This is a genomic window from Streptomyces daqingensis (assembly GCF_014645895.1).
Taxonomy (GTDB): Bacteria; Actinomycetota; Actinomycetes; order Streptomycetales; family Streptomycetaceae; genus Streptomyces; species Streptomyces daqingensis.
The window spans coordinates 514335-570311 of record NZ_BMMP01000002.1 but is presented as its reverse complement, the minus strand read 5'-3'; the positions used below and the strand labels follow the sequence as shown (position 1 = coordinate 570311).

Annotated in this window: 52 protein-coding genes and 3 pseudogenes (1 of these 55 cut by a window edge); 28 read left to right on the top strand and 27 right to left on the bottom strand. The window is 71.6% G+C overall.

What is annotated here, in order from left to right:
* The 3 genes and pseudogenes from IEY56_RS04935 to IEY56_RS04925 all read right to left on the bottom strand — a co-directional run.
* Nucleotides 1-1074, bottom strand: a pseudogene (locus IEY56_RS04935) (IS3 family transposase) (it extends 175 nt beyond the left edge of the window).
* A 176-nt stretch (nucleotides 1075-1250) separates the two neighbouring features.
* Nucleotides 1251-2084 carry a YhjD/YihY/BrkB family envelope integrity protein gene (locus IEY56_RS04930; protein WP_189035789.1) on the bottom strand — a complete coding sequence of 278 codons (834 nt, stop codon included), beginning with the start codon at nucleotides 2082-2084 and terminating at the stop codon, nucleotides 1251-1253.
* A gap of 374 nt (nucleotides 2085-2458) precedes the next feature.
* Complete coding sequence (locus IEY56_RS04925; protein ID WP_229711601.1) at nucleotides 2459-2692, bottom strand: hypothetical protein; 234 nt, start codon at nucleotides 2690-2692, stop codon at nucleotides 2459-2461.
* A gap of 106 nt (nucleotides 2693-2798) precedes the next feature.
* Here IEY56_RS04925 and IEY56_RS28260 point away from each other — a divergent pair.
* Nucleotides 2799-3034, top strand: a pseudogene (locus IEY56_RS28260) (dihydrofolate reductase family protein); the annotation flags it as partial.
* Between the two features lie 499 nt (nucleotides 3035-3533).
* Here IEY56_RS28260 and IEY56_RS04920 read toward each other — a convergent pair.
* Nucleotides 3534-4058 (bottom strand): HhH-GPD-type base excision DNA repair protein, encoded by a 525-nt coding sequence (locus tag IEY56_RS04920; RefSeq protein WP_189035865.1) that lies wholly within the window; start codon nucleotides 4056-4058, stop codon nucleotides 3534-3536.
* Nucleotides 4059-4168: 110 nt separating this feature from the next.
* Between IEY56_RS04920 and IEY56_RS04915 the strand changes: the two genes are divergently transcribed.
* Nucleotides 4169-4342, top strand: coding sequence for a hypothetical protein (locus tag IEY56_RS04915; RefSeq protein ID WP_189035787.1), 174 nt, complete (start codon nucleotides 4169-4171; stop codon nucleotides 4340-4342).
* 281 nt (nucleotides 4343-4623) lie between these two features.
* Nucleotides 4624-5340, top strand: coding sequence for a hypothetical protein (locus IEY56_RS04910; protein ID WP_189035786.1), 717 nt, complete (start codon nucleotides 4624-4626; stop codon nucleotides 5338-5340).
* A gap of 16 nt (nucleotides 5341-5356) precedes the next feature.
* Here the strand turns inward: IEY56_RS04910 and IEY56_RS04905 are convergent, their stop codons facing one another.
* On the bottom strand, nucleotides 5357-7198 hold the full coding sequence (locus IEY56_RS04905; protein ID WP_189035785.1) for a PucR family transcriptional regulator: 1842 nt from the start codon (nucleotides 7196-7198) through the stop codon (nucleotides 5357-5359).
* Nucleotides 7199-7429: 231 nt separating this feature from the next.
* Between IEY56_RS04905 and IEY56_RS04900 the strand changes: the two genes are divergently transcribed.
* From IEY56_RS04900 to IEY56_RS04880, 5 genes are all read left to right on the top strand, one after another.
* A complete protein-coding gene (locus IEY56_RS04900; protein ID WP_189035784.1) occupies nucleotides 7430-8341 on the top strand; it encodes an FAD binding domain-containing protein in 912 nt (303 codons plus the stop codon).
* On the top strand, nucleotides 8332-8904 hold the full coding sequence (locus tag IEY56_RS04895; protein WP_189035783.1) for a (2Fe-2S)-binding protein: 573 nt from the start codon (nucleotides 8332-8334) through the stop codon (nucleotides 8902-8904). The genes IEY56_RS04900 and IEY56_RS04895 overlap by 10 nt, the downstream gene beginning before the upstream one ends.
* Before the next feature lies 1 nt (nucleotide 8905).
* Complete coding sequence (gene pucD, locus IEY56_RS04890; protein WP_189035782.1) at nucleotides 8906-11332, top strand: xanthine dehydrogenase subunit D; 2427 nt, start codon at nucleotides 8906-8908, stop codon at nucleotides 11330-11332.
* Between the two features lie 177 nt (nucleotides 11333-11509).
* Nucleotides 11510-13009 carry an NCS2 family permease gene (locus IEY56_RS04885; RefSeq protein ID WP_189035781.1) on the top strand — a complete coding sequence of 500 codons (1500 nt, stop codon included), beginning with the start codon at nucleotides 11510-11512 and terminating at the stop codon, nucleotides 13007-13009.
* Nucleotides 13010-13133: 124 nt separating this feature from the next.
* Nucleotides 13134-14315: an XdhC family protein gene (locus tag IEY56_RS04880; protein WP_189035780.1), complete on the top strand. Its 1182-nt coding sequence runs from the start codon at nucleotides 13134-13136 to the stop codon at nucleotides 14313-14315.
* A gap of 85 nt (nucleotides 14316-14400) precedes the next feature.
* On the opposite strand, the gene IEY56_RS04875 is transcribed toward IEY56_RS04880, so the two are convergent.
* Complete coding sequence (locus IEY56_RS04875; protein ID WP_229711600.1) at nucleotides 14401-14886, bottom strand: nuclear transport factor 2 family protein; 486 nt, start codon at nucleotides 14884-14886, stop codon at nucleotides 14401-14403.
* Nucleotides 14887-14958: 72 nt separating this feature from the next.
* Entirely contained in the window at nucleotides 14959-16041 is a 1083-nt protein-coding gene (locus tag IEY56_RS04870; protein WP_189035779.1) for an endonuclease/exonuclease/phosphatase family protein, read from the bottom strand.
* A 262-nt stretch (nucleotides 16042-16303) separates the two neighbouring features.
* On the opposite strand from IEY56_RS04870, the gene IEY56_RS04865 reads away from it, so the two are divergent.
* A complete protein-coding gene (locus IEY56_RS04865; protein ID WP_189035778.1) occupies nucleotides 16304-16717 on the top strand; it encodes a YciI family protein in 414 nt (137 codons plus the stop codon).
* 171 nt (nucleotides 16718-16888) lie between these two features.
* On the opposite strand, the gene IEY56_RS04860 is transcribed toward IEY56_RS04865, so the two are convergent.
* The gene (locus IEY56_RS04860; RefSeq protein WP_189035777.1) at nucleotides 16889-17467 is read right to left on the bottom strand and encodes an RNA 2'-phosphotransferase; all 579 of its coding nucleotides are present in this window, start codon (nucleotides 17465-17467) and stop codon (nucleotides 16889-16891) included.
* Nucleotides 17468-17690: 223 nt separating this feature from the next.
* Here IEY56_RS04860 and IEY56_RS04855 point away from each other — a divergent pair.
* A pseudogene (locus IEY56_RS04855) lies at nucleotides 17691-17837 on the top strand (RNA polymerase subunit sigma-24); the annotation flags it as partial.
* A 66-nt stretch (nucleotides 17838-17903) separates the two neighbouring features.
* Here IEY56_RS04855 and IEY56_RS04850 read toward each other — a convergent pair.
* Nucleotides 17904-19364: an MFS transporter gene (locus IEY56_RS04850; RefSeq protein WP_189035776.1), complete on the bottom strand. Its 1461-nt coding sequence runs from the start codon at nucleotides 19362-19364 to the stop codon at nucleotides 17904-17906.
* Between the two features lie 197 nt (nucleotides 19365-19561).
* Here IEY56_RS04850 and IEY56_RS04845 point away from each other — a divergent pair, with 197 nt between their 5' ends.
* Nucleotides 19562-21253, top strand: a complete 1692-nt coding sequence (locus IEY56_RS04845) for an AMP-binding protein (protein ID WP_189035775.1) — start codon at nucleotides 19562-19564, stop codon at nucleotides 21251-21253.
* Nucleotides 21254-21297: 44 nt separating this feature from the next.
* Here the strand turns inward: IEY56_RS04845 and IEY56_RS04840 are convergent, their stop codons facing one another.
* Nucleotides 21298-22536, bottom strand: a complete 1239-nt coding sequence (locus IEY56_RS04840) for an MFS transporter (RefSeq protein WP_189035774.1) — start codon at nucleotides 22534-22536, stop codon at nucleotides 21298-21300.
* A gap of 72 nt (nucleotides 22537-22608) precedes the next feature.
* On the opposite strand from IEY56_RS04840, the gene IEY56_RS04835 reads away from it, so the two are divergent.
* The gene (locus IEY56_RS04835; RefSeq protein WP_189035773.1) at nucleotides 22609-23367 is read left to right on the top strand and encodes a DeoR/GlpR family DNA-binding transcription regulator; all 759 of its coding nucleotides are present in this window, start codon (nucleotides 22609-22611) and stop codon (nucleotides 23365-23367) included.
* Between the two features lie 42 nt (nucleotides 23368-23409).
* Here the strand turns inward: IEY56_RS04835 and IEY56_RS04830 are convergent, their stop codons facing one another.
* The 4 genes from IEY56_RS04830 to IEY56_RS04815 all read right to left on the bottom strand — a co-directional run bounded on the left by IEY56_RS04830 (nucleotide 23410) and on the right by IEY56_RS04815 (nucleotide 28037).
* Nucleotides 23410-24222 (bottom strand): hypothetical protein, encoded by an 813-nt coding sequence (locus tag IEY56_RS04830; RefSeq protein ID WP_189035772.1) that lies wholly within the window; start codon nucleotides 24220-24222, stop codon nucleotides 23410-23412.
* A 175-nt stretch (nucleotides 24223-24397) separates the two neighbouring features.
* Complete coding sequence (gene gcl / locus IEY56_RS04825; RefSeq protein ID WP_229711599.1) at nucleotides 24398-26119, bottom strand: glyoxylate carboligase; 1722 nt, start codon at nucleotides 26117-26119, stop codon at nucleotides 24398-24400.
* A 3-nt stretch (nucleotides 26120-26122) separates the two neighbouring features.
* Nucleotides 26123-27133 carry a 2-hydroxy-3-oxopropionate reductase gene (locus IEY56_RS04820; protein ID WP_268241312.1) on the bottom strand — a complete coding sequence of 337 codons (1011 nt, stop codon included), beginning with the start codon at nucleotides 27131-27133 and terminating at the stop codon, nucleotides 26123-26125.
* A 37-nt stretch (nucleotides 27134-27170) separates the two neighbouring features.
* Complete coding sequence (locus tag IEY56_RS04815; RefSeq protein WP_373292030.1) at nucleotides 27171-28037, bottom strand: TIM barrel protein; 867 nt, start codon at nucleotides 28035-28037, stop codon at nucleotides 27171-27173.
* Nucleotides 28038-28286: 249 nt separating this feature from the next.
* Here IEY56_RS04815 and IEY56_RS04810 point away from each other — a divergent pair, with 249 nt between their 5' ends.
* The 8 genes from IEY56_RS04810 (at nucleotide 28287) to IEY56_RS04775 (ending at nucleotide 35879) form a co-directional block, all read left to right on the top strand.
* Nucleotides 28287-28604, top strand: a complete 318-nt coding sequence (locus IEY56_RS04810) for a YkoF family thiamine-binding protein (RefSeq protein ID WP_189035770.1) — start codon at nucleotides 28287-28289, stop codon at nucleotides 28602-28604.
* Nucleotides 28605-28657: 53 nt separating this feature from the next.
* Complete coding sequence (locus IEY56_RS04805) at nucleotides 28658-28996, top strand: helix-turn-helix domain-containing protein (RefSeq protein WP_189035861.1); 339 nt, start codon at nucleotides 28658-28660, stop codon at nucleotides 28994-28996.
* A 169-nt stretch (nucleotides 28997-29165) separates the two neighbouring features.
* Nucleotides 29166-30671, top strand: a complete 1506-nt coding sequence (locus tag IEY56_RS28255) for a serine/threonine-protein kinase (RefSeq protein WP_229711598.1) — start codon at nucleotides 29166-29168, stop codon at nucleotides 30669-30671.
* A 168-nt stretch (nucleotides 30672-30839) separates the two neighbouring features.
* Entirely contained in the window at nucleotides 30840-31361 is a 522-nt protein-coding gene (gene uraD / locus IEY56_RS04795; protein WP_189035769.1) for a 2-oxo-4-hydroxy-4-carboxy-5-ureidoimidazoline decarboxylase, read from the top strand.
* Nucleotides 31358-31729, top strand: a complete 372-nt coding sequence (gene uraH / locus IEY56_RS04790) for a hydroxyisourate hydrolase (RefSeq protein WP_189035768.1) — start codon at nucleotides 31358-31360, stop codon at nucleotides 31727-31729. The genes uraD and uraH overlap by 4 nt, the downstream gene beginning before the upstream one ends.
* A gap of 7 nt (nucleotides 31730-31736) precedes the next feature.
* On the top strand, nucleotides 31737-32660 hold the full coding sequence (pucL, locus tag IEY56_RS04785; RefSeq protein ID WP_189035767.1) for a factor-independent urate hydroxylase: 924 nt from the start codon (nucleotides 31737-31739) through the stop codon (nucleotides 32658-32660).
* Nucleotides 32661-32815: 155 nt separating this feature from the next.
* Complete coding sequence (locus IEY56_RS04780; protein ID WP_189035766.1) at nucleotides 32816-34210, top strand: 8-oxoguanine deaminase; 1395 nt, start codon at nucleotides 32816-32818, stop codon at nucleotides 34208-34210.
* A gap of 217 nt (nucleotides 34211-34427) precedes the next feature.
* A complete protein-coding gene (locus IEY56_RS04775) occupies nucleotides 34428-35879 on the top strand; it encodes a nucleobase:cation symporter-2 family protein (protein WP_189035765.1) in 1452 nt (483 codons plus the stop codon).
* Between the two features lie 55 nt (nucleotides 35880-35934).
* Here the strand turns inward: IEY56_RS04775 and IEY56_RS04770 are convergent, their stop codons facing one another.
* Genes IEY56_RS04770 through IEY56_RS04755 form a run of 4 tightly spaced genes read right to left on the bottom strand, consistent with a single transcriptional unit; the run spans nucleotide 35935 to nucleotide 38952 of the window.
* Nucleotides 35935-36780 (bottom strand): serine hydrolase domain-containing protein, encoded by an 846-nt coding sequence (locus IEY56_RS04770; RefSeq protein ID WP_189035764.1) that lies wholly within the window; start codon nucleotides 36778-36780, stop codon nucleotides 35935-35937.
* Nucleotides 36777-37964, bottom strand: coding sequence for an HTTM domain-containing protein (locus IEY56_RS04765; RefSeq protein ID WP_189035763.1), 1188 nt, complete (start codon nucleotides 37962-37964; stop codon nucleotides 36777-36779). Before IEY56_RS04765 ends, IEY56_RS04770 begins: the two co-directional genes overlap by 4 nt.
* Nucleotides 37961-38602 carry a DUF5819 family protein gene (locus IEY56_RS04760; protein WP_189035762.1) on the bottom strand — a complete coding sequence of 214 codons (642 nt, stop codon included), beginning with the start codon at nucleotides 38600-38602 and terminating at the stop codon, nucleotides 37961-37963. The genes IEY56_RS04765 and IEY56_RS04760 overlap by 4 nt, the downstream gene beginning before the upstream one ends.
* Entirely contained in the window at nucleotides 38599-38952 is a 354-nt protein-coding gene (locus IEY56_RS04755) for a hypothetical protein (RefSeq protein ID WP_189035761.1), read from the bottom strand. Before IEY56_RS04755 ends, IEY56_RS04760 begins: the two co-directional genes overlap by 4 nt.
* 1074 nt (nucleotides 38953-40026) lie before the next feature.
* On the opposite strand from IEY56_RS04755, the gene IEY56_RS04750 reads away from it, so the two are divergent.
* Nucleotides 40027-40608 carry a putative glycolipid-binding domain-containing protein gene (locus tag IEY56_RS04750; protein ID WP_229711597.1) on the top strand — a complete coding sequence of 194 codons (582 nt, stop codon included), beginning with the start codon at nucleotides 40027-40029 and terminating at the stop codon, nucleotides 40606-40608.
* A gap of 465 nt (nucleotides 40609-41073) precedes the next feature.
* On the opposite strand, the gene IEY56_RS04745 is transcribed toward IEY56_RS04750, so the two are convergent.
* From IEY56_RS04745 to IEY56_RS04735, 3 genes are all read right to left on the bottom strand, one after another.
* Nucleotides 41074-41265, bottom strand: coding sequence for a DUF397 domain-containing protein (locus IEY56_RS04745; protein ID WP_189035760.1), 192 nt, complete (start codon nucleotides 41263-41265; stop codon nucleotides 41074-41076).
* Nucleotides 41262-42107: a helix-turn-helix domain-containing protein gene (locus IEY56_RS04740; protein WP_189035759.1), complete on the bottom strand. Its 846-nt coding sequence runs from the start codon at nucleotides 42105-42107 to the stop codon at nucleotides 41262-41264. Before IEY56_RS04740 ends, IEY56_RS04745 begins: the two co-directional genes overlap by 4 nt.
* 256 nt (nucleotides 42108-42363) lie before the next feature.
* The gene (locus IEY56_RS04735) at nucleotides 42364-43056 is read right to left on the bottom strand and encodes a haloacid dehalogenase type II (RefSeq protein WP_189035758.1); all 693 of its coding nucleotides are present in this window, start codon (nucleotides 43054-43056) and stop codon (nucleotides 42364-42366) included.
* Between the two features lie 226 nt (nucleotides 43057-43282).
* On the opposite strand from IEY56_RS04735, the gene IEY56_RS04730 reads away from it, so the two are divergent.
* Entirely contained in the window at nucleotides 43283-43618 is a 336-nt protein-coding gene (locus tag IEY56_RS04730; RefSeq protein ID WP_189035757.1) for a cupin domain-containing protein, read from the top strand.
* A gap of 103 nt (nucleotides 43619-43721) precedes the next feature.
* Here IEY56_RS04730 and IEY56_RS04725 read toward each other — a convergent pair whose 3' ends face one another.
* The 4 genes from IEY56_RS04725 to IEY56_RS04710 form a co-directional block, all read right to left on the bottom strand.
* Nucleotides 43722-44198 (bottom strand): SgcJ/EcaC family oxidoreductase, encoded by a 477-nt coding sequence (locus tag IEY56_RS04725; RefSeq protein ID WP_189035756.1) that lies wholly within the window; start codon nucleotides 44196-44198, stop codon nucleotides 43722-43724.
* A 66-nt stretch (nucleotides 44199-44264) separates the two neighbouring features.
* Complete coding sequence (locus tag IEY56_RS04720; protein WP_189035755.1) at nucleotides 44265-45002, bottom strand: dienelactone hydrolase family protein; 738 nt, start codon at nucleotides 45000-45002, stop codon at nucleotides 44265-44267.
* 330 nt (nucleotides 45003-45332) lie between these two features.
* Nucleotides 45333-46958 (bottom strand): malate synthase A, encoded by a 1626-nt coding sequence (gene aceB / locus IEY56_RS04715; protein WP_189035754.1) that lies wholly within the window; start codon nucleotides 46956-46958, stop codon nucleotides 45333-45335.
* 407 nt (nucleotides 46959-47365) lie between these two features.
* Nucleotides 47366-48007, bottom strand: coding sequence for a nucleotidyltransferase family protein (locus tag IEY56_RS04710; RefSeq protein WP_189035753.1), 642 nt, complete (start codon nucleotides 48005-48007; stop codon nucleotides 47366-47368).
* 316 nt (nucleotides 48008-48323) lie between these two features.
* Here IEY56_RS04710 and IEY56_RS04705 point away from each other — a divergent pair, with 316 nt between their 5' ends.
* Nucleotides 48324-48659 (top strand): DUF5955 family protein, encoded by a 336-nt coding sequence (locus tag IEY56_RS04705; protein WP_308424114.1) that lies wholly within the window; start codon nucleotides 48324-48326, stop codon nucleotides 48657-48659.
* Between the two features lie 76 nt (nucleotides 48660-48735).
* Here IEY56_RS04705 and IEY56_RS04700 read toward each other — a convergent pair whose 3' ends face one another.
* Nucleotides 48736-49548, bottom strand: coding sequence for an IclR family transcriptional regulator (locus IEY56_RS04700; RefSeq protein ID WP_229711596.1), 813 nt, complete (start codon nucleotides 49546-49548; stop codon nucleotides 48736-48738).
* Between the two features lie 216 nt (nucleotides 49549-49764).
* On the opposite strand from IEY56_RS04700, the gene allB reads away from it, so the two are divergent.
* Both allB and alc read left to right on the top strand, forming a co-directional pair.
* Nucleotides 49765-51114: an allantoinase AllB gene (allB, locus tag IEY56_RS04695; RefSeq protein ID WP_189035859.1), complete on the top strand. Its 1350-nt coding sequence runs from the start codon at nucleotides 49765-49767 to the stop codon at nucleotides 51112-51114.
* Nucleotides 51111-52253: an allantoicase gene (gene alc / locus IEY56_RS04690; protein ID WP_189035750.1), complete on the top strand. Its 1143-nt coding sequence runs from the start codon at nucleotides 51111-51113 to the stop codon at nucleotides 52251-52253. The genes allB and alc overlap by 4 nt, the downstream gene beginning before the upstream one ends.
* A gap of 60 nt (nucleotides 52254-52313) precedes the next feature.
* On the opposite strand, the gene IEY56_RS04685 is transcribed toward alc, so the two are convergent.
* Nucleotides 52314-52679: a hypothetical protein gene (locus tag IEY56_RS04685; RefSeq protein ID WP_189035749.1), complete on the bottom strand. Its 366-nt coding sequence runs from the start codon at nucleotides 52677-52679 to the stop codon at nucleotides 52314-52316.
* Between the two features lie 305 nt (nucleotides 52680-52984).
* Between IEY56_RS04685 and IEY56_RS04680 the strand changes: the two genes are divergently transcribed.
* The 3 genes from IEY56_RS04680 to IEY56_RS04670 all read left to right on the top strand — a co-directional run bounded on the left by IEY56_RS04680 (nucleotide 52985) and on the right by IEY56_RS04670 (nucleotide 55898).
* Nucleotides 52985-53416 carry a guanyl-specific ribonuclease gene (locus tag IEY56_RS04680; RefSeq protein ID WP_189035748.1) on the top strand — a complete coding sequence of 144 codons (432 nt, stop codon included), beginning with the start codon at nucleotides 52985-52987 and terminating at the stop codon, nucleotides 53414-53416.
* 704 nt (nucleotides 53417-54120) lie between these two features.
* Nucleotides 54121-55050: a sugar kinase gene (locus tag IEY56_RS04675; protein WP_189035858.1), complete on the top strand. Its 930-nt coding sequence runs from the start codon at nucleotides 54121-54123 to the stop codon at nucleotides 55048-55050.
* Between the two features lie 197 nt (nucleotides 55051-55247).
* Nucleotides 55248-55898: a bifunctional 4-hydroxy-2-oxoglutarate aldolase/2-dehydro-3-deoxy-phosphogluconate aldolase gene (locus tag IEY56_RS04670; protein ID WP_189035747.1), complete on the top strand. Its 651-nt coding sequence runs from the start codon at nucleotides 55248-55250 to the stop codon at nucleotides 55896-55898.
* The last annotated feature ends 79 nt before the right edge of the window (nucleotides 55899-55977 follow it).

The following is a 55977-nucleotide window of genomic DNA, read 5'->3' as shown; positions in this document are numbered from 1 at the left end:
TTGATCAACTCTGTTTTGTAGAGGCCGATCTGGGATTCCATGAGCGCGTTGTCCAGGGCGTCGCCGACGCTGCCGATGGAGGCGTCGATGCCGGCGTCCAGGAGATGAGCGGTGAACGCGAACGACGTGTACTGACTACCCGCGTCCGAGTGGTGAACCAGCCCGGCCCCGGCCGGGGTTCCGGCTCGGTCGCGCCGCCATAGGGCCATGTCCAGGGCGTCGAGGACGAGTTTGGCCCGCTTGGCTGTGGCGGCGGACCAGCCGACGATCGCCCGGGAGTACACGTCCACGACGAACGCCACATAGACGATGCCGGACCACGTGGCGATGTAGGTGAAAAAGTCGGCCACCCACCGCTGATTCGGACGGGTAGCGGTGAAGTCGCGGTTCAGCAGGTCAGTTGCCCGCTCATGGCCGTCGTCGCGGATGGTGGTGCGGATCTTCCTTCCGCGTCGGGCGCCTTGAAGGCCGAGATCGCGCGCATCAGCCTGGCGACGGTGCAGCGCGCCACCGGTATGTCCTCGCGGTGCATCTGGCGCCACACCTTCCGCACGCCATAGACGCTGAAGTTGTCGGCGTGGACGCGGCTGATGTGTTCCTTCAGCTCCGAGTCCCGCACGGCCCGGGCACCTGGGGCCCGGTTCTTGGCGGCATAGTAGGTGCTCGTCGCGATCTTCAGTCCGTGGTCGGTCAGAACACGGCAGATCGGCTCGACCCCGAACACCTCCCGGTGCTCGTCGATGAACGCTACGAGCGCTTCGACGGCCGGTCGAGCTCGACCGCGAAGAAAGTGGAAGCTGCCTTGAGGATCTCATTCGCCCGCCGCAGTTCGGCATTCTCCGCCTTGAACCGCTTGATCTCCGAGGCTTCCTCGGAGGTGACTCCCGGCCGCTGCCCGGCATCGACCTGGGACTTACGAACCCAGGTCCGCACCGTCTCAGCGGCACCGATGCCCAGTTTCGCGGCGACCGCCTTCATAGCGGCCCACTCAGTGGGGTAGTTGGGGCGGATCTCCGAGACCATGCGCACTGCACGATCACGAAGCTCAGCCGGGTAGGGGGACGGACGGGCCATGGCTCGATCCTCTCAGGGAATCGAGCCTCCATCAGACCCGGAGCGGTTCAGGACGGGCCGCACCGGGCCCGGTGACATTCAACAACGGGTCCATCGCACTGACCGCTAAGCTCACGAAGGATCTCGGCCGGCCCTGCAAGCCACAGCCCCATCGCTAGACCTCGGAAGCGTGGGTCTCATTCACGCTGTTTCCGAGCGCGTGCCGTGCGTGATGTGAGTTCTTCGTGCAGCACGCGGCCGGTCAGCGCGCCGCCGAATACGACGACGCCCACTCCGACCAGCCAGGACTGGATGACCAGGACGGTTCCGAAAGGTCCGTAGGTGAGGGTGCTGGATGCGATCAGTGGCGAGAAGACGAGGAGGGAGAAGACTCGGAGGCCGAGCAGGCCGATCACAGTGGCCACCGCACCGGGCAGCAGAGCGCGCCAGCGGACCCGCCCGCCGAGCAGCATGTGCTGTGACCACCACAAGAAGACGATGGCCCCCAACGATGCGCCGAGCGCACCGAGTGCGTGTTCACGCAGCAGTCTGGTGCCGGAAGCGAATACGTACACGGTGAGGACACTGAGCCACACCAGATGTCGCCACCTGGCCCACCAGCGGGCGGGGGGCAACTCCCAGACCTTCTCGTAGCCGGACTGCACTGCCGCCCCGAACGTCAGGCCGAAGACGACCAGGGTGGCGATGCCGAACGCAGTCGTGGTCTTCAGGGCTTTGCCGGGGCGGATGAACAGCTCCTCCACCTCGTCTCTGGAGGCTTCCGAGATGCCGAGCCCCTCACCCAGCCACTGCGCGAACCCCCTCCCGCTTTCCTGATCGGCTGAGGAGACAATGATCAGCAGGGGTACCAGCGTGAGGAACCCCAGTGCCGCGAAGCTCAGCGATTGCTGCCCGAGTTCGATCCCGATCCCTCGTCGCCATCCGCGTCCGAAAGGTGAACGCACCATCCTGCGGTACAGGCGTCTGAACGGGGCCGCACGTTCGGCGGCGTCGGAGGACTTCATCGGCATGACTGTCGACTACCACGATCGATGTCGTCGCGGCATGAGGCGCCGCGTACGGTTCCCGAATGCCAAGTCACGCAGATCCCGGCTGACGCAACGACTCCTGCACAGCTCACCAGGCATTGGTCTCTGTCACGTTGCCGGCGGGCTGCTGCCACCAGAGATGCCGACAGGCACTGCCCCGGGGGCATCCGGGCGCTGAACTGGCCTGTTCCCACTGAGCTATGGCGGGCTATCGCCGACATTCTGTTCGCTCCGGACCTCGGTGGCATCCCTGCCCGAAGAAGACGGGGGCACAGGTGCCGCGTCGCTCCGCACCGGCGGCAACCGCGTAGCTCTCACCGAGTTCGTCGTGTCCATTTTGGTCAGGCGGCCCGCGGTCACCTGTCGTGTCCGCGGTCCCGGCGGTCCTGGCGGTTCCAGCGCCCTCGGCGCTGACGGCGATAGCGGCGTTCCCAGCGCTCCTCACGGTCCCGGTGGTCCTTGTACTCCCCATAGTTGGAGTCGTTGCCACTGCCCCTGCGGCCTCGGCGGGTGCCAACGAGTGCGAAGACGAGCACAACCGCGGCCCCCCACCACAGGGCGTTGAGGAAACCGAGTCCAAACAGGACCATGACGAGAATGAAAAGTAAGACGGTCACAGCGGGCCTCCCCGCAAGCGGGACAGAACATCGATGCCGGGGACTGGGGCCTCACTCAACAGCGTAACCGCCCTCGGGGAGGGAGGAGTGCGAGGTGCCGTTGCGCTCGCACGGCAGCATGTCGCTGAACCGGGCGCTGATGGCGCTGGCCTAGTCGACCGCGTCCAGGTGACACTCTTCTCTGTGGTCACCGGTCAGACCGGTGACCACCCGATCTTCCAAGGTGCGGTCGACTTTGACACCTAGGACTGCTCGACAGCCGGGCACTCGACGGCAATCCAAGAACTCATCCACCAGCCCACCTTGCATGACTGAAGCCATCCACGCCCCCACCCGGCCGGGACGAGCGTTCGATTCCAATCAAGATCGATGGAGCAACAGGCTCTTACTGCATTGGGTTGGGTGGCTTCAACGTGGTGGGCATGACGCGGTGGAGCCAGCTCCCTTGACTGCCTGAAGACAGGAGAACAACAGCTTCCCTCGACATGACCTCCCGCCGCCCTTTATCGCCGCGGGAACGCGTCGCTACTCGATCCACCCCTACTGCGCGGTGCTCCATCGGCATAGGGCGCAGGCCATGCAGATGGCGTTCAAGGTGTCGAGATGGGTCACTCGGAGACCGTAGCGAGAGGAGAGGGCCTGCGGTTCAAAAACGTTTGGCCGAGCAGGTGCCCTGCCTGACGGACCCGGTCTGCGTGTGCACCATACGGCTCCGCCGCCCGTCAGATCCGGCCGTAGGCAGTGTGGCGAGTGGGGTTCCCCGGGCCTGCATTGATCACAGGCTAGAAGTCGCAACTACCTTCATCGACCGTGTTCAAGCCTCCGAATCGAAGGACCGTCTCAACTCGGCTGCCGCCATGGGCCCCAAACCTGGACGCGAAGCCGGAAACGATGGTCGATCGGTTGCCCCCAGAGCAGGCCAAGGAGGCCGGGCCGGGCCCTTCTGCTTGCCGTAGCCGGGCAGGGCGTTGAGGCGCTTGAGCACTTCGGCGCCGGTGGGGACGTCGCGCCAGACCGCGCTCGCGTCGCCGTCGTAGTGGTCGACGAGGTACTGGCAGAGCTGCTGGACGCGCTTGGCCATGGAGCCGGGATAGCGGTGCACGGCGGGCTTCTGCGAAAGCAGCGCGGCGAACTGTTCGGGGTCGCGGGCGGCGATCGCGTGGGCGTCCAGATCGTCTGCGCCCATGCGCTGCGCGATGGTGTACGGGCCGGTGAACGCCCACTCCATGGGCACCTGCTGGTCCAGGAGCATGCCCGTCAGCGCGGCCAGGGGACTGCGGCTGAGCAACTCGTCGGCTTCCGGTTGCTGGGCGAGCCGAGAGTGATGTCCATGCCTCAGATGATCGCCCGAGCGGGGCCGTCCCGCACACGTGCCGTACGCCGATGTCGTCGAGGCCCTGTACGCAGCGGCTGCTTCAGGCACTCTGGTGAGGGTGGAGGGGCACAGACATGAGCACTCATCGGAGGAAGAAGGCGGGAGGCCCCGGACGAGCCGGCAAGGCCGTGAACCGCAAGCTCCGCCCCCCGTCGCTGAACGGCGGCCGACGGGCCGAGCTCGTGATGTTCGCGCTGGTCGCGTTGACGATCATGATGATCGCGGCCTCCGTCGTCCAGCTGTCGTGAGGGCCGGCCCTGCCGTGAGCCCCGCCGAGCCCCGGTGCGGTGGCCGAGGGCTCGCGGGCCGGTCTCCGCAGGGCTCCAACTGCCTTGCCGCGGGCGGCCGTCGAGGGCCTGCGCGGATGCCCGCAGGCCCGCTCACGCCGCTGTCGCGTCCCGCGTCCGCGGCGTGCGGCCGATCGGCCTGACGTCCGGTTTCAGGTTCTCCGGCGCCGGGGACGGTGTGGACTCACCGCAGCGATCAAGCCCCGCGCCTCGACGGCGCGCGACGCGAAGCCGAGGTATCCATGCGCTGGACACGTGCTCGACGGACAGTCGTATCGGTCGTTCTGGCCGGAGTGATCGCAGCCGCCTCGGCGGCCATGTCGCCCGCCGGCGCGGACCCCCGGGACGACGCCGCGCCGGCCCGGAAGGCGGCCGCGGGGAAACCCCGCCCGGCCGAGCCCCTGCCCCCTCGCCTTCCGCGCGACTTCCGGGGGAAGGGCAAGTGGATCGTCCGGGACCTGGGCATCACGGTGCCGTTCACCTGGGAGGGACGGAACGGCGACAGCCAGATGGTCGCGGGCGGCCCGCAGTACCCGATCTGGTTCACGAACCTCATCTACCGGGGTTCGCTGTACACGCTGACCTACAAGTGGCCGAACCTGACTGACCATTCGTGCTCGCGCGTCCCCGGCTTCGACCTGGAGACGCTGAACGAGACGCTCGCGGGCTCCCGCTTCGTCGGACGGGAGACCCTCGACCTGAACGTGCCACGGCGCGTGAACCACTGGCGGGTCGGTGTGGTCGTGCCGCAGCGGCCCCCGGGCAAGTTCCTGCGGTTCCCGCTCGCGCTCGGCGACATCTACGTCGACGAGAAGAACAGGGGCACGTTCTGGCAGATCCTGCAGTTCGGCGTGCAGAACCTCTACGACCCCGAGCTGGACGAGTGGCTGCGGATGGACACCTTCCAGCACAAGCCCGGAAAGGTGACGCTTCCCCGGCGCTGCGCGTCCGCCCGGTGACCGGCCGGCGCGGCGCTCAGCTCAGGCGCAGGGCCAGGTAGAAGTCGAGCTTGTCCTCCAGCCGTGACAGGTCCCGTCCCGTGAGCTGCTCTATGCGGCCGATGCGGTAGCGGAGGGTGTTGACGTGCAGGTGGAGGCGGGTCGCGCAGCGCGTCCAGGAGCCGTCGGCGGCGAGGAACGCGGAGAGGGTGGGCAGGAGTTCGGCCCGGTGGCGGCGGTCGTAGTCGTGCAGCGGAGCCAGCAGCCGGGCGGTGAAGGCCCGCCGGACGTCGTCCGGGACGAAGGGCAGCAGCAGGACGTGGGAGGCGAGCTCCTCGTGACCCGCCGCGCAGACGCGGCCCTCGCGGGCGGCCGCCACCCGGCGTGCGTGCCGGGCCTCTTCGACGGCTCCGTGCAGCCCTTCGGCGGAGTGCACCACGGCGCTGACGCCCAATGTCAGCCGCCCGCCCTGGGCGAGGCCGCATTCCAGCGGTTCGCGCACCGCGGCCAGCAGGGTCTCCGCGCTGAGGCCCTGGTCGGGCCGTGCCCCGCCGGAGGCCTGCCCCTGCCCGCCCGGGGCGCCGGTGCCCGGGGGGCCGTCGCGGGTTCCGGAGAGCGACGGGAGCGGGACGAGGGCCACCGCTTCCCCGCCGCGGTGCGTGACGGCGACCGTGTCGGCGGCCTCCCCTTCGTGGGGGGCGCCCGTGGTGCGGGGGTCGAGCAGGATCTCCTCCAGCAGCGCCCGGCACCGCGCTCCCCGCACGGCCTCGGCCGCCTCGGTCGTCTTCCCCGCCGCGTCGGCCGCCGCCCCGGCCGCCTCGTACTCGTCGGCGGGACGCTCCGCGGACTCCTCCAGCCGGGCCACGACGACCTGCCAGTGGGGGGCGCTGCCCAGCCCGGGCAGCAGTACGGGGGCTGCGACGCGCAGCCGCGCGGCGATCTCGGCGGGACGGGCCCCGGCGTGCAGGAGCTCCAGCACCTCCATGGCGAGCCGGCGGCGGACCGTGCGCCCGGCGTCGCGCCGTTCGCGTTCGACCGCTATCAGCTGCGTGACGCCCTGGAGGAGGTCGAGCCGCTCCGTGGGCCACTCGCCCGCGTCGTCCTCGACGGCGAGGAACCACTCGCCCAGTGACGGCTCCGCGAGGTCCGCCGAGTGGGGGCGGCCCGCGGAGGGGCTCCCCGCCGTGCTCCGCACGGGGAAGAGGGACCAGACGCCCCCGCCGGCCTCCGCCCGGTACGGCCCGGGCCGTCCGCCGCGCGCGGCCGCGAGATGCTCGCCGGCCAGCCGTGCGCGTACGTCCGGCTGCAGAGCCGGGCGGCCCCCGGGGCCGTCTGCCGCGGCCGAGCCGCCGCCCGCGACGGCGCGGCCCGTCACGGACAGCACCCAGGCGCGCAGATCGAGGTCGGACCCCAGCAGGTCGAGTACGGCGTCGGGCCCGCCTCCCGCGGGGCCGGGCGACATCATCCGGCGGTGCCGTTCCACCACGGCGGCCAGGTCGCCCGCCCGCTCGGTGGAGACGTGCCGCAGCACGTGCTCGGTGACCGTGGCGAAGGCGACGTCCTCCGTCACGGCGAACAGCGGCATCCGGTGGCGTGCGCAGGCCTTCACGAGGTCCTCGGGTACGAGGCCCAGCTCGGCTTCGCCCGCCGCGAGACCGGCCACTCCGGCCTCGGCGAGGACGCGCACGAACGGTTCGGAGTCCTCGGGGGAGCGGAACCACGCGAGGCCGGTCAGGACCAGTTCGTCCCCGGACAGGTAGCGGCCGGGATCGCGCAGGTCGGTCGTCATGACGCCCCGCACCGAACGGTCCAGCTCGTCCTCCCCGGTGAGGAGGCGCAGCCCGAGCGAGCCCGTCCCCAGGAGTGCGCGCAGCCGCATGGTCTTCGCCGCCGTTCGTCTCTAGCCGTCGGATGCCGCGAGTGTGCCGCTCACCGGCGTTCGTTCGAATCTACAAGAGGGAGCTCGCGAGGGAGCCGGTGCTTCATGGTTTCGGTGACTGCCGCCGACGGGACATGGATCTGTGTACTGGACCGGCATCGCCCGCCTCGTCACCCACCTGACGGCATCGAGCGCGCCCGGAAGCGAAAAGAAGCGAATAGAGAAGAGCTTATGGAGTTTCTGCGCCCCGCGAGTTGGCAGGAGGCGCTCGCCGCGAAGGCAGAGCACCCCTCCGCAGTCCCCATCGCCGGCGGCACCGACGTCATGGTCGAGATCAACTTCGACCAGCGCCGCCCCGGCTGGCTGATGGACCTCAACCGCGTCCCCGAGCTGCACGAATGGGAGACGGGAGAGGACAGCGTGCGGCTCGGTGCGAGCGTCCCCTACTCGCGGATCATGGAGAATCTGCGTGCCGAGCTGCCGGGTCTGGCGCTGGCCGCGCACACCGTCGGTTCGCCGCAGATCCGCAACCGGGGGAGCGTCGGGGGGAACCTGGGCGCCGCGTCGCCCGCCGGCGACTCGCACCCGCCGCTGCTGACGGCCGGTGCGGAGGTGGAGGCGGAGTCGGTGCGCGGTTCGCGCCGTATCCCCGTCGAGGAGTTCTTCACCGGCGTGAAGCGCAACGCCCTGGCCGAGGACGAACTCATCAAGTACGTGCACATCAAGAAGGCGACGGGGCCGCAGCAGTTCTCGAAGATCGGCACGCGGAACGCGATGGTCATCGCGGTGTGCGGGTTCTCCGTGGCGCTCCACCCGGAGAGCCGCAGGGTGCGGGCGGCCGTCGCGTCCGCGGCGCCCACCCCGTTCCGGGCGACGGAGGCGGAGGACTTCCTCAGCGCCGCGCTCGACGAGGAAGGGCTGTGGGACAGCGACCGCATCGTGCCGCCGTCCGTGGCGCGGAGGTTCGCCGAGCTGTGCTCGGCGGCCTGCAAGCCCATCGACGACGTGCGCGGCAGCGCCGCCTACCGCAGGCACGCCGTGGGCGTCATGGCCCGCCGCACGCTGACCTGGGTCTGGGAGAGCTACCGCAACGGGGGCCGCGGCGGCGCCCGCAACGACGAGGGAGGCACCCGATGCGCGTGACGTTCACGGTCAACGGGCGGCGGCACGAGGCCGACGACGTGTGGGAAGGCGAGTCGCTGCTGTACGTCCTGCGCGAGCGCATGGGCCTGCCCGGCTCGAAGAACGCCTGCGAGCAGGGCGAATGCGGTTCGTGCACGGTCCGCCTCGACGGCGAGTCCGTCTGCGCGTGCCTCGTGGCCGCCGGCCAGGTCGAGGGGCGCGAGGTCGTCACCGTCGAGGGCCTCGCGGACCTCGCCAGGCAGCGCGGCGAGACCCCCGCCGAGGGCGCAGCCGACGCCGGACTCTCCCCGGTGCAGAAGGCGTTCGTCGACGCGGGCGCGGTGCAGTGCGGCTTCTGCACGCCCGGCCTGCTCGTCGCCGCCGACGAACTCATCGAACACAACGCGAGCCCGTCCGACGCCGACATCCGCGAAGCCCTCTCGGGCAACCTGTGCCGGTGCACCGGCTACGAGACGATCCTCGACGCCGTGCGCCTGGCCGCGGCCCGGACCGGCCAGCCGGCCGGTGCGGGCGCACCGGACGCGGGGCCGGACGCGGGCACCTCACAGGGAGGAGCGATCTGACATGGCCGACGCGACCCGTCTCCCCACCACGATCACCCAGGTCTCCCAGGGAACCGCCGCGAAGGGCGGCATCGGGGAGTCCACCCTGCGCCCGGACGGCACCCTGAAGGTCACCGGCGAGTTCGCCTACGCCTCCGACCTGTGGCACGAGGACATGCTGTGGGGCTGCACGCTGCGCAGCCCGTACGCGCACGCCGAGATCCGCTCCGTGGACGTCTCCGAGGCGCTGAGGATCCCCGGCGTCCGCAGCGTGATGACGCACGACGACCTGCCCGCCGCCACGCACTACGGACTGGAGATCCAGGACCAGCCCGTGCTGGCGAAGGACCGGGTCCGCTACCACGGCGAGGCCGTCGCCATCGTCGCGGCCGACCATCCGGAGACCGCCCGCCGCGCGGCGGCGAAGATCCGCGTGGACTACGCCGAACTCCCGCCCGTCTACGACGAGGAGAGCGCCACGCGCGAGGGCGCCCCCCTGCTGCACCCCGGCCGCGACGACCACCACTCCGGGCACGTCGCGCACCCCAACATCCTGCACAGGCAGCCCATCGTGCGCGGCGACGTGGCCGCGGCGAAGGCCGAGGCGGACGTCGTCGTGCGCAACGACTACGAGGTCGGCATGCAGGACCAGGCGTTCCTCGGGCCCGAGTCGGGGCTCGCGGTGCCCGCCGAGGACGGCGGCGTCGACCTGTACATCGCCACGCAGTGGCTGCACGTCGACCGGGACCAGCTGGCACCGGTGCTGGGCCTTCCCGCCGAGAAGGTCCGCCTGACGCTCTCCGGCGTCGGCGGCGCGTTCGGCGCGCGCGAGGACCTGTCGATGCAGGCGCACGCGTGCCTGCTGGCGATGGCCACCGGCAGGCCCGTGAAGATCGTCTACAACCGCTACGAGTCCTTCTTCGGGCATGTGCACCGCCACCCGGCGAAGCTCACCTACGAGCACGGAGCCACCCGCGACGGCAAGCTGCTGTACGCGAAGTGCCGCATCGTGCTCGACGGCGGCGCGTACGCCTCGTCCTCGCCCGCCGTGGTCGGCAACGCCGCCTCGCTCGGAATCGGCCCCTACGAGGTCGACAACGTCGAGGTCGAGGCGCTGGCCCTCTACACCAACAACCCGCCGTGCGGCGCGATGCGAGGGTTCGGCGCCGTGCAGGCCTGCTTCGCCTACGAGGCGCAGATGGACGCCCTCGCCGAAGCCCTCGACATGGACCCCGTGGAGCTGCGGCAGAGGAACGCCATGTCGCAGGGCTCGGTGCTGCCCACCGGCCAGGAGGTCGACGCGCCCGCCCCGGTCGCGGAGATCCTGCGCAGGGTCAAGGAGCGTCCGATGCCTCCGCAGCGGCAGTGGGAGAGCTCCCCCTCCGAGGGCGCCGGCACGGGCGTCGACGTGCGGGCGCTGCCGGGCGGACTGTCGAACACCACGCACGGCGAGGGCGTCGTGCGCGGTGTCGGGTACGCGGTCGGCATCAAGAACGTCGGCTTCTCCGAGGGCTTCGACGACTACTCGACGGCAAGGGTGCGCGTCGAGGTCGTCGGCGGCGAGGCCGTCGCGCTGGTGCACACGGCCATGGCCGAGGTCGGGCAGGGCGGCGTCACCGTGCACGCGCAGATCGCCCGCACCGAGCTGGGCGTCTCCCGCGTGACCATCCATCCCGCCGACACCCAGGTGGGCTCCGCCGGTTCGACGTCCGCGTCGCGGCAGACGTACATGACCGGCGGCGCCGTGAAGAAGGCGTGCGAGTCCGTGCGCGAGAAGGTCCTCCGGCTGGGCCGGGAGAAGTTCGCGGGCGGCCATCCGGCATGGACGGAGGGCGCGGAACTCCGGTTCGAGGACGGCAAGATCGTCACCGCGGGCGGTGAGGCCGTCGCGGCCCTGGCCGACGTGCTGGAGGACGAGGCCGTCGAGGACGAGGTCGTCTTCAGGCACCGTCCGACCGAGCCGTTCGACCTCGAGACCGGGCAGGGTTTCGGGCACGTCCAGTACTCGTTCGCCGCGCACCGGGCGGTCGTCGAGGTCGACGTGGAGCTCGGCCTCGTCAAGGTCGTCGAACTGGCCTGCGCGCAGGACGTCGGCAAGGCCCTCAACCCTCTGGCGACCGTCGGGCAGATCCAGGGCGGCACCACGCAGGGGCTGGGCCTCGCCGTCATGGAGGAGATCCTCGTCGACCCCGACGGCAAGGTGCGCAACCCCTCCTTCACCGACTATCTGATCCCCACCATCCTCGACACCCCGGCGATCCCGGTGGATGTCCTGGAACTCGCCGACGAGCACGCCCCGTACGGGCTGCGCGGAGTCGGTGAGGCGCCGACGCTCTCCTCCACACCGGCAGTCGTCGCCGCCATCCGGAACGCGACGGGGCTCGCCCTGCGGCGGGTCCCGGTACGTCCGGAACACCTGACCGGCACGGGTACGGGCGCGGACGCCTGACGCGTCCCCGGGGCCCCGCCGACAACCGGGGCCCCGGGACCGCCTGTCCACCCGTCCACAACCAGTCCTTCCGGTCACGTCTCATCTCGTCTCGGGCCGTCCCCCGGGTCGTGCATTCCCCATGCCCCGCAGCCCCTCGGCGCCGCGGGCCGCACCGACACGCTTGGGAGAGCGCACATGACCCACTCCACGTCACCGTCCCCGTCCCAGACCCCGTCCCAGCCCCCGCAGCGGGCGCACGAGGCGGACACGGACCCGTCCCGGCGGCGCTCCTGGCCCGACCGGTACTTCCGCATCACGGAGCGGGGCTCGACCCTCGCCCGCGAGGTGCGCGGAGGCGTCACGACCTTCATGGCGATGGCCTACATCGTCCTTCTCAACCCGGTGATCCTCTCCGCCCCCGACGCGCAGGGCGCCACCCTCGACCCCGGCCAGACCGCCACCGCCACGGCCTTCGCGGCGGCGGCGACCACTCTGGTGATGGGTGTGGCCGGCAACGTCCCGCTCGCCCTGGCCGCGGGGCTGAGCGTCTCCGCTGTGCTGGCGTTCCAGGTGGCGCCCCAGATGACGTGGCCGAACGCGTTCGGCATGTGCGTCGTCTACGGGGCGGTGATCATCGTGCTCGTCGTGACGGGGCTGCGGCGGCTCATCATGGACGCCATCCCACAGGCCATGAAGCACGCCATCACCATGGGCATCGGCCTGTTCGTCACCCTCATCGGCTGCGTGCAGGCCGGGTTCGTGACGAGCATGCCCGGGCCCGGCGGCGTCGCCGGGGCGAAGCCGGTGCAGCTCGGCACCCACGACATGCTCACCGGCTGGCCCGTGCTGTGCTTCTCCGTCACCGTGCTGCTGGTCTTCGCCCTCCAGGTACGGCGCGTGCCCGGCGCCATCCTCATCGGCATCGTCGGCGGCACCGTCGTTGCGGGCCTCGTGCACCGCTTCGCCGGACTGGACAGGAAGGACTGGGGCGGCCGGAACGCCCCGGAGATCTCGGGAAGCGTCGTGAGCACCCCGGACTTCGGCCTGTTCGGGAAGGTGTCCTTCGACGGGATCGCGGACGTCGGAGCCGTCACGGTCGGCGTCATCGTCTTCACCCTGGTCCTGGCCGGCTTCTTCGACGCCATCGGCACCGTCATCGGCATCGGCCAGCAGGCCGGGCTCGCCGACAGCGAGGGACGCATGCCCGGCCTGAACAGGGCCCTGGCGATCGACGGGGCGGGCGGCGTCGTCGGGGGCATAGCCGGGGCGTCCGGCCAGACCGTCTTCGTGGAGTCGACGGCGGGAGTCGGCGACGGCGCCCGTACGGGCCTGGCCAGCGTCGTGACCGGGCTCGGGTTCTCCCTCTGCCTGTTCTTCACGCCGCTTGCGCAGGTCATCCCGACGCAGGTCGCGGCGGCTGCGCTCGTCGTCATCGGCGCGATGATGATGAGCAACGCACGGCACGTCGACTGGAGCGAACCGGCGACCACTGTCCCCGTCTTCCTGACGATGGTGCTGATGCCCTTCACCTACTCCATCACCGCAGGCATCGCCGCGGGCACCGTCTCCTACGTGCTGATCAAGGCGGCACAGGGAAGGTGGCGCGACCCCGGGCTGTTGATGTGGGTACTGGCGGGCGTCTTCCTGCTCTACTTCGCGCTCAGCCCGGTCGAGGGCTGGCTGGGCGTGGAATAGGGCGACGGGCACCGCCCCCGGCGCCGGGACGGTTCCGGCGCCGGGAGGTCCCCCTCGGCGGCCGTGCCGCCGCCGGACGTAGGCTCGCAGGAGCGCCCTGTGAGCGTCCCCCGAGGAGCCCCCGATGCTGGATCTCGCCGCTGAACTGCACCGCTGGTGCCAGGAGGAGCGGGACTTCGCCGTCGCCACGGTCGTCGCCGTGAGCGGCAGCGCGCCCCGCAGCCCCGGTGCGGCGCTCGCCGTCGACGGCGACGGCGAAGCCGTGGGCAGCGTCTCCGGGGGATGCGTGGAGGGCGCGGTCTACGACCTCTGCCGGGACGCGATGGAGACCGGCCGCACCGTGCTCGAACGCTTCGGGTACAGCGACGACGACGCTTTCGCCGTGGGCCTCACCTGCGGCGGCGTCATCGACATCCTCGTGACGCCCGTCCCGCGGGGCTCGGCACGGCGGGCGCTCTACGCGGAGGCGCTGGCGGCCGCCGCGCGCGGCGAGTCCGTCGCGCTCACCCGCGTCGTCGGAGGGCCGCAGGAGCTGCTCGGCGGTGCGCTGTACGTACCCGCCGAGGGAGAGGGCGCCGGCAGTCTCGGCGGCGCGGACGCCCTCGACGCGGGGGCGCTCGCGGAGACCCGCGCCCTGCTGGCGGCGGGCCGCACCGCGACTGTCGAGACGGGCGCCGGGACCGGCGGCCCTCCCGGGGCAGGCGCGCGCGGCGCGGCGGGCGGCGACGGCGAACCGGAGTGCGGCCCCCCGGCCACGCTCCTGGTCGAGTCCAGCGCGCCGCCGCCGCGGATGCTGGTCTTCGGGGCGATCGACTTCGCCGGCGCGCTCGCCACCACCGGTTCCTTCCTCGGCTACCGGGTCACCGTCTGCGACGCCCGCCCCGTCTTCGCGACGCCCGCACGCTTCCCCGGCGCCGACGAGGTCGTCGTCGAATGGCCGCACCGCTACCTCGACTCCCAGCAGCTCGACGCCCGCACCGTGGTGTGCGTCCTCACCCACGACGCCAAGTTCGACGTGCCGCTGCTGGAACGGGCGCTGCGGCTGCCCATCGCCTACGTCGGCGCCATGGGCTCCCGCCGCACCCATCTCGCCCGCCTGGAGCAACTCCGGGAGGCGGGACTCGGCGACGCCGAACTGGCGCGTCTGCACTCGCCGATCGGGCTCGACCTCGGCGCGCGTACGCCGGAGGAGACGGCGCTGTCCATCGCGGCCGAGATCGTGGCCGTCCGCCACGGCGGCACCGGCGTCCCCCTCACCGGCGCGCACACCCCGATCCACCGGGACACGGTGCCGCTCGTCCACTGAGGGGGTGCCCCGCCGCCGGTCGTAGCGGTGCCGCGCCGGGACGCCGGGGCCGGGCAGGTGCCGAACGGGCGGTCAGGACGGGCGGTCAGGACGGGGTGGCGCCCTTCATCGCCGCCGCCCAGCCTCCCTGGACCATCGTCTGGAAGTACCACTCGCCGCCCTGCTTGACGAGCACGTCCGCGTAGCGCATCCGCCGGCTCTGCCCCCCGGCCGTCATGGTGGACTCGGTGAAGACCAGCGCGAGGCTGGCGGAGAGGAAGTGCGGGGTGCGCCGGGACTCGAAGTGCACGTCCTCGCCGCCCGGTTCACCCATGACGCCCGACATGGTGCGCACGTACTCCTCCCGGCTCCACTGTCCGGTCCAGCCGGTGCCGGGCCCGGCGTCGTCGGTCACGAGGTTCAGCGGGAAGAGCGCCATGGACGCCATGGCTTCGACGTCCGCGTTCGCGGCGTGGGCGTCGTACTTCGCGAACCACGCCTCCACTTCGCGGTGGTCCTCTTCGCTCGGTGTGTAAGCGGCGTTCTCCTCCACGGGAGCCCTCCTCGCGAGGTCGATCTGCTGATTGGTCAAATTTGACTAATACTCTGGTCCTCTTCCCGGCCGCCACCCGGGCAAACCCCGGAGCGGCGAGGTGCTCCGTCGTCAGAAGAGCTTGATGTCCGCGAGCACGGCCAGATGGTCGGAGCCGGGCATCTCCAGGAAGCGGGCCTCGACCGCCGTCAGCGGGTCGCTGACCAGGACGTGGTCGATCTGGGCGCCCATCGGCCGCGCCCTGTTGTCCGGCCAGGTCGGGGTGCGCGACTGCCCCGTCAGCCGTGCGGCGTCGTTCATGCCGGTGTGCAGGATGTCGCGGAAGGCGGCGTGGTCCTGCGAGGCGTTGAAGTCGCCCGCCATGATGGTCGGCGTCGACCCGCGCGAAGCGCCGAACGCTTTCAGCCTGCCGAGCTCCGCACGCCACGACCGCAGCGCCTCCGGCGTGGGCGGCATCGGGTGGACGACCTGCACCCGCACCCGTTCCCCCGAGACGTCGGCGACCGCGCCCGGCATGCCGAGCCGGCCCTCGAGGGTGCTCGGCTCCTCCAGTGGATAGACGCTCAGGAGGGCCGAGCCGGAGGCGCCCGTCCCGCCGACGATGTGGCGGTACGGGTACGCGTCGAGCATCGCAGGGGTGTTGAGCTCCGCCACGCATCGGGCGTCGCACTCCTGGACCGAGGCGATCTGCGGACGTTCCCTGCGCAGGGTCTTCACGAGGCCGCCGGTCGCGTCACCGAGGTGGATGTTGGCGGTCAGCACCCGGAACCGTGCCTTGCCGGTGCGCTGCGCGGCGCCCTGTGGAGCGTCCGGCCCCTCGGGGAGGGTGAATCCCACGGTCGCCATCAGCACGGCGATGGACCACACCGCCAGCAGGCCGCGGCGTGCGAGCACCGAGTACAGCAGCCCCAGCCAGCCCGGTACCAGGAACCACGGCAGGAAGGCGAGGAGCTGGGCGATGGGAGTGGGCCCGTCGTCGTCCATGCCGCGGTAGGCCAGCGGCACGCTCAGCACCGCGAGGACGAGACCGACGAAGACGGAGAAGGTGTGCTTGCGCGGAGGACGCGGCCCGCGGCCGCGCGCGCTGCGTTCGGTGCGGGGCCGCGTGGTCCGTTCGGTGGGCTGGAGCGGATGCCCCGTCACCGTGCCACGGCCGTCCCGCTTGTCGCGATGGTACCGGTCCCCCGTCAACACCCTCCCGATACTGCACCATCGGTGCCGCGCGGGGGTGAGGCTGCGCCCGATCTTCGCGACGTCCGCGCACTTCCCGACGAGACCTGACGGTCCTCGTCGCGCGGTGGTCAAGAGCGCCGCCGCCGGCACCCGTCCTTCCGTGCCGGACCGGCACTCACGGTGACACCCACGTCACCCCGCCGATGAGTTCCGTCCTGAGCGGACGTCTGTACTCGGTGCTCCCCGACGGCGGGAGCGCGACGGACGAGCCGGGAGGACGGCCATGAAGTACATGATCATCATTCAGGGGACGCAGGCGGACTACGACGCGATGGGCGGCACGTCCGCACCGGGGGAACCGGCGTGGACGAAGCAGGACGTTCAGGCCATGGTCGGCTTCATGCAGAAGCTGAACGAGGACCTCGCCGCGTCCGGTGAACTCGTCGACGGCCAGGGGCTGACGGCGCCCTCGGACGGGGGGCTCGTCACCGCCGGCGAGGACGGGCGGCCGGTCGTCTCCAAGGACGGATACGGAGTGGAGGAGCCGGTCATCGCCGGGTTCTGGGTGCTGCAGTGCAAGGACTTCGAGCGGGCGGCGCAGATCGCGGCGCGTATCCACCAGTGCCCGGTCCCGGAAGGCGCCACGAACCCGCCCGTCATCGTCCGCCCGATCGGGGACGAGCCTCCGGTTGCCTAGGGGCTGTCTGACAAATGGCGCCGTTCGCCCGGAGGGCGGGGCTCGCGTCGTCTGGTGCGTGCGGATGCAAGGCGGAGGTCCGTCCTCGTAGTGGGCTACTCGGTCGGTCCGACAACGCAGCAGACGTGCGTGCCAGGCGGCGCAAGCCAGGCGGGATTTGTCAGACAGGCCCTAAGGCACGTCCGGCTGCTCCGTGACCGCCGGCTCCAGCAGGTAGCGGGGCGGCACCCGGTCCGCGAGCCACACGCCGTTGCTGCTGAGCCGGAACGAGTGCCCGTCCCGGTACATCGCCTCCGCCTCCACCGTGAGCACCACCGGACGGCCGCGGCGTGCGCCCACGCGCGCGGCGGTCTCCCGGTCGGGGGAGAGGTGGACGGCGTGCCGGCTCATGGCGCGCAGCCCCTCCGCGCGGATCGCGGGTAGGAAGCGGCCGACCGTCCCGTGGTAGAGCCGGGCGGGCGGCCTGCGTACGGGCAGATCCAGGTCGACGGGGACCGAATGCCCCTGGTTGGCGCGGATGAGTCCGTCCTCGACGGCGAAGCGCTGCTTGTCGCTCGTCGCGACGACCTCCTCCAACTCGGCGCGGGTGAAGGTGAATCCATGGGCCCCGGCGGCCCGGATCAGCTCCTCCACGTCCACCCGTCCGTGTGCGTCCAGGGTGATGCCGATGCGGTGCGGCTCGTGCCGCAGATGCCGGGAGAGGAACTTGGAGATCTTCACGCTCCGGTTCTTCGTGAGTTTCGTTTCCACGGCTACAAGAGTGGCGTGCCGGCGGGCCGGAAGCACCTGGGTTTCGGGGATCCCGCGGTTCGGGCGGGCGGCGCGCACAGGACGGAAGACGAGCGGTGAAGAGGGGCGGTGAAGAGGGGCGGAAGAAGACCGGAGAAAGGTGCCGCGCCGATGTCGAGAATCCGCGCCCGGCTCCGTCCCTGAGGTGAACGCGGCCACAATGGCCGCCTGGCACAGAGGAGAAGTGGCGGCGTACCTGCACGAGCGCGACGGGGACCTGGAGACAGCGGCGAGGCTGTACGCCGAGGCCGCCCGGCTGGCGCCCGACCTCGCCGAGCGCGACCACCTGACGCGTCAGGCCGCCCGCCTCAACGCCCGCCTGAGGGGCTGACGGGCGTGCGGGGCCGGCGGCACACACAACGCAGGTGGCGCGAACGCCCGCTCCCGCGCTGCCCGTTCACTTGTCGGCCGGGCTCAGCGGGGGATCGCGGTCCGGGAGGCAGGAGGCGACGCGATCCGCCGTCGCCCGTGCCCAGGAGCTGGTGGTGACCCAGCCCAGCACGCCCACAGCAGCGCCGCAGCCGGTGATGATCCACCAGCCGGCGGCGTCCGCTCCGGCCGCCGCGGCGACGCCGATGACGGCGACCCCCAGGGCCGATCCGACCTGGCGGCTGGTGGAGGCGATGCTGGCGGCCAGACCCGCCCGCGAACGCGGCATCCCCGAGACGGCGGCGTTCGTGATGGGGGCGTTGACCAGCCCGAAGCCGATGCCGAACAGCACGTAGGAGACGACGAGCAGCGTGCCGGAGTCCTCCGCGCGGAAGCCCGCGAGGAGCACGCCGCTCGCCGTCATGAAGACCCCCGCCAGCAGCAGCGGCACCCGTGCGCCGCGTACGGCGACGATATGCCCGGACAGCGGCGCGAAGACGGCCGTCATCGCCGCCATGGGCAGCAGGTGGAGGCCCGCCTCGAAGGCGGACAGGCCCCGGTCGTTCTGGAGGTGGAGGGTGCTGAGGAAGAGGAACCCGGCGAGCGCGCCGAACGAGGTGACGGCGGTGACGGTCGCGCCGCTGAACGGGACGCTGCGGAAGAAGCGCAGCTCCAGCAGCGGCTCCGCCCGCCGTCGCTCCCACAGCACGAGTGCCGCGAGCGAGCAGGCGCTCGCCCCGAAGCACGCCAGGATCAGCGGCGACGTCCATGCCGCTCCGCTGCCCGGCCCGCTCGCGCCGGACGCGCCGCCCTCGATGATGCCGAAGGTCAGGGAGCCCAGCGTCGCCATCACCAGCAACTGGCCGACGGGGTCGAGCCTGCGCGGCCGGGGCGCCCGGGACTCCGGCACGAAGAGCGCGGTCAGCAGCAGGGCCGCCAGCCCGATGGGGATGTTGAGCCAGAAGATCCACCGCCAGCCCGCCCACGTGACCAGCGCACCGCCCAGCAGCGGCCCGGCTGCCATGGAGATGCCGACGACGCCGCCCCACACGCCGATGGCCCGGGCCCGCTCCCGCGGCTCCGGGAAGGTGTTGGTGATGATCGACATGGCGACGGGGTTGAGCATCGAGCCGCCGATCGCCTGCAGCGCGCGGAAAGCGATGAGCCAGCCCAGCCCCGGTGCGAGGGCGCACAGCATCGACCCGGCCGTGAAGAGGACGAGCCCGGTCTGGAAGACACGCCGCCGCCCGACTCTGTCGGCCGTCGATCCGGAGAGCATCAGGAACGAGGCGAGCACGAGCGTGTACGCGTCGAGAGTCCACTGGAGGCCGGACACGGACGCGTTCAGGTCCCGCTGCAGCGAGGGCAGCGCGACGTTGAGCGCGGTGACGTCGAGACTGACGATCAGCAGGCTCATGCAGCAGATCGCCAGCACCAGCAGGCGCCGCGGCCGGGCTTCGCCCTTCTCGTCGGGGGAGGCGGTGGACATCCCTCCAGCATCCCTGTCCACTGCACGGACTGCTGCTCGGGGGTGGTGTGACGTCCGTCCGGTGACTGAGGATGACGGGCAGCGCCGACGGACGGCCGGTCCGGCGGAGCGAGCGGGAAGTATGTACCGGCAGTGTGAAACGGCGGTGTGGCCGGCGCGTCGAGCGACAGGCGCATCGCGGGATCCGAGGAGTGACGATGACGGCCACCGAGTCCGCCAGCCCCACCGACGCCTTCCGCGCGGCCCGTGACGCCCTGTTGCGGCACCGGACCGACTACGACGGCGCCCGTGCGGAGTTCGAGTGGCCCCGTCCCGCGCACTTCAACTGGGCGCTCGACTGGTTCGACGCCGTCGCGCGGGACAGGGCCGACCGCACCGCCCTGCACATCGTCGAGGAGGACGGCACCTCCGCCCGCTACTCGTTCGACGAGATGCGCGTCCGCTCCGACCGGGTCGCCAACTGGCTGCGTTCGCGGGGAGTCGCACCGGGCCACCGCGTCATCCTGATGCTGGGCAACCAGGTCGAACTGTGGGAGACGCTGCTCGCCTGCATGAAGCTGCGCGCCGTCGTCATCCCCGCGACGCCGCTGCTCGGCCCCCACGACCTGGCGGACCGCATCGAGCGCGGCGAGGCCCGGCACGTGGTCGTACGGGCGGAGGACGCGCCGAAGTTCGCGACGGTCGCAGGCGACTACACGCGCATCGGCGTCGGTGGCGGCGGCGGGCTGCCGGAGGGGTGGCTCGCGTACGAGGACGCCTACGACGCGTCCGCCGGGTACGAACCCGAGGGCCCCACGCGCGGCGACGACACGTTGCTCCTCTACTTCACCTCGGGGACGACCGCGCAGCCGAAGCTGGTGGAGCACACGCATCTCTCCTACCCGGTCGGCCATCTGGCCACGATGTACTGGATCGGCCTGCAGCCGGGCGACGTGCATCTCAACATCTCCTCGCCGGGCTGGGCCAAGCACGCGTGGTCCAACTTCTTCGCCCCGTGGAACGCCGAGGCGACGATCTTCATCTACAACTACGCGCGGTTCGACGCGGAACGGCTGCTGGCCGAGATCGAGGCCGCCGGCGTCACGAGCTTCTGCGCCCCGCCCACCGTGTGGCGGATGCTGATCCAGGCCGACCTGAGCCGGCTGCAGGCAGTGCCCCGCGAGGTCGTGGCCGCCGGGGAACCCCTCAACCCCGAGGTCATCGAGCACGTGCGCCGCGCCTGGGGCACGAGCATCCGGGACGGCTTCGGCCAGACGGAGACGGCGGTCCAGGTCGCCAACTCCCCGGGGCAGCAGCTCAAGCCGGGCTCCATGGGACGTCCCATGCCCGGCTTCGAGGTGACGCTGCTCGACCCCGTCACCGGCCGTCCCGGCGTCGAGGAGGGCGAGATCTGCCTCGACCTCTCGCACCGTCCCGTCGGTCTGATGACCGGCTACCGGGGGGACGAGGAGCGGACGGCCGAGGCCATGGCGGACGGCTACTACCGCACCGGCGACATCGGCAGCCGTGACGAGGACGGCTACATCACCTACGTCGGCCGCTCCGACGACGTCTTCAAGGCGAGCGACTACAAGATCTCCCCGTTCGAGCTGGAGAGCGCACTGCTGGAGCACGAGGCCGTGGCGGAGGCCGCCGTGGTGCCCTCGCCCGACCCGGTGCGGCTGGCGGTGCCCAAGGCGTACGTGGTGCTCGCCTCAGGATGGGAGCCCGGGCCGGAGACCGCGAAGACGCTCTTCGCGCATTCACGGGAGACGCTCGCGCCCTACAAGCGGGTCCGGGTCATCGAGTTCGCGGAGCTGCCCAAGACGATCTCCGGCAAGATCCGGCGCGTCGAACTGCGGGCGCACGCCGCGGGAGAGCCAGGCGAGGAGTACCGCGAAGAACGCTGAACCGCGGGTCGCGGGTCGCGGGTCGCGGGCCGGGCCGTGCCCCGTCAGCTGCGGTCGCCCGCGGCGCTCCGCTCGGGCGGGGCGGGTTCGCGTGGAGCGTCGGGGCCGGAGCCGGTGGGGGCCTCGGTGCCGGTGCCGGTGTGCAGGATGCCCGCCGCGGCCGCGCCGACTACGCACAGCGCCACCGGCAGGAGCAGCACGAGGTTGAGCGGGGCGAGGTGGGTGAGCGCCCCGATGAGGGCGGGCCCCGCGAGCATCCCGAGGTAGCCCAGGCCGGCGACGCGGGAGACGTTGGTCGCCGCGTTCTCGGGTTCGGCGTGCCCGGCCGCGCTGAAGAGCTGGGGGACGCATCCGGAGAGCCCGAGACCGAACAGGCCCCATCCGGCGAGTGCGGCGGCGGTCCAGGGCGACAGCGCCGCCGTGCCGAGCCCGGCCGCCGCGACGGCCGAGCCGTAGCGCAGCACGGCGACGGCTCCGAAGCGGCCGGCGACCCGGTCGGCCAGCAGCCTGCCCGCCGTCATCGCCGTGGCGAAGGCGCCGTAGGCGAGGGCGGCAGTGGCGGCGGGTGCGTCGAGGGAGTCGCGGAGGTGCAGCGTCGACCAGTCGTTGGCCACTCCCTCGGCGAGCATCAGTATCAGCGCGAGAACGGCCAGCGCCCACGTCCGGGCGGGCGTCCGGGACCGGCGCCGCCGGCCTTCCGCGGACTTCGTGACGCCCCCGGAACGCGCGGTCCGCAGCAGTGCGGGTGCAGCGAGCAGGCCCGCCGCCGTCCCCAGCGCGGCCACCACGCCGAGTGTGACCTCAGGGGGAAGGCCCCGGCTGAGCGTCCGTGCGCAGACCAGGGCGGCGAGCACGCCGCCGATCGAGAAGACGGCGTGGAAGGCCGACATGACGGGGCGCCGGTAGGCGCGTTCGACGTGGACCGCGTGCGCGTTCATGGCGACGTCCAGGCAGCCGTTGCCGAACCCGAAGACCACCAGTGCGCCGCCCAGGGCGGCGGCTCCGGTCGCGAGGCCGGGCAGGGCGAGCGACGCGCTGCACAGGACCGCCCCGGCGGGCACGGCGATACGCAGGCCGAGCCGGTCGGTGAGGGGCCCGGCGAGCTGCATGCCGGCGAAGGCTCCCGCGCCGAGGAGCAGCAGCAGCCAGCCGAGTCCGGCGTGACTGACGCCCACCCGGTTCTCGATCACCGGGATGTGGACCACCCACATCCCCATGACGAAGCCGTTCAGCCCGAAGTAGAGGAAGGTGGCCCAGCGGGCGAGACGAAGCGAACGTGCCATGCAGCGAACATACATAACAGAATCTCTGTGCGTAACTGGCGTTCCGAACAAGGCTGTTGTTCACTACGGGTCATGGTGAGCACAGACCGGCTGAAGCGGATCGCGGACGCCGTACGGGCCGCGGGCAGCGTGGGAGTGGCCGAACTGGCCGAGCTGACAGGGGCGTCGGAGATGACCGTCCGCCGCGACCTCGAGGTGCTGGCCGGGCAGGGGGTCCTGGAGCGCTTCCGCGGCGGGGCCCGCTCTCTGCTGCTGCGCGGCCAGGAGCCGCCGTTCGCGCTGCGGGCCGCCGAAGGCGGGGAGGCGAAGCGGCGCATCGCCGAGGAGGTCTCCCGCCTCATCGCCGACGGCGAGTCCGTCGTGCTCGACAGCGGCACCACCTGCCTGGAGGTGGCCCGCGTCCTGCGCGACCGCCGCGTCACCGTGATGCCACTGTCCCTGCACGCCGTCAACGCGCTCGCCGGCGCCGCCCGGGTGACGCTGCTGGTGCCGGGAGGCCTGCCGCGTCCGGGCGAACTGGCTCTGACCGGCCCGCTGGCCACGGCCTCTCTCGCGTCGCTGCGCTTCGACACCGCCGTCGTCGGCTGCTGCGGACTGACCGCCGCCGACGGTCTGACGGCCTACGACCTGGCCGACGCGGAGGTCAAGCGCGCCGCGATCGCCTCGGCCCGCAGGGTCGTCGCCGTGGCCGAGGCCGCCAAGTTCTCCCGCACGGCTCTGGCCCTCGTCGCGCCGGCCTCCGCCCTGCACGCCGTCGTCACCGACGCGGCCGCCCCCGAGGAGGGGACCGCCGCGCTGGCGGCGGCGGGAGCAGTCGTCCGGAGGGTGTGAACGCGGGCGGGCGCGGCCGCCGGCCGCTCGGGCGTCCGGGCCTCAGCACACCGAGCGGATGAGGTCGTCCGCCGGGTCGTTGACGGCCTGGGGCATGCCCGTCAGGTCGAGGACGAAGAGGGCGACGCCGAGGGAGTCCGCGCGCATCCGGGCCTCCCGCGTGTAGCCGGCGAGGGAGAAACAGGCCGTGCCCGCCTCCTCGTTGAGCCCGTTGAGCCAGAGCGTCTCGACGTCGCCGAAGCCCGTCGGATCGGTCGAGGGGTCGACGTGCGCCACGATGCCGCCGCCGCGCAGGTCCACCCCTGAGGCGGCGCGCTTCTCCGTGACCCGTACGGCGTCGAAGCCGAGCCACCGCAGGTACTGAGCGGCCGCCGTACGGGCATCCTGTGCGGTGCGGATGGTGACGGGCTGGAAGCTGGGCCGCGTCCTGGAGGTCCGCTTGCCGGCGCACTCCTCCAGGGCTCCGGTCGCGGTGGCCTCCGAGGTGCGGCCCGCCGCCCCGGAGGTGGACGCGGGCGGTACGCGGGAGGCGTCCGGGGTGTCAGAGGCGTCGGGTGCGGCGGGTCCGAGCGCACCGGCACCGCTGTGATCCGCGTGCGCGGCCACCGGCAGCCGCAGCAACGTCCCGCAGCCGCAGCCCAGTTCAGGCTGCGGCCACTGGACGGACGTGCCGCACGCTGAACACCCCACCTCGACCCAGGAGTCGTCCCAGGTGCGGTGGTGCACCTGCGCGGGAGGGACGTCCCGCCGCAGCGGCAGTACGACGGGCGCGCCGCAGTCGCAGTGGTAGACCGGCGGAGTGTAGGTGTGCTCGCGGCGGCACTCCGGGCAGCACACGGGCACGCTTTCTGCCATCTCTTCGGCTCCAGCGGAGGGTCGGGGAGACGAGTCGGTCCTCGCCGCGCCGCCGGGGGCGGCGCGGCGCAGTTCATATCGTCCCTGAAAGTGCGTGATTTCCGAAGAGGGGGGCGGGAGAAAGACGGAGGACCGGGTGGCCGCCCGGAGGAGGCCGAGTGGCCCTCCACAGGCGTCAGTCGGCGGGTTCGAACTCCTTCACGGCGTCGATGTCCGGGCCGTGCGGCGTGTTGGCCTCCCGCTCGATCATGATCTCCACCAGGACGGGCCGCGAGGTGGCGGCGGCCTCCTTTCGTGCCCACTGGAGCGCGGGGGAGATCTCCTCCGGGTCCCACACGCGCCGGCCCGAACAGCCGTACGCCTCCATGAGCTTGACGTTGTCGGTGCCGAACTCGTCGTAGTGGATGTCGACCTGGTAGTTCATGCCGAATCCGATCTCTGCCTGCCTGATGAGCCCCAGGTACTCGTTGTTGAGCATCACCAGCACGTACGGCACGTCGTACTGCGCCGCCACGGCAAGCTCCTCCACGAGGTACTGGAAGCCGTAGTCGCCCACGACGCCCACGACTTCGGCGTCCGGCCGGCCCATGCCCTCCAGCGCCTTCTTGACGCCGATGGCCGCGGGCACCTCCCAGCCGAGGGGGCCCGCCTGGCCGCAGATCTGGTAGTGGCGCGGCAGGTACGCCTTCTGATGCTGGCCGCCCCAGATCTGGTAGAGCCCGATGGCGGTGACGAAGTAGGTGTCCTCGTCGAAGACTTCGTTGATCTCCTTGTAGACGCGGGGCGCCTTCACCGGCGTCGAGCCGAAGTCCTCCCGGCGCACCAGGGTCCGCTTCAGCTCCTTGCAGCGGCCGACCCAGTCCTCGACGTCCGCCGCGGCCCCCCGTTTACGGGCCTCGGAGAGCAGCGCCGCGAGGAAGAGTCCGGCGTCGGAGACGATGCCGAGGTCGGGTTCGAAGACCTTCCCGATCTGGCCGGGTTCGATGTCGACGTGAACGAAGGTGCGTTCGCCCCGGTAGACGCCGATGTCCGCGCCCGTGTGCCGGTCGCCGAAGCGCGCGCCGACGGCCAGTACGAAGTCGGCCTCCAGGAACGAGGCGTTGGCGTACCGCTGTGAGGTCTGGATGCCGGTGGTGCCCAGGTTGAGTTCGTGGTCGTCCTCGATGACCCCCTTGCCCATCAGCGTCACCTGGAAGGGAACGCGCAACTCCTCCACGAGTTCGCGCAGCTCGGCTCCCGCGTCGGCCAGAATGACGCCCCCGCCGGCCAGGATCAGGGGCCGCTCGGCCGCGAGCAGCATGTCCAACGCCCGCTCCACGCGCGGCGGATGGGGTTCGACGGCGGGGACGGGGAGCCTGGTGTCGATCTCCGCGTCGTAGGTGATCTCCCGTTTCGCGATGTCCAGCGGCAGGTCGATCAGGACCGGTCCGGGCCGTCCGGTGCGGGCGGTCCTGAAGGCCTCGCGGAAGACCCACGGGATCTGCGCCGCCTCCTTGACCTGCACTGCCCACTTGGTGACGGGCCTGGCGATCTCGACGATGTCGACCGCCTGGAAGGCCTCCTGGTGGAGCTTGGGCGAGACCGCCTGTCCCGTCAGGCAGACCATGGGGATCGAGTCCGCCTGCGCCGTGTAGAGACCGGTGACCAGGTTGGTGGCGCCCGGCCCCGAAGTGGCGATGGCGACACCGGTCTTGCCGTTCGTACGGGCCCAGCCGTCGGCCATGTGGGCGGCGCCCTCCTCGTGGCGGACGGTCAAGTGCTGTATGCGGCCGTCCACTTCCATCGCCTTGTACAGCGGGAGGATCGCGGCGCCGGGGCAGCCGAAGGCGATGTCCACGCCCTCGTCGACCATGATGGAGACCGCGGCGTTCATGGCGGGCATCCTGCTGGGGGCCATGGCTCAGCCCTCCGTCTTCTCGCCCGAAAGGCGCCGCACGCCGCGTACGAGGGCCGAGTGGTCGAGGCCTCCGTCGCCCTGCTGCCGCAGCGCGCCGACGAGTTGGGCCAGCAGCGCTCCGGCGGGCACGGCGGCGCCGACGTTGCGCGCGGCGTCGGTGACGATGCCCATGTCCTTGTGGTGCAGGTCGATCTTGAAGCCGGGGCGGAAGTCGCCCGCGAGGATGCTCTCCTTCTTGCGGGTGAGCACCGTGGAGCCCGCGAGGCCCCCGTTCAGCACGTCGAGCGCGGCGTCCAGGTCGACACCCGACTTCTCCAGGAAGACCACGGCCTCCGCGACGGCCTGGATGTTGACGGCGACGATCAGCTGGTTGGCGGCCTTCACGGTCTGACCCGAGCCGTGCGGCCCGCACAGCACGATCGTCCTGCCGAGCGTCTCCAGGACGGGAGCGGCGGCCTCGAACGTCTCACGCTCACCGCCCACCATGATGGACAGCACGCCCTCCACCGCTCCGGCCTCGCCCCCGGAGACCGGGGCGTCGAGCACCCGGACTCCCTTGGCGGCGGCGGCTTTCGCCACGTCGACGGAGGTCTGCGGAGTGATCGAGGACATGTCGACGAGGAGGCCCCCGGCGGGGATGTGCTCCAGGACGCCGCCCTCGTGCAGGACCACCTCCTGGACCTGAGGGGAGGCGGGGACCATGGTGATGACGACGTCGGCGTCGCGCACCGCCTCCGGGATGGAGGAGGCGGCCTCGGCTCCGTCCGCGGCGACGGCCTTCACCCGCGCCGGGTCGAGGTCGAAGGCCGTGACGCGGTAACCGGCGGCCAGAAGGTTGCGCACCATGGGCGTGCCCATGATGCCGAGTCCGATGAAGCCGATCTTCGTGCGCTCCGCGGTGTGCGGCGCGGTGGTGGTGACGGGCATGCGGGACTGCCTTTCGGTGTCGCGGGCTGCGGAGACGGGAGGGCTTGCGGAGACGGGTGAGGTGACGACGAGGGGGCGGCGTTGCAGCGGGACGAGGGGTGGCGGGGCGCGGCGGGCGGGTCCGTCAGGCGGAGCGCAGGGCGCGCGGCAGCCAGTCGAAGGCGGCTTCGCTCGGCCGGTCGCCCGGCTTGTACTCCAGGCCGACGAGGCCCTCGTAGCCGGCGGCGGTGAGGCGGCCGAGCAGGTCGTCGAAGTCCAGCTCTCCTGAGCCGGGGGCGCCCCGGCCCGGGCTGTCGGCGATCTGCACGTGCGCGGTCCGCTCCGTGTAGCCGTCGATGACCTTGTGGAGGTCCTCGCCGTTCATGGCCAGGTGGTACAGGTCCATCAGGAACTTCGCGTTGCCCAGACCCGTGGCCGCGTCGACCGCGTCGGCGACCTCGACGGCCTTGGGCGCGCTGACGATCGGGCAGCCGGGCGACTCGACGGCGTTGAGCGCCTCGACGAGCAGCACCGCACCGGCGTCGTGGGCGGCGCGGGCCGCAAGCGTCAGGTTCTCCAGGGCGAGCCGGTCCTGGTCGGCCGGGTCGGCTCCCGGGACCCGGTTGCCGTACAGGGCGTTCAGCGCCGTGCATCCCGTGGACTGCGCGAATTCCGCGGCCACTTCGACGTTGCGGCGGAACTTCTCCGACTCCTCGCCCGGCACCGAGAGCGCTCCGCGGTCCGGGCCGGGGAGCTGCCCCGCGTAGAAGTTCAGCCCGGTCAGGCGGGTGCCGGCGTCGGTCAACGCCCGTCGCAGCGCGTCCAGTTCGGACTTCGGCGGTACGGGGGAGTCCGGCCACGGCCACCACAGCTCGACCGCCGTGAAGCCGGCGGCGGCTGCCGCGGCGGGGCGCTGCAGCAGCGGCAGTTCGGTGAAGAGGATCGAGAGGTTGACGGTGAAGCGGTGCTTCGTGCCGATCGGGGCGGTGGAGCGGGCGGGATCGGGGGCCACGGCGATCGCCTTCTTTCGTGAGTCCCGGGGGTGCGCGGCAGTCCGAGGATGGCGGCGGGTTGTTTCCGTATTGTGGAAGCGTGTTTCTACTTTATGGAAGACTGCTCTCGCATCCCGGAAGCTGTCAAGGGGTCTGTGCTGGCTCTGTGCCGCTCCGTGCGTGCCCGAGCGCGCCCGTCCGGCCGCTCCGCGTGCCCGGCCTCCGCCTTCCGATGGCTGGGATGCGGCGGGTTCGCGTAGGTTGGCCGTGTGCGATTGCGAGTTGAGTTCACGACCGAGCCCTTCGATCTGGACGAGGCCCCGGACCACGCGCTGGTGGCCCGCCAGGTCGTGCAGGCGGCGCAGCTCGATTCGGTGGACGTCGGCCCGTTCGGCAACACCGCCGAAGGGGCGGCCGAGCAGGTGCTGAGCGTGGTCGACTCCCTGCTCCGCGAGTCCCTGGAGGCCGGGGCCACGCGTATCTCGCTGCAGGTCAACGTCGTCGACGACGGCGCGAGCGGCGCCGGCCCGTCCGGCGGGAGCCCCTCCGGCGGCACCCCCTCCGAGCGCCCCCGGGGCAGCGCGTGAGCGGCAGCGAGCAGGACAGGTTCGCCGCCGCGGTCAAACCCCTCGTGGACGCGATGGGCGGCGAGATGATCGCCCCCGAGGAGGCGCAGGGCGACGACGTGGTGCTCGCCTGGGAGGGGCGGGACGTCCTCGCCGTCCGGCTGCCGCACCTCTCGGACTCCCTCGACCACATCCTGGCCGAGCTGGAGCGCCGCCACGGCATGCCGCTGGCCCAGCTCGACCGCAAGGCGAAGCAGTCGGTGGTGCGCCTGCTGGAGACCCGCGGCGCGTTCTCCGTACGGCATGGCGTGGAGACCGTGGCCGGCGCCCTCGGCGTCAGCCGGTTCACCGTCTACAACTACATCAACTCCCAGGAGGAGAAGCGCGCCGAGAAGCGCCGCGACGAAGAATGACGCGCCCTGACATGCCGCGCCGCGCTGCGGCCCGCCGAGCGGCGTCGTGCCTGCGCGTGGGCGGGCCTCCGCTTCCAGGGGATCTTCGGAACCGCGGAGTCGGCGCGGGACGACATCACTAGGGTGAGCGCACCGCGTCGGGGCGAGACCGCAGCAATTTGGGGGACTGATGGAGCCGTTGGAAGCCGGGGACCCGCGAGTCGTCGGTCCGTTCCGGTTGACGCACCGCCTGGGTTCGGGCGGTATGGGCCGGGTGTTCCTCGGTGAGTCCCCGGCGGGGCGGCGGGTCGCCGTGAAGCTCGTACGGGAGGACCTGGCGTCCTCCCCGGGGTTCCGCGCCCGCTTCCGGCGCGAGGCGAAACTCGCGATGCGGGCGGGCGGCTTCTGGGCCGCTCAGGTCGTCGACGCGGACCCCGACGCCCGGGTGCCGTGGATCGCGAGCCAGTACGTCGACGGCGTCTCGCTCTCCGAACGCGTCGCCCGCCAGGGCCCGTTGGGAGAGTGGGAGGTGCGCAGGCTCGGCGGCGGCCTGGCCGAGGCCCTCGCGTCTTTCCACAAGAGCGGCCTCGTGCACCGCGACCTCAAGCCGTCCAACGTCCTGCTCCTCGACGACGGCCCGCGGGTCATCGACTTCGGCATCTCCAAGGCCCTCGAGACGCTGGAGACCGCCGAGGCGACCGACCTGACCCGGGTGGGGACCGTCCTGGGCACCCCCGGTTTCATGGCCCCCGAGCAGGCGCTGGGGCAGGCCGCCGGTCCCGCCGCCGACGTCTTCTCCCTGGGCGCCCTCCTCGTGTACGCGGCCACCGGCGCGGGCCCCTTCGGTGACGGGCCCTCGCACGCGCTGCTCTTCCGGGTCGTGTACGAGGAGCCCGACCTCAGCCGACTCCCGCACAGCTTGCGGGAGTTGGCTGAGGAGTGCCTGCGGAAGGCCCCTGAGGACCGGCCCTCCGCCGACGGACTCGTCACGCGTCTCGCGAGCCAGCAGCCGCCGCCGGACGATGCCTTCCCGCACGGAGCCCTCCCGGACGTCGAGCCCACCGGCGCGGGGCGGGGCGAACCGAATGCCGACGGCGAGGCGGAGACCGGGCCGCAGGAGCTGATCGCGCATGGGGCCGCCTTCGAGCCCGAGAGTGAACTGCCGCCGGGGGGCGGTGTGTTCGCGGCCGGGGAGTGGGGTGCCAAAGTGTTCTGGCGCCGAGTGCGCGGGCCGCTGACGTGGGCCGCGGCGATCGACGTCCTGCTTCTCGTGGCGGGGGGAGTGTCCGATGTCATGAAGGTGGCGTCCACGTGCGCGTTCCTCACCACCATGCTGTACCTGATCTACGGGGTGAAGGCCGCGTTCCCGCTGCTGAGGGCCAGGACGGTGCGGGTGGCTGCGGACGGGCTCTCGCTGCGGCACGGATCGCGTACCCTCACGGTGCCGTGGCGGGACGTCGCGTCGGTCACGTTCGTGAAGGAGAAGAACGAGCGGGGGCTCGCCCTGACGGCCCATCTGGCCGAAGGGGCGGACGTGCGGGTCCCGCGCCCGCTGCGCGCCGGCGACGGCGTGCTGAAGTGCACGATCGCCTCGGCCGCGAAGCAGGAGACGAGGGATCGCGAGAACGGCCTGGAGTCGGCGCTGCGCAGCCTGGCGGGAGGCCGGTACCAGCAGACGTTCCGCTTCACGCGGTGACGGGCCTGGCCTTGTGGGCGGACGGGTTGTCCTTCGGGCCCGAGCGGTGCGGTAGGAGCTTCTCGCGGCGGCAAACTTCAACAAAGTGTTGACGTCTGGCGTCGCGGGGGTCTTAGCTGTTCCCAGCCGGAGAGCAGCACCGCTTCGGAGGCCCCCGGAGGTCCCTCAGTGACAGCTTCCCCCGCAGCACCAGGCCTGACCTGGCTGAACTCGTCCACCGAGAGCGACGCCCGCGCCGCGCTCCGGTCCGTCTGCACCGCGCGCTCCTGGATCGGGACGGTGCTCGCCCGCCGCCCGTACGCCGGCACGGAGGATCTGCTCGCCGCGAGCGACGACGCGACGGCCGCGCTCGACACCGGCGGCCTCGCGGAGGCGATGGCGGGCCATCCCCCGATCGGCCGTCCCGAGCCCGGGGACGCGGCCTCCGCACGGGAGCAGCGGGGCATGGCAGGGGCGCCGGAGGAGCTGAAGGAGGAGATGCTCCAGCTGAACCTCGCCTACCAGGAGAAGTTCGGGCACGTCTTCCTCATATGCGCCACGGGCCTGACGGCGGAGCAGATGCGGGACGCCGCCCGCGCGCGGCTGGCCAACTCCCCGGAAGCGGAACGCGAGAACGTACGAACCGAACTGACGAAGATCAACAGGATCCGCCTGAGCGGACTCGCGGAGAGGGAACCCCAGCGAGCATGAGCAAGGCAGACACGACCGCGGCCTCGGTCTCCACGCACATCCTGGACACCAGCGCCGGCCGTCCCGCCCCGGACGTCGCCGTCGAGCTGTCGGTGCGTACGGGCCGTGACGCCGAGTGGAGCGCGCACGCCACGTCCCGTACGGACGGCGACGGACGCTGCAAGGACCTTCCGGCGCTGCCCGGAGGTGCCACACACGCGCGGCTCACCTTCGAGGTGGAGCCCTACCTGCGGAGCAAGGGGAGCGACGGCGGTCCGCACAGCTTCTTCCCCGAGGTGACCGTGGTCTTCGCCGTCGCCGCGGGCGAGCACTACCACGTGCCGCTGCTGCTCAACCCGTTCGGCTACTCCGTATACCGAGGGAGCTGACAGCGATATGGCAAGCCCGATCACGGTTCTCGGCCAGAACCAGTACGGCAAGGCGGAGAACCGCGTCGTCAAGATCACCAGGGACGGCGGGACCCACCACATCAAGGACCTCAACGTCTCCGTCGCCCTCAGCGGCGACCTGGACGAGGTGCACTACTCCGGCTCCAACGCGCACGTCCTGCCGACGGACACCACGAAGAACACCGTCTTCGCCTTCGCCAAGGAGCACGGCATCCGGACGGCCGAGGACTTCGGCATCGCACTGGCCCGGCACTTCGTGGACAGCACCGAACCCATCACCACGGCGCGTATCCGCATCGAGGAGTACGCGTGGGACCGCATCGCCACCTCGGGCGGCGACGCCCCGCACTCCTTCGTGCGCAACGGAGGCGAGATCCGCACCGCGCAGATCACCTACGACAGCCGCGACGGCGGAAGCCTCGAGGTGCTCGGCGGGCTCAAGGGCCTGACCGTCCTCAACTCCACCGACTCGGAGTTCTGGGGATACATCAAGGACAGGTACACGACGCTCGAAGAGGACTACGACCGCATCCTCGCCACGGAGGTCAGCGCCGTGTGGCGGCACAACTGGAACGGCGAGGGCACGCCGCCCGACTGGGACGAGTGCTACGCCGGCGTCCGGACGCTCCTGCTGCGGGCCTTCGCCGAGACCTACTCCCTCTCCCTGCAGCAGACGCTCTACGAGATGGGGTCCCAAGTCATCGAAGGGCGGGACGAGTTGGACGAGATCCGCTTCTCCATGCCCAACAAGCACCACTTCAAGGCGGACCTGAAGGTCTTCGGCATCGAGAACGAGGCCGCCGACGGAGCCGTCTACCTCGCCGCCGACCGCCCGTACGGGCTCATCGAGGCGACCGTCCTGCGGGACGGAGCCCAGGCGCGGATACCGGTGGACATGACCAACCTCTGAGCCCCGTACGGGAGCCGGCCCCGCACACCCCCGCACGGGCCGGCTCCCGGCACGGGCCCACCTCCCGATCCGCCTCCCACCCCGGACCCCGGGCCGCTCCCACCCCCGGCCCCTCCACCCCGATCGTCACGCGACCCGCATCCGAGGACGTACACATGGCCGACACGGCAGGCACGACCGAGCGCGTAGTCATCGAGAACTGCGCCGTCGCAACCGTCGACGCGCACGACACCGAACACGCCGCGGGCCACGTGGTCGTCGCGGGGAACCGGATCGAGTCCGTCGGCGCCGGAGCGGCGCCCGAGGGTCTGACGGGTGTCGTGCGGCGCGTCGACGGGACGGGACACCTCGTCACGCCGGGACTCGTCAACACCCACCACCACTTCTACCAGTGGCTCACCCGCGGTCTGGCGCAGGACGCCAACCTCTTCGACTGGCTCGTCGCCCTCTACCCCACCTGGGCGCGCATCGACGAGGAGATGGTCTACGCCGCCGCGCGCGGCTCGCTCGGCATGATGGCGCGCGGCGGCGTCACCACCGCCATGGACCACCACTACGTCTTCCCGCGCGGCGCGGGCGACCTGCTCGGCGCCGAGATCCGCGCCGCACGCGAACTGGGCGTCCGCTTCAACCCGACCCGCGGGTCCATGGACCTGGGGGAGTCCGACGGCGGGCTCCCGCCCGACTTCGCGGTGGAGACCACCGACGGCGCGCTCGCCGCCACCGAGGAGGCCGTCGACACCTACCACGACCCCTCGTTCGACTCCATGCTGCGCATCGGCGTAGCCCCCTGCTCGCCCTTCTCCGTCACCACGGAACTGCTGCGCCAGGCCGCCGAGTTGGCCCGGCGCAAGGGCGTACGGCTGCACACGCACGGCTCGGAGACCGTGGAGGAGGAGAAGTTCTGCCACGAGCGGTTCGGCATGGGCCCCACCGACTACCTCGAATCGGTGGGCTGGCTGGGCGACGACGTCTGGATGGCGCACTGCGTGCACATGAACGACTCCGACATCGCCGCCTTCGCACGCACCGGCACGGGCGTCGCCCACTGCCCGTCGTCCAACGCCCGGCTCGCCGCGGGCATCGCCCGGGTCCCGGACATGCTCGCGGCCGGCCTCCCCGTCGGACTCGGCGTGGACGGCACGGCCTCCAACGAGTCCGGCGAACTCCACACCGAACTGCGCAACGCACTCCTGCTCAACCGGCTCGGCCCCCGCAAGGAGAAGGCGCTCACCGCACGCCAGGCGCTGCGCCTGGGCACCTACGGCGGTGCGCGGGTCCTCGGCAGGGAGGCGGAGATCGGCTCCCTGGAGCCCGGCAAACTCGCCGACCTCGTGTTGTGGCGCCTGGACGGCATCGGGCACTCGTCGATCGCCGACCCCGTCGCCGCGCTCGTCCTCGGCGCGGCGGCACCGGTCACGCTCTCCCTCGTCAACGGCCGCCCCGTCGCCGAGGACGGCCGGCTCACCAACGCCGACGAGGACGACGTGGCCCGCAACGCCCGTGACCAGGCACGCCGCCTGTCCCACATCGCGGCCGGCGGCGCCTGAACCGGCCGCGCTCTGGTACGACACCACAAGAACTCCGGCCGGGAGGGACGGCTCCCGGCCGGGCCAGCGACACCACCGCCGTTCCCGGGACGTGGCCCAACCCCCTCACGTCCCGGGACGGTCCGGCACCCCGGGCGGTACGGCGCACGCGAACAACCGCATGACCGTGACCTCATCGACAGATGGCCGCATCGACTGATCGCCAGGAGGCCCCGCCGTGGCCGAGAAGCCCAGGTCCAGTGACCGGAGCAGCACGCAACCGGACAGCGCGCACACACCGGCGCGAGAGGACAGGCACCCCGTCGACCAGACGCTGCCGCCCCTCAGACTCGTCACCACCGGGCTGCAGCACGTCGCGGCCATGTACGCGGGCGTGGTGGCTCCCCCGCTCATCATCGGAGCGGCAGTCGGCCTCTCCGTCACCGAACTGACCTTCCTCACCGGCGCGAGCCTCTTCCTCGCAGGCGTCGCGACCCTGCTGCAGACGGTCGGCGTGTGGAAGATCGGCGCCCGGTTGCCCTTCGTCAACGGCGTGACGTTCGCCTCCGTCGCCCCGATGCTCGCCATCAACAAGTCCGAGGGAGCCGAGAACGCGCTGCCGGTCATCTTCGGCGCCTGCATGGTGGCGGCGGCGCTGGGCTTCGTCGTCGCCCCGTACTTCGGCAAGCTCGTGCGCTTCTTCCCGCCGGTGGTCACCGGCACCGTCATCACCCTCATCGGCGTCTCGCTCATGCCGGTCGCCTTCAACTGGGCGCAGGGCGGCGACCCGGCGGAGCCCTCGTTCGGCGCGGCGAAGAACATCGCCATGGCGGGGGTGACGCTCCTCGTCGTGGTGCTGCTGCGGCGCTTCACGCGCGGCTTCGTCAAGCAGATCGCCGTACTGATCGGCCTGGCCGTGGGGACGCTGATCGCGATACCCGTCGGGCTGACGGACTTCAGCGCGCTGAAGTCCGCCGGACTCGTCGGCTTCCCCACGCCGTTCCACTTCGGAGCGCCGCAGTTCGCCGTGGCCGCGATCGTCTCGATGTGCGTCGTCATGCTCGTCTCGATGACGGAGTCCACCGCCGACATGCTGGCGCTGGGCGAGATCGTGGAGCGCCCGGCCGACGAGAAGACCATCGCGGCCGGACTCCGCGCCGACACCCTGGGCTCCTTCGTCAGCCCCTTCTTCAACGGCTTCCTCGCCACGGCCTTCGCCCAGAACATCGGCCTCGTCGCGATGACGAAGATCCGCAGCCGCTGGGTGGTCGCGGCGGGCGGCGGCATCCTGATCCTGCTGGGGCTCTGCCCTGTGGCGGCCGCCCTCATCGCCACCGTGCCGCAGCCGGTGCTGGGCGGGGCGGGCGTCGTCCTCTTCGGCTCCGTCGCGGCGAGCGGCATACGCACCCTGGCCAGGGCGGACCTCGGCAACGACGACAACATCGTGATCGTCGCGGTGTCCCTCGCGGTGGGGCTCGTCCCGGTCGCCGCGCCGGACTTCTACCACGTGCTGCCCGGCAGCGCCCGCATCATCCTCGACTCGGGCATCTCCACGGGCTGCGCGACGGCGGTCCTGCTCAACCTGGTCTTCCACCACTGGCGGAGCTCGCGCCGCGGCGACGACGGCGCCGGCCCCGCGGAGGAGGGACCCGCCCGCGAGGACCGGACGGACCCGGCTTCGGGAAGGTGACCCGGGGCCTGTGTCGCGGAGCTCAGCGGACCCGCTGAGCTCCGCGACACAGGCCCTACCGCTGCCCGCGTGCCGCCCGCAGGTACCGCACCGCGACGCGCTTCGTCCTCTCCGGAGATCCGTGGAGGCGGTGGACGACCAGACGGCCCCCGTCAGTGAACGCCCCCGCGAAAACGGAGGAGTTGAGCGTCGCGCCGTCGTGCCAGAGCAGCCGGCCGCTGCGCTGCCAGCTGCCGGCCGGGTCGCCCAGGGCACGGTCGACGACGAGCTGCTGCACCAGGGAGTCGACAGCGCGGGGCGTGGCCCACATGCCGGCGGCCGGCAGTACGGCGCCGTTCGTCGTCCACAGCCTCCTCGGACGCCCGAACAGGCCGGTGGGGACGAGGCGCCGGCCGGCGGGGGGCGTCACGGCGAAGCCGTCGCCGAGACCCAGCGGGTCCAGTACGCGGGTGCGGACGACGTCCTCGAACGTCTGCCCCGCCGCTGCGGACAGCACCGCCCCGAGTACGGCGTAACCCAGGTTGGAGTACACCTCCTCACCGCCCGGCGGAGCGACGGCGACCTCATCCAGCCGTGTCAGCAGATCGCGCAGCGCGGCGTCCGTGAAGTTCAGATACGGGTCGGAGTCCAGCGGGCCGGGAGGCAGGCGCGGCAGGCCGGAGGTGTGGTCCACCAGGTGCCGCAGCGTGATGCCGGTGCCCCGTGGAGCGCCGACCCAGCGTTCCACGGGATCGTCCAAGCCCAGCACGCGGTCGTCGGCCAGCCGGGCCAGCGCCGTTCCCGTCAGCACCTTCGTGAGGGAACCGATCTCGACGAAGGCGTCCGGAGCATGGCCGTGGCGGGACTGCGGCTCGCAGACGTCGTCGCTGCCCAGCACGCACTGCGGCACGGGAAACCTCATGTTTCCGCCTCTCCGCCCGCCCGGCGCCGGAACATGAGCCGGCTTGCCGCGTAGGCCACGGTCTCGAACGCGGCGAGCACGCACGACACTTGGACGACCGTCTCCGTCCGCATGCCGTAGAACCGCGCGACAGCCACCCACACCAGCACTGACAGAACGATCGTGAAGAGGCAGGAGAGCACGTGTTCGCGGAACCTCGCGGGGCGACGCGGGAAGAAGTTGCTCAGGAGTTCGGCGATCACCATCATGCAGGCGTCTCGTTTCAGCTCGCGGACCGCTTCCGTGGGAAGGGCGCGTACCGCGTTCTCGGACGGGAGAGCGAAGCTCCGGCCCGGCGCGCGAAGGCCGTGGTCCTGTCGATCTCTTTGCTGAGGAAGATCATGTCGCAGGCGATCATGGTGAGGGCGAAGCCGGTCAGGCCCATGAGCAGCGCGATCGACGCCCAGCGGGAAGTACACGAGGAACAGGGTGGCCGAATACGTGCCGAGGTAGACGAGCAGTTCATTGCCGTAGACATGCTCCGAGACGCCCGGCCACGTGAATTCGGGAACCCTGAGGATGTAGAAGAGGGCTGTCCCGTCCTGCCACATCGGCCCCTGCACCTTGTAGAGGCCGCTCACCACGTAGATGAGGCACATCTGCGCGGCTATCGCCCCGACTCCCAGGGTGTGCAGGGGCCTTGAGAGGCTCCGCGCCCATTCGGGAAGACGGCAGGAGAGCTCGGCCGCGGCGCCCGTCGATACCGAGAAGCGGTCGTAGCAGCGGGTCAGCATGAGCATGGGAATGACGAGGTACGCGAGGTTGTCGCCACCGTCGATCAAAGCCGTCTGCCGCTGGTAGACCGACCAGAGGAACACCCAGTGCACGGCGAGTCCGAGCCGCCCGCCGAACCCGACCAGAACCGAGAAGGCCGCCAGCGCCCCCAGGTGGAAGACGGTTTCGGCCCACAGCGGTGAGCCGCTCCACGAGTAGATGCTGAAAGCGCCCGAGTCGGCCAGCTGCTCGACGAAGACGTGGTGCGGAAGCACCCCGTCGGGGCCGAACAGGTAGCTGCGGTCCTTGTACTGGCTGACGTAGTACATGAAGCCGACGAACCCCATGAGGACGCGGGCCGCCGACACTCCAGCGGTGCTGGACGGGCGGGCGGCGATCCGGTCGAGGGAGGCGATCGCGCTACGGATCACAGGCTCCCGACCTCCCGCCAAGGGAAGTCCTCGACGGAGACCTTCCCGCTGTCCGCGGGCTGATCACGCCTGGACCAGGGGGGAAGTTCGTGCACGTACATGCGTACCTGCACCGCGTGCGGCCGGCGACCGCCGCACGCGGGGGGATGCTGGTCGGAGGCGTACCGCGACAGGAAATCGACGGCCTCGTCGCGGGAGGCCTTCTCGTGCGGCATGAGAGGGGGGAGCGGCTTCTTGTCGTTCTGCGCCTTCACGCGGTACCGCTCCATCACCTCGTCGGTGTTGTGGATCTGCTGCAGGGAATTGGTCACGAGCCGTGACATCCGCGACGGGAAGAAGCGGCTCCCATGGACTCTCTCGATGTGCTGGGAAGTGACGTCGTAATAGCGCGTGACAGAGCCGCTTCCGCACCTGGCGCGAGCCAGGATCCCCTGGTCGTCCGAGAGCGGAACAGGGGCGAACAGCAGCCAGTTCTGTGTGAAGTAGGGTGCCAGATACTCGTTGACCGGGCCGTGATAACGCAGCTTCGCCGGGCTCAGCGGAGCCTGGGAGAGTGCCGCCAGCATGAAATGGGAGCCCAGGAGGGCGACGCCGCAGAGCAGCGCCACCCTCCTGATGTTCCGGATCCTTCGCGTCACCGGTCGAATACTGCTTCCGCCGACGTGCCCTGCGGTCCGGACACGTGCGAAGGCTTGACGCCGAAAAGGCTGCCGATCAGGGAATTGTTGCTCGACCCGGATCCGGCCGCCGCCCGAGCGTGAACGGCTGCCTTCCCGGCCGCCTTGCCCGCGGCTTTGGCCGCCTTCGCCGCCACGCTTCCGACGACCTTCGGCGACTGCTCACCGGGTGCCGGTGCGCCGGCCGACGCCGCGGTAGCGGCCTTCGTCTCCGCGGGTGCCGCAGCCTGCGCGGACCCCTGGGTGGCCACCAGGAGAGCCGCGACTCCCAGCGCTGCGCCGACGACGGCGGCCATTGCTCTCTTCTTCATCAGATCCCCCTGAATATCTCCGAATTGACTCTTCTCCGCGCCGGCATCCGTTCGGGATACGGCCGTCGCTGTGACGAATGGCGCCGTCCCCGTTCTTCCCCGTGCCGTGCTCGCGGAAGTGGGCGGTGAGTTCTCTCCGCCCGGTTCACGGCGCCCCGCGGTGCCGTGAACCGAACCCGGTCGAGCGGGTTCACGAAAAGATCTTCACACACGATCCAGGACAGGAGAAACCACGTTTCGCGGCGGTGACTTGTAATGGGTGGCTTATGCCGGGACATTCGGACCGGGGGGATAAGCTTCCGGTTCCGGTTCCTCTGCGTGCTGGCCTTCTGCGACGGAGGGCCATGATTCTGTGACCCTCCTTACAGGCAAGATCAAGCCCCGGCAGTGTCATTTCCGGGCCTTCTTCAAGCGCATCTGCCGACGGCTCCGTTTCGTTGAAAATGAGACCGTCCCGCCGTCCAGGAGATTGAGGGATAAATAATCCTCCCGCGCTCTCGGAATTTCTTCTCGGAAAGCGCCCGCCGTCATCGCTTCCGCCGGCGCACCCCGTGCAGCACGCTGCGGCGTGCCCTCCCTTGACCTGCGGTCGTGTGCTCGTGTGTCGTCATGGCGCCGAAACTACGGGCGGCCGTCGGGGCGGAACATCGCCTGGACCCGGGAGCCGGGTGCGCTTCCCTCCACCCCGCCGGGGCCCGCGACCCGCTGCCACCTGCGGCCGCCGCCGTGCCGCTCTGGCCGGGGCGGAGCGGTCCCATCGGGTGACGCGCGAGGCCGCCGGGCACGGCACGCGCCGTCGTCCGGCGGGCCGCCTCCGGCTTCGGCTGGCCCTCGGAGCCGTGCATGGCGAACAGTTGACCGACTTCCGCCGTCATGCGGCCGTTTCAGATGTACGTCGTCCCGCGGGCGGGGCGGAGCCGCCAACTCGATTGCGGCGCACGGGAGTCGGCGTCCGGCGGGCCGGAACCCCCTGCCGGGCCCCTCCCAGCCTTCCCCAAAGCTCCGGCGAGCCGCGCCGCCGTTGACCGGACGGGGAGTCAGGATGGTGGCTCTACGACTTGGGAGGGTGAGCACTTGTACTTCCGCGATCTGCCACCGACAGCCGCCTGGCAACACCTCGACGCCCGCACCGGCTTCGAGGTCGTCTACTTCGAGACCCTCAGCGACGGCTTGCGCATCCACGGCTGCACGACCGCCTTGGAGGAGGGCCAGACGTGGATCGTCGGTTACATGCTCGAAGTCGACCACGGGTGGCACACCCGCCTCGCCCGCGTCTCCAGCCGGTCGTCGCTCGGTCACCGCAAGACGTCGCTCGCCGTCGACAGCGCCGGCCGCTGGCGGGTCGACGGTCAGGCGGCGCCGCACCTGGACGGGTGCCGGGACGTCGACCTGGAGGCCTCCGCGATGACCAACGCCCTTCCCGTGCACCGGCTTCGACTGGCGGTCGGTGCGAAAGCGGACGCCCCGGCGGCCTACGTACGGGCAACGGACCTGTCCGTGGAGCGACTTGACCAGACGTACGCGCGGGCCGGTGACGAGACGGGCCGTCAGCGCTACGACTACGCGGCGCCCGTCTTCGACGTCGACTGCCGCCTCGCCTTCGACACCTCAGGCCTCGTCCTGGACTACCCGGGGATCGCCGTCCGCGCAGGCTGAAGCGCGGAGACGCCCCGTCCGTCCGCGAGTTCGCTGCCCGTCCGGAGGCGGGCAGCGAACTCGCGGACGCATTTGCGTCGGCCCCGGACTTCCGGCGCGGAACCGCGAACCAAGAACCCGAACGCTGAAACGGTTGCCTCTGGCCGATCTTGTCTGTTGCCCGAGCACGTAGTCCTCCGCCGGTGCGTGTTCCGCGATCCCCGAGGCAGAACTGAAACCGGTGGCGGCGGCAGCGGTACCGGTAAGGCGGTCTGTTCGTCGAAGAACTCGCGCATGGACTTCGGGCCGAACCAGGGTTATTCCCGCGGGCGACTGGAGCCTGAAGGTGCCCCAGGACCACCGGAACTTTCCGATGTGTGAAGGTTCCATCACGGTGAGCACCTGGCAGCGAGCAGTTCAGCAGGACGTTTCGGAGCCCACTGCCCCCGCGGAGAACCGGGGGCGGTGACCCCGGCCCGCGACCGGTCACACCGGCGCGGCGCCGGCGTAGGGCAGGAAAACGCTCCAGGCTTCGCGGGAAATCCTGAGCTCGGGTCCGCGTTCGGTTTTCGAGTCGCGGACGTGTACCGACTCCGGCAGCGTGGCGACCTCCACGCAGTCGTCGCCCTGTGAGCCGCTGTAGCTGCTCTTGGACCAGACGGGTTCGCCGGTGCTCATAGCGTCCCTCCCATTCGCCTCAGCAGGCTCACGGAGTCCTCGGGGGAGAGAGCCTGTGAGCGCATCCTGGCATACCGCTGGAAGAGGACGCTGATGTCTTTCGCGCCAGAGATGAGCTGGCCCGTCTGCTGGCTTTCCGTGTAGCCGAGCCACTGGTGGTCCGCGGTCTCCAGCAACCGCAGAGGCCCGTCGAAGCCCGCATGCCAGGGCTGCCGGAGCGGCATGATCTGCAGTTCGACGTTCCACAGCTCCGCCACCTCCAGGAGGTTGCCGATGAGGGCCTCCGTCACACCGGCTCCACCTGTGCCGCGCTCGATCAGTGCCTGCTCGACGATGAAGCTGAAGGCGATCGGGCGCTCCCTGCGCAGGAGCCTCTGACGCTCCAGACGGGCCTCCACCCGTTGCCGGACCTCGTCCGCGGAAGGCGGCGGAGGGACGCTCAACGTGACGGCCCGCGCGTACGCCTCCGTCTGCAGGAGCCCCGGGATCACGCGGCATTCGTACGTGCACAGGCTCACCGCCTCCTCCTCCAGGCGTGCCCACTCGCGGAACCAGGAGGCCAGCCCCGGCCGGCGTACGGCATGCCGCGCGGCTGCGCGCAACGCGCCGAAGGCGTCCAGGAGTTCCTCCGCGCGTTCCACGAAGTCCCCCGGCGGCAGTCTCCGCCCCTGCTCGACGGAGGCGATGGTCTGCGCCGAGTACCGCACGCGCGCGGCCAGTTCGTCCTGCGTGAGCCGCGCCCGTCCGCGGAACGCCTTGAGTACCGCCCCGAAGGCCTTGAGGCCGTCGGAGCCCTCCGGTTCGGCATGTGTCCCGCTCGCCGTACTGGCGCTCCCCGTCATCTCCGGCCACCTCCGTGCTCGCGAACCGCGTTCGACTCAGAGGAAAATGGTCACGCTGAGTGACCTCCGCGTCCACCGGAAAGGCCCGTACGCGCCCCGGCGTACGGGTGTGAGCGCTGGTCAAAACCGTCCGCACGGAGGGGAGCCGGCTGCATGTCTCAATGAGGGGCCCACCCTCGTGCCGGAATCACCGTCACCGTACGTGTGTTCGCGCGGCGGCAGGTTTGCGAGTGGTGGCGGGCGGTGCGGCGCTGCCTCAGCTCAGGCCGAGCCGGGCGGCCAGTCGGGCCAGGTCGGTGGCGTACAGGTCGAACCGGTCGGAGGCGGTGGGCGCATCGGTCACCGGGCGGGCCACGTAGGCAGTGCGCAGACCGGCGTCCTGAGCCGCACGCAGGTCCCAGGCGTGGGTGGCGACCATCAGCAGACGCTCCGGCGGAACGCCGGAGACGGTGACCGCCAGCCGGTAGACCTCCGGATCGGGCTTGTAGCTTCGGGCGTCCTCGGCGGAGAGCGCTTGGTGCCAGCGGAGCCCGGCGTGGGCGTTGAGCCCCAGCAGCGCCGTCCGGCTCGCGTTGGACAGGCCGATCAGCGGGAACCGCCCGGCGAGCCGGGCGAGTCCGCTCAGGGAGTCCGGCCACGGCGGCAGTCGCCGGCCGCCGGCCAGGGCCAGTGCCGCCACCGCGGCCCGGTCGTCGACTCCGGCGGCCTCCGCCACGAGCCCGGCGGCCTCGCGGTCCAGGGCATCGCTCGTGACGTATGGGCGGTTCCCGTCGAGGACGCGCTGCTGCTCGCGGGCGACGTGGCTCTGCCAGAGCGACAGCAGCCGCTCGACACCGGACTCGTCGAGAGAAGGGTCGAGTTCACGGATGCCGGCCCGGATGCCGGCGGGTTCGTCGACGAGCGTGCCTAGCACGTCGAAGACGACGGCGTCGATCTCGAACTCCGTCATCGGCAGTCTCTCCTGAAGGCGGGAGCGAGCACGGGCGGCAGCCGGCTCCCGCGGCCGGAGAGGCGGGGGAGTGGCTGTGGGCCGAACGCCCTGGCCGGCCGTCGGCATTCCCGCCAGTCGCCCGGAGGCGGGCGGGCACGCCGGCGCGCGATGTGTATCAGAAAAGCGCCCCTCGGTGTCCGTGTTGACCCTGGCACGGCCCTGCCACGAGTCGGACCCTTGACGTATGAATCCTGAAATCCTTGCCCAGGAGGGCTATACCTCCGCCTCCGCCGAGGAGGCCCCGGTACGCGAACTCTTCCCCGGAATCAGGCGGCGTCCGCTGTGGACGGGGCCGGGCGGCGCTCACGCCCAGGTGCTGGAGATGGACCCGGGCACGTCCTGGCCGCACCGCGACGTCCACGAGCCCGGTCCGGAAGAGGTCTACGTCCTCGAGGGCACGTTCAACGACGGCGCGCGCGACTACCCGGCCGGGACGTTCCTGCACGCTCCGGCCGGTTCGTGGCACGTTCCCGCGACGGAGACCGGCTGCACGCTGTTCGTCTTCTACCCGGAGGGCTGAGGCCGGAGTTCGAGGCCGGAGCGCGACTCCTGAGTCAGCGGCTGCCGGGCACGGCCGTTCCGCACATGGAGCGGATCGTGCTCCGGGGCCGAACGGGCGCCGCTCAGAGGACAGGTGTCGTCTGGGCCAAGGCGATGCGCCAGCCGTCGTCCTCCCTGGCCAGGACGTAGGTCATGGCACCGGCAGAGGGCAGCCCGGACGGGCTCTCCGCTCCGGGACGTTCGTCGTGGACGGTCTTGGTGAGGCTGACGACGGCGACGTCCGAAGCGGCGAACCGGATGTCGTCGACCTCCAGCGAGGTCCTGACGTTCTTGAGCGGGGAGGAGAGCGCCTCGGCCATGGCCGAAGCGAAGGCCTGACGCCCGAACACCCGCCTCCCCGCCAAGTTGACGATCACCGAGTCCGCGGTGTGCAGCGCGGGCAGCCCGACCGGGTCGGTTTGCGCCTCCTGGGACCGCGCGACGAGTTCGCGGATCGCCTGCTCGTCGGCGCCGTGGCCGTCGCGAGGTTCGCGGCCGTCGCGGCCGTCGTGGGGTTCGCCGGAGTTCTTGGCGGGGAGCGCGGAGTTCGTGGTGTCCATATGGGTGAAGCTAGTTCTTCAACTTAAGTTGAAGTCAACTCCACCCGCAGGTCCGGCAGTTGAGGCTCACTTCAGATGGCGGACGAAGAACCGGCCGGCGTCGTCCCCTTCGAACTGCGGGACGCCGGTGTGCCCGCCCATGTTGGCGTGCAGCGTCTTCTCCGCGGAGCCGAAGGCCTCGAACAGGTCCAGGGCGAGCTGCCGGTCGTTCCCTTCGTCGTCCCACTGCAGCAGGACCAAAAGCGGAACGGCGACCCGGCGGGCCTCCTCGAACGTGGCGCGGGGCACGTAACTCCCGGCGAACAGCAGGGCGGCGGCGATACGCGGTTCGGCCACCGCCATCCGGATGCCGATGGCCGTCACCCCTCCCGAGTACCCCACCGGGCCGCCGATACCGGGCAGCGTGAGGAGGGCGTCCAGGACGGTCCGCCACTCCGGGACCGCCTTGTCGACCAGCGGGAGGACGAGGCGTTCGACGATCCCGTCGTCGACGGGCTCCCCGGCCTTCAGGGCCCGGCGCAGGTCGGCCCGGGCCTCCTCGACGGCGGGCAAACGCGGCCGGGTGCCGCTCCCGGGGAGCTCGATCGTGGCCGCGGCGAAGCCCTCCGCCACGGAGTGCCGGGCCCGTGCCGCCAGCCGGGGGTACATCCCGTGCAGTCCGCCGGGGTGGCCGAGGAGGATCAGCGGGGCAGGTTCGGACGCGGATTCGTCCTCGGGCGTCCAGAGGATGCCGGGGACCTCACCGAGGGTGAATTCGCGTTCGAGGACAACGCCGTCGAGGCGCTGTTCGGAGGTGAATCGCATGGTCGGGCCTTTCGGGAGTGCTCAGAGCGGCGCTCCCGGACGACCTGTCGCCCGACCGTGACCCCGGAGGGGAGCACCCATGTCGATACAGCGTTCACGGGTACCACCTCCTCGTCGTCTCGCACGGCCTCCGAAAGATGTAGCAGAGACGGCCGCGGGGCTGCCAACGGGTTTCCGCGCAGGCTGCGTTGCCGTCCTCCCCGCGGCTGCCGGGAGCACGAGCGCGAGCCGGCGCGGCGGCCACGTCGGCAGCGGTGCGGGGCCGCACCGGGTTCGGCCCGATGCGGCCCCGCAGGCACAGGCGGACCGGCGCACCCGCGCCGACTCCGCTCAGAGCAGTTCGTACGCAGGGAGCGTGAGGAATTCCTCGTACTTCTCGTCGAGGGCGACGCGCAGCAGCAGGTCGTGGGCGCGCTGCCACTCGCCTGCCGCGAAGCCCTCCTCGCCCAGCTCCTCGCGCAGTGCTGCCTGGTCCTCTTCCGCGACGCGGCGGACCAGGTCCGGCGTGACGCGCTGGGCGCCCTCCGGGGTGTCGTCCAGTACGACGCCGGCGTTGATCCACTGCCAGATCTGGGAGCGGGAGATCTCTGCCGTGGCCGCGTCCTCCATCAGGCCGAAGATGGCGACCGCGCCCATGCCGCGCAGCCACGCCTCGATGTAACGGGTGCCGACCTGGACGGCGTTGCGCAGGCCCGCGTACGTCGGTTTCGCCTCCGTGGAGTCCACGGCGAGCAACTCCTCGGCGCTGACGGTCACTTCGTCGCGGAGCCGGTCCTTCTGGTGGGGGCGGTCGCCGAGGACGGCGTCGAAGGACTCCTGCGCCACCGGCACGAGGTCGGGGTGCGCGACCCAGGAGCCGTCGAATCCGTCGGCCGCCTCGCGGTCCTTGTCCACGCGGACCTTGCTCAGGGCCTGCTCGTTGGCCTCGGGGTCGCGGCGGTTGGGGATGAACGCGGCCATGCCGCCGATGGCGTGGGCGCCGCGCTTGTGGCAGGTGCGGACGAGCAGTTCGGTGTAGGCCCGCATGAACGGTGCCGTCATCGTGACCGAGTTGCGGTCGGGGAGGACGAACTTGGCGCCCGCGTCACGGAAGTTCTTGACGATGGAGAACAGGTAGTCCCAGCGGCCGGCGTTCAACCCGGAGGCGTGGTCGCGGAGTTCGTAGAGGATCTCCTCCATCTCGTACGCCGCGGTGATCGTCTCGATGAGGACCGTGGCGCGCACCGTGCCCTGGGGGATCCCGCGGTAGTCCTGCGCGAAGACGAAGATCTCGTTCCACAGCCGGGCCTCGAGGTGCGATTCGAGCTTGGGCAGGTAGAAGTACGGCCCCTTGCCCAGGTCGAGGAGGCGCTGCGCGTTGTGGAAGAAGTACAGGCCGAAGTCGACGAGAGCGCCCGGCACGGCTTCGCCGTCGACGCGCAGGTGGCGCTCGTCGAGGTGCCAGCCGCGCGGCCGCATGACGACGGCGGGCATCTTCTCGGCGGGGCCCAACTCGTAGGACTTGCCGGACTTCTCGTCGGTGAAGTCGATGCGGCGCTCGAACGCGTCCATGAGGTTGATCTGTCCGCCGACGACGTTCTGCCACGTCGGGGCGGAGGCGTCCTCGAAGTCCGCGAGCCACACCTTGGCGCCGGAGTTGCACGCGTTGACGGTCATCTTGCGGTCGGTCGGACCGGTGATCTCCACGCGCCGGTCCTGGAGGGCGTCGGGGCAGGGCGCCACCCGCCAGTCGCCGTCGCGGACGTGCGCGGTGCTGGGCAGGAAGTCGAGGGCGGAGGTCCGCGCGATGTCGGCCCGGCGCGCGGCGCGTTGGGTCAGCAGCTCGTTGCGGCTGGGCGTGAAGCGGCGGTGCAGCGCGGCCAGGAAGTCCAGCGCCTCGCCGGTCAGTACCTCGTCCTGGCGCTCCACGGGCGCCGCTCCGGTGATCTCGACCGGGGAGGGCAGTGAGGCGGGCATGGGGGTCACTCTCCTTCATGCGTGCGGCACGGAGTGCCGCTGGCCGAGCGGGACTCGCGGTCCGCCTTCGGCGGGCACGCCCCGGCTCGGGGGAGGCTTCTGAACTGTGGAGACTAGTTTCCTCATAGTGGAATGAGCAAGGGTCTGTTGACGTCGAGACATCTCTCACTCGTTCGCCGTGAGCGCCTGATGGCTCGCCGTGCCACGAGTGGACCGGCAACCGTCACCGCACGATCGCGCGGCGGCGGCCGACCGCCCGGCGGGCAGGCCCGGCCGGGGCTTCCGGCCGTGTCGCCGGGGCTTCCGGTGAGGCGCCGGACTCCGGTGGGTTGCTGGGTTCCGCACCTGCGGCCGGCGAAACCCGCGGGCCGTTCAGGCGAGGCGAGCCTGCCGTACCGCCCGCGGCGTCAACTGCCGTACGTGCGCAGCCGCTCCAGGTCGGCGGGGGTGTCGATGTCGGACGGGTCCGCGACGTCCCCGCACTCGACCAGTTCGATCTCGCCGGACCGCTCGCGAAGGTAGCCCCGCGCCCCCTGGTCGCCTTTTGCGCGGTCGGCCACTCCCTGCCAGTGGCCGGAGCCGAAGAGCACCGGATGCCCGCGCCGGCCCCCGTACGAGGCCGCTACGAGGGAGGCGGGGGAGTCGTAGGCGGCCCTCACCCGTGCCACGGCCTCCGCTCCGATCCCCGGCTGGTCGACGAGAGCCACCAGTGCGGCGTCCACGCCGGTGCCGGTGAGGGAGGCGAGACCCACTCGCAGGGATGAGCCCATGCCCGACTCCCACTCGGTGTTGTCGAGCACCACGCAGCCGGTCAACTCGGCGCGGGCGCGGACGACTTGGGCGGCCGCCCCCAGTACCACGTGCACCGGGGAGCAGCCGCCTGCGCGAAGTGCCGCGACGGCGTGCTCCACCAGCGGACGCCCGGCGAGATGGAGGAGCGCCTTCGGGCGGCCGCCGAGCCGCCGCCCGCCTCCGGCCGCGAGCAGCAGCCCCGCGACGGCGGGGCGCGGCGGCCCGTCCGCCGCCTCTCCCGGGGCGGTCGTGTTCATGGCGTCCTTCCTTCCGGCCCTGCGGCCTGTCCCCGGCCCGGCACCCGTGCCTGCCGGCCGGCTGCGCGTCTGTGCTGCTCCGTCGGCTGTGCTCTGCCGAGTGTGCTCCGCCGACCGTATTGGGCGTGGCGCATCGCCCTGCATATCCCGCGATTCGGTACGAGAGGCCCGCGGTGGTGTGAACGAGGCGGATCGGCCGTCAATTTCGCCCTCCGTGTGGCGCGATGAGCGGAGAGTGGCGTTTACTTGTCTCCAGCCGCTCGCGTAGTTCTCGTGGGGAGAGCGAACGGCACCATCTCTGTGGGGGAGAACTGTGGTGCGAAGCGACGCTGTGGGGCAGCGCTCGGCAACGGTCACGGACAGCGGCGCGGATCCGCGCGTCGCCGGGCTGAGCAAGGCCGTGGTCCGGCTGAGGTCCGAACTCGACGCCTACCCAGTCCAGTTGAGAGACCGTCATGCGGCTGAGGACGCCCTCGACGTGCTGGAGGAGCAGGTCGAGGCGGGCGTCCCCGCGGCGGACGTGATGCGTCACTCGCTGCTGCTGATCGTCGCGGCGGTGGGGTCGGTGTCCGCGCTCTCGGAGGCGATGACGAGTCTGCGGCAGGCGGTCGAACTCTTCGGCGAGCCCGCGCAGTTCCGCCGCGTCAACTGAGCCGGTCCGGCCGGTCGGGAGGACCCGCCCGGCCCGCAGGGCGACGGCGTGTGCGGTCGCGGGCCGCCGCGGCCGCTCAGCCGCCGTTTCCCGTGCTGGCGAGCGCCTTCGAGAGCTGCTGTGCGACTTCCTGCATCAGCGGTACGAACTTGTCCGTCGCCGCCTCCGTCACCCTGCCCGCCGGGCCGGAGATGGAGATGGCCGCGGCGGTGGGGGCGTCGGGCACGGCGACGGCGATGCAGCGCACTCCGATCTCCTGCTCGTTGTCGTCCATCGCGTAGCCCACCTCGCGGACGTGGTCCAGCGCCTCCAGGAAGCCTTCCGGGGTGGTGATGGTCCGCTCCGTGGCGGCGGGCATGCCCGTCCGCTCCAGTAGCCGCCGCACCTCGCCGGCCGGAGTGCCCGCGAGCAGCGCCTTGCCCACGCCGGTGGAGTGCGGCAGTACGCGCCGGCCGACTTCGGTGAACATCCGCATCGAGTGGCGTGAGGGGACCTGCGCCACGTACACGACCTGATCGCCGTCCAGGAGCGCCATGTTGGCCGTCTCGCCGGTCTCCTCGGCGAGACGCGCGAGGTAGGGGCGCGCCCACGTGCCCAGCAGCCGCGAGGAGCTCTCGCCGAGGCGGATGAGGCGCGGGCCCAGGGCGTAGCGGCGGTTGGGGTGCTGCCGTACGTAGCCGCAGGAGACGAGGGTGCGCATCAGCCGGTGGATGGTGGGAAGCGGCAGGCCGCTGCTGGCCGACAGTTCGCTGAGCCCTACCTCGCCGCCGGCGTCGGCCATCCGCTCCAGCAGGTCGAAGGCGCGCTCCAGCGACTGGACGCCGCCGGTGGCGACGGGTGCTGTGCCGCGGGGGGCGGCTGCGGGGTCTCGCTCGGCGGACGGCGGCACGTCGCGTTCCTTTCCTGCGGGTGAGGCGCATGCTACCTGCGCGCATGCGTGCGCCAGGCGGGCGGCGCCGGCGCCCGCGTCCCCCGCTGATTCTGTATCGCGAAATCTTACTTCCATAGAACGGAAGTAGCCACTGTCCGGTGTCTTGACGGGCGCGGGGATCGCCAAGAAGATCTCAATCAACAGAATGTTGAAAAGGAGGGGTGTGCAGTGTCCGTGCCCGACTCCGGAGCCGGTGTGCGGCTCGTGCTGCGCTCGACGCGCGTCGTCACACCCGAGGGTACGCGGCCGGCGTCGGTCTTCGTCGCGGACGGCCGGATCGCCTCCGTCGAGGTCCACGACGCCGAACTCCCCGGCGGCGCACGGCTGGTGGACGTGGGCGGCGACGTCCTACTGCCCGGGCTCGTGGACACCCACGTGCACGTCAACGATCCCGGGCGCACCGAGTGGGAGGGCTTCCTCACCGCGACGCGGGCCGCCGCGGCCGGCGGTGTCACCACGCTGCTGGACATGCCGCTGAACTCGCTGCCCCCCACCACGAACGTGGCCAACCTGGGGGTCAAGCAGGACGTGGCCCGAGGCAAGGCGCACGTCGACACGGGCTTCTGGGGCGGCGCGATCCCCGGGAACGTCCCCGACCTGCGGCCCCTGCACGAGGCGGGCGTCTTCGGCTTCAAGTGCTTCCTCTCGCCCTCGGGCGTCGAGGAGTTCCCGGAGCTGGACGCGTCCCGGCTGGCCGCCGCCGCGGCCGAGATCGCGGGCTTCGGCGGCCTGCTGATCGTGCACGCCGAGGACCCCGCACATTTGGCCCCGCAGCGGGGCGGACGTGCCTACGCCGACTTCCTCGCCTCCCGCCCCCGTGCGGCGGAGAACGACGCCATCGCCCGACTCGTCGCCGTCGCCCGCGAGTCGGACGCCCGGGTGCACGTGCTGCATCTGTCCTCGTCGGACGCCCTGCCGCTCATCGCGGAGGCCCGCGGTGAGGGCGTGCGGCTGAGCGTCGAGACCTGCCCCCACTTCCTCACCCTCACCGCCGAGGACGTCCCGGACGGGGCCACCGAGTTCAAGTGCTGCCCGCCCATCCGCGAGCGTGCGAACCAGGACGCGCTGTGGCAGGGCCTGGCGGACGGCGTCATCGACTGCGTCGTGAGCGACCACTCGCCCTGCACGCCCGAGTTGAAGGACGGCGACTTCGGCACGGCATGGGGCGGCATCTCCTCCCTCCAGCTCGGACTGCCGGCCGTGTGGACGGAGGCCCGCAGGCGCGGCCACACCCTGGAGGACGTCGTGCGGTGGATGTCGGCGGGACCCGCGCGGCTCGCCGGTCTGCACGGCCGCAAGGGCGCCGTCGCGCCGGGGTACGACGCCGACTTCGCCGTCCTCGACCCGGACGCCGCCTTCACCGTCGACCCGGCGCGGCTGCAGCACCGCAACCCCGTCACCGCGTACGCCGGAAGCACCCTGTACGGCGTCGTGCGGTCGACCTGGCTGCGCGGGGAGCAGATCGCCGACCACGGACGCCCACTGCAGCAGACCGGACAACTCATCGAGAGGCCCACCTCATGACCTCAACGCGCCCGGCAGCCGCCGCTACCGCGCCCTTCACGGGGGACGCGCAGCCTTACCAGGGCGGCGACCCCTACGCCGACTACCGCACCACCGGCTTCCCCTTCACCGACCTCCCCGACCTCGCCGACAGACGTCTCGGAGCAGGCGTGATCGCGGCGAACGACGAGTTCTTCGCCGAGCGGGAGAACCTCCTCAAGCCGGGGCCCGCCGAGTTCGACCCCGGCCGTTTCGGCCACAAGGGCAAGATCATGGACGGCTGGGAGACGCGGCGCAGGCGCGGCACCGGAGCTGACGCCCCGCACCCCACCGCCGCAGACCACGACTGGGCGCTGGTGCGGCTCGGAGCCCCGGGCGTCGTGCGCGGCATCGTCGTCGACACCGCGCACTTCCGGGGCAACTACCCCCGCGCCGTGTCCGTCGAGGGCGCTTGCGTGGACGGCGCGCCCTCACCCGAGGACCTCCTCGCCGACGAGGTCGAGTGGACGACGCTCGTCCCCCGGACCGACATCGGCGGGCACGCGGCCAACGGCTTCACCGTCCAGGAGCAGCGGCGCTTCACGCATCTGCGCGTCAACCAGCATCCCGACGGCGGCATCGCCAGGCTCCGCGTCCACGGCGAAGTCGTCCCCGATCCACGGTGGTTGAGGGCGCTGGGCACCTTCGACGTCGTCGCCCTGGAGAACGGCGGCGCCGTGCAGGACGCCTCCGACCGGTTCTACTCGCCGCCCACGAACACCATCCTGCCCGGCCGTTCGCGGCAGATGGACGACGGCTGGGAGACGCGCAGGAGGCGCGACACGGGCAACGACTGGATCCGGTACGCGCTGGCGGCGCAGTCCCGCATCCGCGCCGTCGAGATCGACACCGGGTACCTGAAGGGCAACTCGGCGGGCTGGGCGGCACTCTGGGGACGCGACGGGGACGACGGCGACTGGCTGGAGCTGCTGCCGCGCACCCGGCTGCAGCCGGACACGCCGCACCGGTTCCTTCTCGTGGACGGACTCCCGGCCGTGACGCGCGTACGCCTCGACATCTTCCCCGACGGCGGTATCGCCCGCCTGCGGCTGCACGGTGCACCGACGCCGGAGGGGCTGCGGGCGCTGGAGGAGCGGTACGGCCGGCTGGGAGGGGCCTGACGGCCGTCGGGGCGGGGCGGGTGGCGCCCCGCCCCGACGGCCGAGTGCGCGACGGCGAGGTCAGCGCCCCGCCCGTGCGCCCATGTGCTTGATCTTCTCGTACGGGTAGGCACCGACGGTCACCACGACGAGACCGTAGAGCGCCAGTACCAGAAGCCCCCAGGTGGGGATGGACTTGTCGCCGCCGTGCAGGAGGACGTCGCCGACCGGAACCAGCGGAGCGACGCTGAGCACGGCGGCGCCGGTGCACCAGAACGCGACGAGGCGGTCTGCCTCCCGGCGCAGCTCCGGATCGCGCTTCACCCGTTCCGGTACGTCGTACCCGGCGCGTCCGTCGCAGACCTTGCCCCGGTACCCGGCCCGCGCGGCGAGAAGGCCGGCCACGGCGGCTAGGGCGAAACAGCAGAAGACGGCGGTGCAGGCCACGGCGCTCCCTCCGGTCTCGGCCGGGGGCGGCAACACCGGTGTCGTTCACGGAAGTTCCCGGTGGTGCGTGCGCGACACGGCGGCGGCTGTCCGGGCCTGGGCCCCTGCCCCTAGCCATCCCCCACGACATCGTATTCGCCGCGTCCGGCGCGTACGACGGGAGGAGGCGTCCCCGGAGGAGGCGTCCCCGCCCCGGGCGGGAAGTTCGCCGAACGAGGGGAGTCAGCCGCGTCCTCGGGTGAACTGACGGAAAAAAGCCCTCACTTGGCGTTGACATGTCATCTACGCGCGTCAGCATGGGAGGTATGAGATTCCCCCCACGAATCGCGCGCATCAGCGCCCTCAGTGCCCTGTCCCTCTCCCTCCTCGTCGGCGGTCCCGCGGCGTACGCCCAGGCGACGGCCGACTCCGCCCCCAAGGTCTCGGCGCCCGCCGCAGTCGCACCCGCAGAGATCGGTGACATCTGCGAGTCGAAACTGCCGGCCGAGGCCCACGAGACACTCGACCTCATCGAGCAGGGCGGGCCCTACCCGTACCCGCAGGACGGAACCGTCTTCCAGAACCGGGAAGGCATCCTCCCCGACCAGGATGAGGGCTACTACCACGAGTACACCGTGGAGACGCCCGGCTCGGACGACCGCGGAGCCAAGCGCATCGTGACCGGCGAGGAGGACGAGGAGGACTACTTCACCGAGGACCACTACGAGTCCTTCGATCTGGTCGACTACACCTGCTGACGCCCGGGGCGGGTGGCGGCGCACGCGCCGGCGCCCGCCCGTCCGGACGCCGCGGCGGCGCCGTCCGGGCGGCTGTGCCCGAAGACGTCACATGAACGACCGCTGACCGCCTGCCCGGCCTGGGGCCCCCACTCCCGGGCCGGGCAGTGCTGTGCCGTCCGGCGCGGCGGTGATGTGCCCTCCGAAGCGTCCGCGTGGCCGGACCCGTGCTGCGGGCGGACACGGAGCGTGACCGCGGTGGGATTCTGCGCCCGGTGCCCGCGGCGCCATCTGGTCAATCTCTCCGCGGCCGTACCGCTGCGTACCCCGGGCCCTGACGGGACCCGTCCCGGGGGGCGCCGGGACCCTCCGCGTTCCGCGTGCCGCCCCTGAGCGTGCGCTCCCCGCCGGGCCCCGGCCGCTCGCCGAGGAGCCTGTGACCTGGCCGGACGCGGGTCCGGGGGCATCGCAGGGCCGTGCGGGACCGCCGGCCGCGGCGAGGCGGTCGGCCGGCGGCGCGCGAGCCGGCGCGGAGACAGGACGCGGGCGCCCCGTACGGTGCCGGGCAGCGGCCTCCGCCCTCCGGTGCGGCAGGAAGTGGCCCCCCGGGGGTGGCATTGTCCGCCTGAGCGGGTAACGTTCTCCACAGAGAGTGATGCCATGGTGGCAGATGTGGGGAGAAACCGGTGGCAAACGGGCCAGAGGCGGTTACCTGCGGTGAGGCGATGCTGCTCATGCTCGCCGAGCCCGGGATGCCCCTGGACCGCGCTGTCTCCTTCCGGCGCTCCGTCGCGGGCGCCGAGTCCAACGTCGCCCAGGGGCTGGCCCGCCTCGGCCACTGGACACGCTGGATCGGCCGCGTCGGGGACGACCCCGCGGGTGAAGCGGTGCTGCGCGAGCTGCGCGCGGACGGAGTGGACGTCTCCGGGGTCGAGATGGATCCCCGGGCACCCACGGGCCTGCTCCTCCGTGACAGCCATGCGCAGCGTGCGATCGATGTGCAGTACTACCGCTCGGGTTCCGCGGCCTCGCTGCTCTCGCCCGAACACATCCGCGTGGAGGCGCTGGAGGGCGCCCGCGTGGTGCACGTATCGGGTATCACCCCGATGCTGTCCGAATCGGCCGCCCGTGCCACCCGCGCGCTGATCGAGCGCGCCAGGCAGGTCGGCGCGGCCGTCTCCTTCGACCCCAACGTCCGGCGCAAGCTCGGCACCGACCACGACTGGATCCGCGTGGCCGGTCCGCTGCTGCGCGAGGCGGACATGGTCCTCGCCGGCGAGGACGAGCTGGAACTGCTCCTCGGAGGAGGCTTCGAGGAGTCCTCGAAGGCGCTGCTGGCGATGGGCCGCGCCGAGACGGTCGTGGTCAAGCGCCGCGACCACTCGGCGGTCGCCGTCGACGCGAAGGGCCGGCACGCCAGGGCGCCGTTCAGCGTCCCCGTCGTCGACCCGGTCGGAGCCGGAGACGCGTTCGCGGCGGGCTGGCTGTCCGCGTGGCTGCGCGGCGCGGGGCCCGAGCGGGCCCTGGCCGAAGCGGCCTGCGTGGCGTCGCTCGTCGTGCAGGCCCCCGCCGACACCGACGGCCTTCCCACCGCGGCCGCCCGCGACCGGGCGCTCGCGGCATACGTCCAGGGCGCCGACTCCGTACACCGCTGACACCCCCCGCCGTGCTGCCCCCGGGCAGCGCGGCGTTACCTTCGTGCACAGCACAACTACACAGGAACAGCGCACAGTTCACGGGAAATCCGCAGGGCGGCACTTCGTACATGTACCGCATCGCACCGTGGACCGGGCCCCGGCCCGATCGCGCGGACTCCGGCCAGAGCCCGACACGAAGAGAGGCGGCGACTGCCGTGTACCGATGGGAGATCACTCGGGCTGCCCTCGAGCAGCGCGTCTTCGCCATCGTCCGCAGCGACAGCTACGAGCGCGTCACGGCGACCGCCGACACTCTCCTCGGTGCGGGCATCACCAGTCTGGAGATCTCGCTGACCTCGCCGCACGCGCTGGAGGCGGTCTCCACTCTGCGCCGCGAGACGGACGACGACATGGTCATCGGCGCGGGCACCGTCCTGGACGGGGCGTCCGCCCGCGCGGCGGTGGACGCCGGCGCCCGCTTCCTCGTCTCGCCGTCCCTTGACGAGGAGGTCATCCGCACCGGCCACCGCTACGGGCTGCCCGTCTTCCCGGGGATCGCCACTCCCAGCGAGGCGGTCCGCGCGATGGAGCTCGGAGCGGACGCCCTCAAGCTCTTCCCCGCCTCCGCCTACCAGCCGGGCTGGGTGCGGGACGTACGGGCGGCGCTGCCCCAGGCGGCGCTGCTGCCCACCGGCGGCGTCACCGTGGAGAACGCACCGGATTGGATCGCCGCCGGGGCGGTGGCGTGCGGCATGGGGTCGGCGCTCTCGGCGGGCGACCGGGAAGCGGTCTCGAAGCGCGTCACCGAGCTGCTGCAGCGGCTGGCGGACGCGGCACCGGCTCCCGCCCGCAGAGCAGGCCCCTGAAGTCACCGGCCACGGCTGCGAGTTCGGCGCGGGAGGCGCGGCCGACTCGGCTCCCGGGGCGTGCGGCGGTTCCGGCCCG

Coding starts and splice junctions, on each gene's coding strand:
- IEY56_RS04930 (WP_189035789.1), bottom strand. CDS start 2,084: ATGCCGATGAAGTCCTCCGACGCCGCCGAACGTGCGGCCCCGTTCAGA.
- IEY56_RS04925 (WP_229711601.1), bottom strand. CDS start 2,692: ATGGTCCTGTTTGGACTCGGTTTCCTCAACGCCCTGTGGTGGGGGGCC.
- IEY56_RS04915 (WP_189035787.1), top strand. CDS start 4,169: ATGAGCACTCATCGGAGGAAGAAGGCGGGAGGCCCCGGACGAGCCGGC.
- IEY56_RS04910 (WP_189035786.1), top strand. CDS start 4,624: ATGCGCTGGACACGTGCTCGACGGACAGTCGTATCGGTCGTTCTGGCC.
- IEY56_RS04905 (WP_189035785.1), bottom strand. CDS start 7,198: ATGCGGCTGCGCGCACTCCTGGGGACGGGCTCGCTCGGGCTGCGCCTC.
- IEY56_RS04900 (WP_189035784.1), top strand. CDS start 7,430: ATGGAGTTTCTGCGCCCCGCGAGTTGGCAGGAGGCGCTCGCCGCGAAG.
- IEY56_RS04895 (WP_189035783.1), top strand. CDS start 8,332: ATGCGCGTGACGTTCACGGTCAACGGGCGGCGGCACGAGGCCGACGAC.
- pucD (WP_189035782.1), top strand. CDS start 8,906: ATGGCCGACGCGACCCGTCTCCCCACCACGATCACCCAGGTCTCCCAG.
- IEY56_RS04885 (WP_189035781.1), top strand. CDS start 11,510: ATGACCCACTCCACGTCACCGTCCCCGTCCCAGACCCCGTCCCAGCCC.
- IEY56_RS04880 (WP_189035780.1), top strand. CDS start 13,134: ATGCTGGATCTCGCCGCTGAACTGCACCGCTGGTGCCAGGAGGAGCGG.
- IEY56_RS04865 (WP_189035778.1), top strand. CDS start 16,304: ATGAAGTACATGATCATCATTCAGGGGACGCAGGCGGACTACGACGCG.
- IEY56_RS04850 (WP_189035776.1), bottom strand. CDS start 19,364: ATGTCCACCGCCTCCCCCGACGAGAAGGGCGAAGCCCGGCCGCGGCGC.
- IEY56_RS04845 (WP_189035775.1), top strand. CDS start 19,562: ATGACGGCCACCGAGTCCGCCAGCCCCACCGACGCCTTCCGCGCGGCC.
- IEY56_RS04840 (WP_189035774.1), bottom strand. CDS start 22,536: ATGGCACGTTCGCTTCGTCTCGCCCGCTGGGCCACCTTCCTCTACTTC.
- IEY56_RS04835 (WP_189035773.1), top strand. CDS start 22,609: ATGGTGAGCACAGACCGGCTGAAGCGGATCGCGGACGCCGTACGGGCC.
- IEY56_RS04830 (WP_189035772.1), bottom strand. CDS start 24,222: ATGGCAGAAAGCGTGCCCGTGTGCTGCCCGGAGTGCCGCCGCGAGCAC.
- gcl (WP_229711599.1), bottom strand. CDS start 26,119: ATGGCCCCCAGCAGGATGCCCGCCATGAACGCCGCGGTCTCCATCATG.
- IEY56_RS04805 (WP_189035861.1), top strand. CDS start 28,658: ATGGGCGGCGAGATGATCGCCCCCGAGGAGGCGCAGGGCGACGACGTG.
- IEY56_RS28255 (WP_229711598.1), top strand. CDS start 29,166: ATGGAGCCGTTGGAAGCCGGGGACCCGCGAGTCGTCGGTCCGTTCCGG.
- uraH (WP_189035768.1), top strand. CDS start 31,358: ATGAGCAAGGCAGACACGACCGCGGCCTCGGTCTCCACGCACATCCTG.
- pucL (WP_189035767.1), top strand. CDS start 31,737: ATGGCAAGCCCGATCACGGTTCTCGGCCAGAACCAGTACGGCAAGGCG.
- IEY56_RS04780 (WP_189035766.1), top strand. CDS start 32,816: ATGGCCGACACGGCAGGCACGACCGAGCGCGTAGTCATCGAGAACTGC.
- IEY56_RS04770 (WP_189035764.1), bottom strand. CDS start 36,780: ATGAGGTTTCCCGTGCCGCAGTGCGTGCTGGGCAGCGACGACGTCTGC.
- IEY56_RS04755 (WP_189035761.1), bottom strand. CDS start 38,952: ATGAAGAAGAGAGCAATGGCCGCCGTCGTCGGCGCAGCGCTGGGAGTC.
- IEY56_RS04745 (WP_189035760.1), bottom strand. CDS start 41,265: ATGAGCACCGGCGAACCCGTCTGGTCCAAGAGCAGCTACAGCGGCTCA.
- IEY56_RS04740 (WP_189035759.1), bottom strand. CDS start 42,107: ATGACGGGGAGCGCCAGTACGGCGAGCGGGACACATGCCGAACCGGAG.
- IEY56_RS04735 (WP_189035758.1), bottom strand. CDS start 43,056: ATGACGGAGTTCGAGATCGACGCCGTCGTCTTCGACGTGCTAGGCACG.
- IEY56_RS04730 (WP_189035757.1), top strand. CDS start 43,283: ATGAATCCTGAAATCCTTGCCCAGGAGGGCTATACCTCCGCCTCCGCC.
- IEY56_RS04725 (WP_189035756.1), bottom strand. CDS start 44,198: ATGGACACCACGAACTCCGCGCTCCCCGCCAAGAACTCCGGCGAACCC.
- IEY56_RS04720 (WP_189035755.1), bottom strand. CDS start 45,002: ATGCGATTCACCTCCGAACAGCGCCTCGACGGCGTTGTCCTCGAACGC.
- aceB (WP_189035754.1), bottom strand. CDS start 46,958: ATGCCCGCCTCACTGCCCTCCCCGGTCGAGATCACCGGAGCGGCGCCC.
- IEY56_RS04710 (WP_189035753.1), bottom strand. CDS start 48,007: ATGAACACGACCGCCCCGGGAGAGGCGGCGGACGGGCCGCCGCGCCCC.
- alc (WP_189035750.1), top strand. CDS start 51,111: ATGACCTCAACGCGCCCGGCAGCCGCCGCTACCGCGCCCTTCACGGGG.
- IEY56_RS04680 (WP_189035748.1), top strand. CDS start 52,985: ATGAGATTCCCCCCACGAATCGCGCGCATCAGCGCCCTCAGTGCCCTG.
- IEY56_RS04675 (WP_189035858.1), top strand. CDS start 54,121: ATGCTGCTCATGCTCGCCGAGCCCGGGATGCCCCTGGACCGCGCTGTC.